At 73.2% G+C, this 55597-nt stretch carries 51 protein-coding genes and 1 pseudogene (2 of these 52 running past the window's edge); 32 read left to right on the plus strand and 20 right to left on the minus strand.

Annotated features, from left to right (window positions below):
* Nucleotides 1-601, minus strand: partial view of a beta-ketoacyl synthase N-terminal-like domain-containing protein gene (locus AB0M93_RS02505; RefSeq protein ID WP_364267531.1) — the start only. 2954 nt of this gene lie to the left of the window's left edge; 601 of the gene's 3555 nt are visible here — the first part of the coding sequence; it begins with the start codon at nucleotides 599-601; the stop codon falls past the left edge of the window.
* On the minus strand, nucleotides 598-2217 hold the full coding sequence (locus AB0M93_RS02510; RefSeq protein WP_364267534.1) for a PfaD family polyunsaturated fatty acid/polyketide biosynthesis protein: 1620 nt from the start codon (nucleotides 2215-2217) through the stop codon (nucleotides 598-600). Before AB0M93_RS02510 ends, AB0M93_RS02505 begins: the two co-directional genes overlap by 4 nt.
* Before the next feature lie 183 nt (nucleotides 2218-2400).
* Between AB0M93_RS02510 and AB0M93_RS02515 the strand changes: the two genes are divergently transcribed.
* Together AB0M93_RS02515 and AB0M93_RS02520 are read left to right on the plus strand one after the other, a co-directional pair.
* On the plus strand, nucleotides 2401-2640 hold the full coding sequence (locus AB0M93_RS02515) for a hypothetical protein (protein ID WP_364267537.1): 240 nt from the start codon (nucleotides 2401-2403) through the stop codon (nucleotides 2638-2640).
* Between the two features lie 372 nt (nucleotides 2641-3012).
* Entirely contained in the window at nucleotides 3013-3207 is a 195-nt protein-coding gene (locus AB0M93_RS02520; protein WP_364267540.1) for a (4Fe-4S)-binding protein, read from the plus strand.
* A gap of 20 nt (nucleotides 3208-3227) precedes the next feature.
* Here the strand turns inward: AB0M93_RS02520 and AB0M93_RS02525 are convergent, their stop codons facing one another.
* A complete protein-coding gene (locus tag AB0M93_RS02525) occupies nucleotides 3228-4478 on the minus strand; it encodes a DHA2 family efflux MFS transporter permease subunit (RefSeq protein WP_364267543.1) in 1251 nt (416 codons plus the stop codon).
* A gap of 140 nt (nucleotides 4479-4618) precedes the next feature.
* A complete protein-coding gene (locus AB0M93_RS02530; RefSeq protein WP_364267546.1) occupies nucleotides 4619-5080 on the minus strand; it encodes a nuclear transport factor 2 family protein in 462 nt (153 codons plus the stop codon).
* Between the two features lie 125 nt (nucleotides 5081-5205).
* On the opposite strand from AB0M93_RS02530, the gene AB0M93_RS02535 reads away from it, so the two are divergent.
* Entirely contained in the window at nucleotides 5206-6003 is a 798-nt protein-coding gene (locus AB0M93_RS02535) for a TetR/AcrR family transcriptional regulator (protein WP_364267549.1), read from the plus strand.
* A 272-nt stretch (nucleotides 6004-6275) separates the two neighbouring features.
* A pseudogene (locus tag AB0M93_RS02540) lies at nucleotides 6276-6587 on the plus strand (cation-translocating P-type ATPase C-terminal domain-containing protein); the annotation flags it as partial.
* A 62-nt stretch (nucleotides 6588-6649) separates the two neighbouring features.
* On the opposite strand, the gene AB0M93_RS02545 reads toward AB0M93_RS02540, so the two are convergent.
* The gene (locus AB0M93_RS02545) at nucleotides 6650-8251 is read right to left on the minus strand and encodes a helix-turn-helix domain-containing protein (protein WP_364267552.1); all 1602 of its coding nucleotides are present in this window, start codon (nucleotides 8249-8251) and stop codon (nucleotides 6650-6652) included.
* 255 nt (nucleotides 8252-8506) lie between these two features.
* Between AB0M93_RS02545 and AB0M93_RS02550 the strand changes: the two genes are divergently transcribed.
* Nucleotides 8507-8962, plus strand: a complete 456-nt coding sequence (locus AB0M93_RS02550; RefSeq protein WP_364267555.1) for a hypothetical protein — start codon at nucleotides 8507-8509, stop codon at nucleotides 8960-8962.
* A gap of 66 nt (nucleotides 8963-9028) precedes the next feature.
* Here the strand turns inward: AB0M93_RS02550 and AB0M93_RS02555 are convergent, their stop codons facing one another.
* From AB0M93_RS02555 to AB0M93_RS02565, 3 genes are read right to left on the minus strand one after another with little or no spacing between them, the layout of a single operon-like run.
* On the minus strand, nucleotides 9029-9415 hold the full coding sequence (locus AB0M93_RS02555; protein ID WP_364267558.1) for a VOC family protein: 387 nt from the start codon (nucleotides 9413-9415) through the stop codon (nucleotides 9029-9031).
* Entirely contained in the window at nucleotides 9412-10158 is a 747-nt protein-coding gene (locus tag AB0M93_RS02560) for a metalloregulator ArsR/SmtB family transcription factor (protein WP_364267561.1), read from the minus strand. The genes AB0M93_RS02555 and AB0M93_RS02560 overlap by 4 nt, the downstream gene beginning before the upstream one ends.
* A gap of 39 nt (nucleotides 10159-10197) precedes the next feature.
* On the minus strand, nucleotides 10198-10647 hold the full coding sequence (locus AB0M93_RS02565) for a universal stress protein (protein WP_364267564.1): 450 nt from the start codon (nucleotides 10645-10647) through the stop codon (nucleotides 10198-10200).
* Between the two features lie 169 nt (nucleotides 10648-10816).
* Here AB0M93_RS02565 and AB0M93_RS02570 point away from each other — a divergent pair, with 169 nt between their 5' ends.
* Nucleotides 10817-11776: a nitroreductase gene (locus AB0M93_RS02570; RefSeq protein WP_364267567.1), complete on the plus strand. Its 960-nt coding sequence runs from the start codon at nucleotides 10817-10819 to the stop codon at nucleotides 11774-11776.
* Between the two features lie 24 nt (nucleotides 11777-11800).
* Here the strand turns inward: AB0M93_RS02570 and AB0M93_RS02575 are convergent, their stop codons facing one another.
* Nucleotides 11801-12313, minus strand: coding sequence for a DinB family protein (locus AB0M93_RS02575; RefSeq protein WP_364267570.1), 513 nt, complete (start codon nucleotides 12311-12313; stop codon nucleotides 11801-11803).
* A 156-nt stretch (nucleotides 12314-12469) separates the two neighbouring features.
* Here AB0M93_RS02575 and AB0M93_RS02580 point away from each other — a divergent pair, with 156 nt between their 5' ends.
* The 3 genes from AB0M93_RS02580 to AB0M93_RS02590 all read left to right on the plus strand — a co-directional run bounded on the left by AB0M93_RS02580 (nucleotide 12470) and on the right by AB0M93_RS02590 (nucleotide 13664).
* Nucleotides 12470-12754: a hypothetical protein gene (locus tag AB0M93_RS02580; RefSeq protein ID WP_364267573.1), complete on the plus strand. Its 285-nt coding sequence runs from the start codon at nucleotides 12470-12472 to the stop codon at nucleotides 12752-12754.
* Complete coding sequence (locus tag AB0M93_RS02585; RefSeq protein WP_364267576.1) at nucleotides 12709-13116, plus strand: hypothetical protein; 408 nt, start codon at nucleotides 12709-12711, stop codon at nucleotides 13114-13116. Before AB0M93_RS02580 ends, AB0M93_RS02585 begins: the two co-directional genes overlap by 46 nt.
* A 395-nt stretch (nucleotides 13117-13511) precedes the next feature.
* Complete coding sequence (locus tag AB0M93_RS02590; protein ID WP_364267578.1) at nucleotides 13512-13664, plus strand: hypothetical protein; 153 nt, start codon at nucleotides 13512-13514, stop codon at nucleotides 13662-13664.
* 70 nt (nucleotides 13665-13734) lie between these two features.
* On the opposite strand, the gene AB0M93_RS02595 is transcribed toward AB0M93_RS02590, so the two are convergent.
* Nucleotides 13735-14937, minus strand: a complete 1203-nt coding sequence (locus tag AB0M93_RS02595) for a beta-propeller fold lactonase family protein (protein WP_364267581.1) — start codon at nucleotides 14935-14937, stop codon at nucleotides 13735-13737.
* Between the two features lie 3 nt (nucleotides 14938-14940).
* On the minus strand, nucleotides 14941-15714 hold the full coding sequence (locus AB0M93_RS02600) for a polysaccharide deacetylase family protein (RefSeq protein ID WP_364267584.1): 774 nt from the start codon (nucleotides 15712-15714) through the stop codon (nucleotides 14941-14943).
* Between the two features lie 222 nt (nucleotides 15715-15936).
* Between AB0M93_RS02600 and AB0M93_RS02605 the strand changes: the two genes are divergently transcribed.
* From AB0M93_RS02605 to AB0M93_RS02615, 3 genes are read left to right on the plus strand one after another with little or no spacing between them, the layout of a single operon-like run.
* Nucleotides 15937-16662: a dihydrofolate reductase family protein gene (locus tag AB0M93_RS02605; RefSeq protein ID WP_364267587.1), complete on the plus strand. Its 726-nt coding sequence runs from the start codon at nucleotides 15937-15939 to the stop codon at nucleotides 16660-16662.
* Between the two features lie 23 nt (nucleotides 16663-16685).
* The gene (locus AB0M93_RS02610; RefSeq protein ID WP_364268901.1) at nucleotides 16686-17039 is read left to right on the plus strand and encodes a YciI family protein; all 354 of its coding nucleotides are present in this window, start codon (nucleotides 16686-16688) and stop codon (nucleotides 17037-17039) included.
* Nucleotides 17036-18238 carry a DUF6596 domain-containing protein gene (locus tag AB0M93_RS02615; protein ID WP_364267590.1) on the plus strand — a complete coding sequence of 401 codons (1203 nt, stop codon included), beginning with the start codon at nucleotides 17036-17038 and terminating at the stop codon, nucleotides 18236-18238. The genes AB0M93_RS02610 and AB0M93_RS02615 overlap by 4 nt, the downstream gene beginning before the upstream one ends.
* Nucleotides 18239-18246: 8 nt before the next feature.
* Here the strand turns inward: AB0M93_RS02615 and AB0M93_RS02620 are convergent, their stop codons facing one another.
* On the minus strand, nucleotides 18247-18837 hold the full coding sequence (locus tag AB0M93_RS02620; RefSeq protein WP_364267593.1) for a TetR family transcriptional regulator: 591 nt from the start codon (nucleotides 18835-18837) through the stop codon (nucleotides 18247-18249).
* A 106-nt stretch (nucleotides 18838-18943) separates the two neighbouring features.
* Between AB0M93_RS02620 and AB0M93_RS02625 the strand changes: the two genes are divergently transcribed.
* Nucleotides 18944-19843: an SDR family oxidoreductase gene (locus AB0M93_RS02625; protein WP_364267596.1), complete on the plus strand. Its 900-nt coding sequence runs from the start codon at nucleotides 18944-18946 to the stop codon at nucleotides 19841-19843.
* Between the two features lie 7 nt (nucleotides 19844-19850).
* On the opposite strand, the gene AB0M93_RS02630 is transcribed toward AB0M93_RS02625, so the two are convergent.
* From AB0M93_RS02630 to AB0M93_RS02655, 6 genes are all read right to left on the minus strand, one after another.
* Nucleotides 19851-21158 (minus strand): alpha-glucosidase/alpha-galactosidase, encoded by a 1308-nt coding sequence (locus AB0M93_RS02630; RefSeq protein ID WP_364267599.1) that lies wholly within the window; start codon nucleotides 21156-21158, stop codon nucleotides 19851-19853.
* Nucleotides 21159-21191: 33 nt separating this feature from the next.
* A complete protein-coding gene (locus AB0M93_RS02635; protein ID WP_364267602.1) occupies nucleotides 21192-22070 on the minus strand; it encodes a carbohydrate ABC transporter permease in 879 nt (292 codons plus the stop codon).
* Nucleotides 22067-22993 carry a sugar ABC transporter permease gene (locus AB0M93_RS02640; RefSeq protein WP_364267605.1) on the minus strand — a complete coding sequence of 309 codons (927 nt, stop codon included), beginning with the start codon at nucleotides 22991-22993 and terminating at the stop codon, nucleotides 22067-22069. The genes AB0M93_RS02635 and AB0M93_RS02640 overlap by 4 nt, the downstream gene beginning before the upstream one ends.
* A 9-nt stretch (nucleotides 22994-23002) precedes the next feature.
* On the minus strand, nucleotides 23003-24268 hold the full coding sequence (locus AB0M93_RS02645) for an ABC transporter substrate-binding protein (protein ID WP_364267608.1): 1266 nt from the start codon (nucleotides 24266-24268) through the stop codon (nucleotides 23003-23005).
* Between the two features lie 201 nt (nucleotides 24269-24469).
* Entirely contained in the window at nucleotides 24470-25285 is an 816-nt protein-coding gene (locus tag AB0M93_RS02650) for an endo alpha-1,4 polygalactosaminidase (protein WP_364267611.1), read from the minus strand.
* A 91-nt stretch (nucleotides 25286-25376) separates the two neighbouring features.
* On the minus strand, nucleotides 25377-26183 hold the full coding sequence (locus AB0M93_RS02655) for a DeoR/GlpR family DNA-binding transcription regulator (RefSeq protein ID WP_364267614.1): 807 nt from the start codon (nucleotides 26181-26183) through the stop codon (nucleotides 25377-25379).
* 127 nt (nucleotides 26184-26310) lie between these two features.
* Here AB0M93_RS02655 and AB0M93_RS02660 point away from each other — a divergent pair, with 127 nt between their 5' ends.
* From AB0M93_RS02660 to AB0M93_RS02700, 9 genes are all read left to right on the plus strand, one after another.
* Nucleotides 26311-27441, plus strand: coding sequence for an SIS domain-containing protein (locus AB0M93_RS02660; RefSeq protein ID WP_364267617.1), 1131 nt, complete (start codon nucleotides 26311-26313; stop codon nucleotides 27439-27441).
* Between the two features lies 1 nt (nucleotide 27442).
* The gene (locus AB0M93_RS02665) at nucleotides 27443-28399 is read left to right on the plus strand and encodes a BadF/BadG/BcrA/BcrD ATPase family protein (RefSeq protein ID WP_364267620.1); all 957 of its coding nucleotides are present in this window, start codon (nucleotides 27443-27445) and stop codon (nucleotides 28397-28399) included.
* 9 nt (nucleotides 28400-28408) lie between these two features.
* The gene (locus AB0M93_RS02670; RefSeq protein ID WP_364267623.1) at nucleotides 28409-29320 is read left to right on the plus strand and encodes a DMT family transporter; all 912 of its coding nucleotides are present in this window, start codon (nucleotides 28409-28411) and stop codon (nucleotides 29318-29320) included.
* Complete coding sequence (locus AB0M93_RS02675; RefSeq protein WP_364267626.1) at nucleotides 29317-30237, plus strand: PfkB family carbohydrate kinase; 921 nt, start codon at nucleotides 29317-29319, stop codon at nucleotides 30235-30237. Before AB0M93_RS02670 ends, AB0M93_RS02675 begins: the two co-directional genes overlap by 4 nt.
* Nucleotides 30234-31058: a class II fructose-bisphosphate aldolase gene (locus tag AB0M93_RS02680; RefSeq protein ID WP_364267629.1), complete on the plus strand. Its 825-nt coding sequence runs from the start codon at nucleotides 30234-30236 to the stop codon at nucleotides 31056-31058. The genes AB0M93_RS02675 and AB0M93_RS02680 overlap by 4 nt, the downstream gene beginning before the upstream one ends.
* 195 nt (nucleotides 31059-31253) lie before the next feature.
* The gene (locus tag AB0M93_RS02685) at nucleotides 31254-32579 is read left to right on the plus strand and encodes an RICIN domain-containing protein (protein WP_364267632.1); all 1326 of its coding nucleotides are present in this window, start codon (nucleotides 31254-31256) and stop codon (nucleotides 32577-32579) included.
* 109 nt (nucleotides 32580-32688) lie between these two features.
* Nucleotides 32689-34827, plus strand: coding sequence for a DUF6351 family protein (locus AB0M93_RS02690; RefSeq protein ID WP_364267635.1), 2139 nt, complete (start codon nucleotides 32689-32691; stop codon nucleotides 34825-34827).
* Nucleotides 34828-34846: 19 nt separating this feature from the next.
* Nucleotides 34847-41197, plus strand: a complete 6351-nt coding sequence (locus AB0M93_RS02695) for a type I polyketide synthase (RefSeq protein WP_364267637.1) — start codon at nucleotides 34847-34849, stop codon at nucleotides 41195-41197.
* A 136-nt stretch (nucleotides 41198-41333) separates the two neighbouring features.
* A complete protein-coding gene (locus AB0M93_RS02700; protein WP_364267639.1) occupies nucleotides 41334-42230 on the plus strand; it encodes an SDR family oxidoreductase in 897 nt (298 codons plus the stop codon).
* Between the two features lie 377 nt (nucleotides 42231-42607).
* Here the strand turns inward: AB0M93_RS02700 and AB0M93_RS02705 are convergent, their stop codons facing one another.
* On the minus strand, nucleotides 42608-43588 hold the full coding sequence (locus tag AB0M93_RS02705; protein WP_364267641.1) for a PaaX family transcriptional regulator C-terminal domain-containing protein: 981 nt from the start codon (nucleotides 43586-43588) through the stop codon (nucleotides 42608-42610).
* 201 nt (nucleotides 43589-43789) lie between these two features.
* Here AB0M93_RS02705 and AB0M93_RS02710 point away from each other — a divergent pair, with 201 nt between their 5' ends.
* From AB0M93_RS02710 to AB0M93_RS02755, 10 genes are read left to right on the plus strand one after another with little or no spacing between them, the layout of a single operon-like run.
* Nucleotides 43790-44707, plus strand: coding sequence for a transporter substrate-binding domain-containing protein (locus tag AB0M93_RS02710; RefSeq protein ID WP_364267643.1), 918 nt, complete (start codon nucleotides 43790-43792; stop codon nucleotides 44705-44707).
* A 5-nt stretch (nucleotides 44708-44712) separates the two neighbouring features.
* Nucleotides 44713-45579, plus strand: a complete 867-nt coding sequence (locus AB0M93_RS02715; RefSeq protein WP_364268903.1) for an amino acid ABC transporter permease — start codon at nucleotides 44713-44715, stop codon at nucleotides 45577-45579.
* Nucleotides 45576-46361 (plus strand): amino acid ABC transporter ATP-binding protein, encoded by a 786-nt coding sequence (locus AB0M93_RS02720; protein ID WP_364267645.1) that lies wholly within the window; start codon nucleotides 45576-45578, stop codon nucleotides 46359-46361. The genes AB0M93_RS02715 and AB0M93_RS02720 overlap by 4 nt, the downstream gene beginning before the upstream one ends.
* Nucleotides 46358-47497, plus strand: coding sequence for a CapA family protein (locus tag AB0M93_RS02725; RefSeq protein WP_364267647.1), 1140 nt, complete (start codon nucleotides 46358-46360; stop codon nucleotides 47495-47497). Before AB0M93_RS02720 ends, AB0M93_RS02725 begins: the two co-directional genes overlap by 4 nt.
* Nucleotides 47494-48732, plus strand: coding sequence for a CoA transferase (locus tag AB0M93_RS02730; RefSeq protein ID WP_364267649.1), 1239 nt, complete (start codon nucleotides 47494-47496; stop codon nucleotides 48730-48732). The genes AB0M93_RS02725 and AB0M93_RS02730 overlap by 4 nt, the downstream gene beginning before the upstream one ends.
* The gene (locus tag AB0M93_RS02735; protein WP_364267651.1) at nucleotides 48729-49739 is read left to right on the plus strand and encodes a 2-hydroxyacyl-CoA dehydratase family protein; all 1011 of its coding nucleotides are present in this window, start codon (nucleotides 48729-48731) and stop codon (nucleotides 49737-49739) included. The genes AB0M93_RS02730 and AB0M93_RS02735 overlap by 4 nt, the downstream gene beginning before the upstream one ends.
* On the plus strand, nucleotides 49736-50959 hold the full coding sequence (locus AB0M93_RS02740; RefSeq protein ID WP_364267653.1) for a 2-hydroxyacyl-CoA dehydratase family protein: 1224 nt from the start codon (nucleotides 49736-49738) through the stop codon (nucleotides 50957-50959). The genes AB0M93_RS02735 and AB0M93_RS02740 overlap by 4 nt, the downstream gene beginning before the upstream one ends.
* A 19-nt stretch (nucleotides 50960-50978) precedes the next feature.
* Nucleotides 50979-51893 carry a transporter substrate-binding domain-containing protein gene (locus AB0M93_RS02745; protein ID WP_364267655.1) on the plus strand — a complete coding sequence of 305 codons (915 nt, stop codon included), beginning with the start codon at nucleotides 50979-50981 and terminating at the stop codon, nucleotides 51891-51893.
* A gap of 29 nt (nucleotides 51894-51922) precedes the next feature.
* Nucleotides 51923-52855, plus strand: a complete 933-nt coding sequence (locus AB0M93_RS02750) for a hypothetical protein (protein ID WP_364267657.1) — start codon at nucleotides 51923-51925, stop codon at nucleotides 52853-52855.
* Nucleotides 52856-52867: 12 nt separating this feature from the next.
* On the plus strand, nucleotides 52868-54250 hold the full coding sequence (locus tag AB0M93_RS02755) for a DUF6351 family protein (protein WP_364267659.1): 1383 nt from the start codon (nucleotides 52868-52870) through the stop codon (nucleotides 54248-54250).
* A gap of 12 nt (nucleotides 54251-54262) precedes the next feature.
* Here the strand turns inward: AB0M93_RS02755 and AB0M93_RS02760 are convergent, their stop codons facing one another.
* On the minus strand, nucleotides 54263-55597 hold the 3' portion of the coding sequence (locus tag AB0M93_RS02760) for an amidase (RefSeq protein WP_364267661.1). Its footprint extends 135 nt past the window's final position; only the last 1335 of its 1470 coding nucleotides appear in the window; the start codon falls outside the window, past its right edge; the stop codon is at nucleotides 54263-54265.

Raw genomic sequence — 55597 nt, forward strand, 5'->3', positions numbered from 1 at the left:
GGAAGTCGAACCGGTTGGCCACGCGGCCGGCCACGACGTTGCTGAGCAAGCCCGGCAGGCTGGCTTCCTGCCAGGGGACGTAGTGCTCGGCGATGCGGTCGCAGAGGGCGTCCACCCGGTCTTCCGGCAGGCCACTTTCCCGCAAGGCCTTGGCCCACACGGGACGTTGCATGCGGTTGCCCATCGTGGTCAGCAGTTCCAGCGGCCCGGTGCCGAGGATGACGCTCACCCGTTCCCGGTCGTAGGTGGGCGGACCGTGGCGGGCGAGGTCGTCCAGGAGCCGTTGCGCGGCGAGCAGGGTCAGCGTCTGCGACGTGTCGGTGGCGGGCAGGGCGCTGGGCGGCAGGCCGTGCGCCAGCGGGTCGAAGTCCACCGGGTCGAGGAACGCTCCCCGGTACCCGTAGGTCTTGTCCGGGGCGGCGGGGTCGGGGTCGTAGTAGTCGGCGATCAGCCAGTGCGACGGGGGAACGTCGGTGACGAGGTCGCGGCCCTGCACCACGGTCCGCCAGAAGCCGTCGGCGTCCGCGGAACCCGGCATCAGCGCGCTGACCCCGACGACCGCGATCGGCTCGGCTGCGGAAGCGCTTTCCGGCGGGGTCACCGGGCCCCTCCGGGTTCGGCGAGCCGCCGCGGAGTGAACCCGAAGCCGGCCGGTGTCACAGGGAGCCCGCAGGTGCGGGCCTGGTGTGCGCGGGTGATCACGGCTGCTCCTTCCAGCAGGTTGAGGGCGATCTGGACGACCGTCCGGTGTTCGAGCGGGTCGAGGAAAGACCCCGCCGCCCACCGGTTGAACGCACCCATGGCCGGGCCGCACCAGATCTGGTAGTCCGCCCGGCGGGCGGGGTCGCCGGTGATGGCCCACCGGCTGGAGCGGCCCAGGTACCAGCGGAACACCAAAGCCATCCGGTGCTTCGCGTCCGTCTCCGCCCGGGTCACCTGGGCGGGATCGCGGTCGGCCCAGAACCGGGCGGTCTCCGCCCAGACCGTCTCCAGTGGCCGGCGGAAGACCTGCTCCTCCAGCTGCGCCCGCCGCCGGGCGGGGATCTCCTCCAGCGACCCGTGGGCCTGGTAGAGCTCGTACAGCAGCCCGGCCCGGCCGGCGAACAGGGTGCCGCGGCGCAGCACCTGGAGGCGGACGCCCATTTCGAACATGTCGGCGGCCGGCGCCATCGCGGTGTCGGTGAGGTCGGCGCCGGCCAGCATCCGGCGGCCGTCGGCGGACATCCCCGATTCGACCGCAGCCTGGTTCACCGAACCGGTGAGCACGTAGTCGGCGCCGAGGGCGAACGCGGTGGCGACCGCGGCGGGGGTCCCGAGCCCACCGGCGGCGCCGATCCGGACGGCGCCGGCGGGCCCGGCCAGCCGGTCGCGCAGCGCGCGGATGGCCGGCAGCATGATCGCCAGCGGCCGGTTGTCGGTGTGCCCACCGCTGTCGGCCTCGACCGTGATGTCTTCGGCGACCGGGATCCGGGCCGCCAGCACCGCTTCCTCTTCGGACAGCTCGCCGTCTTCCACCAGCCGGCGAAGCATCGGCGCGGGCGGCGGGGACAGGAACCGCTCGGCGGTCTCCGGCCGGGAGACCTTCGCCAGCACGCGGCGCGGCCGTGCCACGCCGCCCGACCGGTCGGCGCGCAGCCCGCGTGCCATGCACAGCACGAGGGACGGCGTGAGATCCATGTACGCCGACGCCGAGACGGCCGGGACACCCAGTTCGACGAGCAGCCGCGCGGTCCGCGCCTCCACGGCGGGTTCGTTCGGCGAGTGCAGGAGGTTGACGCCCCAGTTGTGCCGCCCGCACAGGGACCGGCCCAGCCGTTCGACGGCGGCGCGCACCACACCTTCGCGCAGGCCACCCGCGCCGAAGAAGCCCATGAGACCCGCGCGGGCGAGCTTTTCGACCATCTCCGTGGTGGCGATTCCGGTCGACATCTCGCCGGCGAGGTAGGGAAACCGGGTGTGGTGCGCCGCGCAGAACTCCCGGCTGCCCAGCCATTCCGGATAGCTCGCCGGAAGCACACCGAGCAACCCGCTGCCGCCGGGGCGGGAGCCGTCCACCACCCGGACACCACGCCGGCCGGTCGCGGGATCCTGCAGCACCCCGAGCGGCTGCCGGATTTCGCCGACCAAGGCGGTGACCTCGACGGGGTCGAAGCTCGCCGCAATGTCGTGCGAAACCCGGCCGGCGCCGTTCTGGGAGAGCGAAATCATTGTCACCATGCCTTGTTCCCGAGGATGTACACCCATTCGAGCACGCGCCATTCCAGGGGCGACAGGAGCACTTCGGACCGGGGCGAACTGCTCTGCCCGGAAGGACTTGACGTGACGAGCGGCCCGCCCCGAATCTGACTCCGGCGGCGAGAGAGCCGCCCCTCGCGGCAACGACCGGAACGGTGCGAACCGGTGAACGAAGACGAATTACTCGGCCACCTGGGAGAACTGATCGGATTCACCCGCCACGGTTCGCGGCATCGCGGCCGTTTGCTGGAGCTCACCTGGAGCGTCCCGGAAGGGGGTGACCGGGAGGTCTACGTGACGGTGGAGTTGCCGTGCACTTTGCTGAAGGTATCGCTTCCCGCGCGTGACGTGACCCACGTGGAAGCCGGTGATCACACGATCAGGCGCGGCTCTTCAAGGCGATGAGGTGGAATGAGATCGCGTCTGCCGATGTGGTGTCGGGTTTTTGCCGATCTCGTCCAACAGACAGCGGGAATTCTCCACGTGCAGGAATCTCGAGTTTGCTCTTGGAGTATTTCGGCGGCGTAGCTCGGATCGATCTCCTCCAGACGTTCTCCGACGCTGTCGTAGACGACGAACCTTCCTGAGTGGGGTGGTCGAGGTCCGGCGCTGGGCCGTCCAAGGCATGCGGAGGAGGGCCGTCGCCGGCTGATGCGGTGGTCCGCAACGAGGACCAGCGTCGTGGCCGCCGCTGAAGGCGGTCTATCGCGGTCTTGGCCGCGCTTTAGCCGCGCGCGTTAGCGTCGGCGCCCAGGATCTCGGGAGGAGCGAGCGCTCATGAAGGTGGAAGTGCGGCGCGATGTCTGCATCGGGGCCGGCCAGTGCGTGTTGACCGCCCCCGCCCTGTTCGACCAGGGTGAGGACGACGGGCTGGTCGTCCTGCTGAAGGAGCCCGGCGACGCCGATGCGAACGACGTGCGCGAAGTCGGGATCCGGTGCCCTTCGGGCGCGGTGCGGGTCGTCGAGGACTGAGCCGCGCCGCGCGGCCGTCGTCATCCGGCGTCGGCGGCTCCCTTGATCGCCGGGTCGCCGGCGGCCTCTTCCGGCGGGGTGCGCTTGCGGCGGGGGAGGAGCAGGGCGGGCGCCACGGCCAGGACGACGAACCCCGTCGTCCACCCGAAGGTGCCGGAGAACGCGAGGTCCGGCGCGCCCGGGTGCGCCGCGGTCTGGCGGGCCAGCAGCAGCGCGATCACCGAGGTGCCGAACGAGCCACCGATCTGGAGCAGGATCCGGGTGGTCCCGCTCGCGTCGGGGATCTGCGCGGGCTGCAGGCCTTCGAAGGCCGCCGCCAGGACGCCGATGCCGGCGGCGCTCACGCCGGCCCCGAACACCAGCAGGCAGCCGCCGATGAGCACCAGGTTGGTGTGCGCACCGAACTGCGTGAAGACGGCGACGGGCAGCGTGGCCAGCACGACGCCGGCGAGCACCACGGGCCGCGGCCCGATCCGGTCGGTGAGACCGCCGACGGACCGCCGCGCCAGCAACGCGCCGATGCCCTGGGAGACCAGCAGCAACCCGGCCTGCAGCGCCGAGAGGCCTCGCACCTGCTGGAGGTAGAGCGGCACGAGCAGGGTGCCGCCGAACAAAGTCAAGCCGGACAGGAACATCAGCGCGGACGCCGAGCCGAAGGACCGCACCGCGAGCGGCCTGATGTCGATGATCGGCCGGCGGCCGGTGCGCAGCGCGTGCGCCACGAAAGCGGCCAGCAGCACCAGGCCGAGCACGAGCGGCACGGTCACGGCCGGCGCGAGGCTGTGCAGGGTGCTGAAGCGCGAGAGGGAGTAGAGGACCGCCGCGAGCCCGGGGGACAGCAGGACGAGCCCGAGCACGTCCAGGCGGACGTTGCCGCGCTGCCCGGCGTCGTCGAGGCCGCGCCCGGCGAGGACCAGCCCGGCCAGGCAGATCGGGATGTTGATCAGGAAGATCCACCGCCAGCTCGTGTTGCCGGCGATCAGGCCGCCGAGCACCGGGCCGGCGATGGGCGCGATGACGGCGGGCATGCTGACCGCCGCCATCAGCCTGCCCATCTGCCTGCCGCCCGCGGCCTGCACGACGAGGGTCTGCAGCACCGGGATCATCACCCCGCCGGCGACGCCCTGCAGAACGCGGAAGGCGATCAGGCTGCTGATGTCCCAGGCCGCGCCCGCGAGCGCGGAGCTGACCAGGAACAAGGCCAGCGAAATCAGCCAGGCGCGCTTGCCGCCGATCCGGGTGACGGCCCAGCCCGCGAGCGGGATCGCCATGCGCCGATGATGAGGATCGCGATCAGCCGCCGCAGTGCGGGGTCGAGCCGATCGGGTTTGTTCCCCGTCATGTGGCGGAACTCCTCGTGGCGGGCGGGAACGCCCCCTGGCGCCGACCTGCTGGACAGGCCTTCGGCGGGTTACTGCACGAGCGACTCGGCGAACTGCTTGAGCACGCCCGCGATCTGCGCCCCGCGCAGGATGTTGGTGTAGTCCGTGTAGTGCACGATCTTGCCGTGGCGGACCCGGATGATCCCGACCGAAGACGGCAGCACGAACGAGTCGCCGCCGGCGACGACCTTGCCCTCGATGGTGAACTGCGCGGTCGCCACTTCGTGGTCGGCGGCCGGGTAGACCTGCACCGAGACCTTCTGGAACTCGAGCAGCTTCTTCATGAGGTGCTCGGCGCCGAGCACCTTGCTGATGGTTTCGAAGCCCTCCAGCCGCGACGGTTGTCCGTCGAGGACGAACGGCGTCTCGTACACGGCGTCTTCGGCGAACTGGGCGATGAACCGGGTGTCGTCGCCGGTCTCCATGGCCTCGCGCAGCACCTCGATCACTTCGCCGGTGGTCGCCACGGTCTTCTCGCCTGCCTCGGTCACGAAACTCTCCTGAATGGCTGAGCAGCCGGTGGTAGTCTGGAGCGAACTGGAGGATGTCCTCCGGTTGGAACGATATGGAGAAGTCTCTCCGGATGTCAACCCGGCCCGGGGGAGGTGGTGTGCTCATGGGCAAGGCGGCAGCGGACCCGAAGCGGGCCGACGCGCGGCGCAACCGCGCGCGCCTGCTGGAAGCCGCGGCGGACCTGCTCGCCGCGCAAGGTGTCGCGGTGTCTTTCGACGAGATCGCGCGGCGGGCCGGCGTCGGGGTGGGCACGGTGTACCGGCACTTCCCTGCCCGCGAGGAGCTGTTCCGCACGGTCGTCGACGCCGGCCTGCGGCAGCTGGCCGAGCAGGCCGACGCGCTGGCCGGCGCCGAGGACGCGGGCGACGCGTTCTTCCGGTTCTTCTACCTGATGGTCGACCAGACGGTGATCAACAAGGCGTTGTGCGAGGCGTTCGACCCCCAGGGCGCGGCGGAGCTGCTGCCCGACCGCGACGCCGACCGGTCGTTCGAAGCCGCGCTGGGCGCGCTGCTGGCCAGGGCCAAGGCGGCCGGCCGGGTGCGCGCTGACCTGGACGTGGCCGAGGTCCGCATGCTGGTGGTCGCTTCGGTGATGGTGGCCCGCAGTCACCACGGCTTCTCCTGGCGGATGGTCGCGCTGATCGCCGGCGCGTTGCGCCCGGACGACGGCCGGTCCCCGGTACCGGCGCCCGATGTCACGAAACTGAGGGTGCTGCCGGCCGGCCGTCACGAAACCCGGCCGGCGGCCGAGCCGCGTAACGAAACGGCGGAACCGGCCGGCGGCTCCCGGTGCACGGTGTGCGGAACGCCCATCGAGACCGGCGGTACCGGCCGGCCGGCCCGGTACTGCGGGGCCACCTGCCGCCAGCGCGCCCACCGCAGCCGGGCGAAGACGGGTTGACCGCCGGGTAGCGGTGCAGGTGGCGTGCGAGCGGGTCGGGTGGTGTGCGCGGTCGTGATCGCCGGAGGTCCGGACTCCTCGGCGGGGTGGGTCGGGTGGTGTGCGTGGTCGTGATCGCCGGAGGCCCGGGCTCTGTGGCTGGATGGGCCAGGCGATGGCAATTCGTCGTCGGCTGCGCGTGCCCGGCGGGCGAGGGTGGTGCAGGGGCGTTCGGCCGGTCTCGGCCGGCAGGCGGTTTCGGTGCCGTTCGGGTGCGGGTGGTGAAGGGGCGCCACGCGTACCTGGAGGCGACGACGGCGAGCTTCGCGGCGATCGTGTTCTGCCAGGTGGGCACGGCGTTCGCGGCCCGCACGGAGCGGGTGTCGTTGCGCTCGGTGGGGTTGACGACGAACCGGCTGCTGCTGGGCGGGATCGCGTTCGAGCTGGTGTTCGCGGCGGCGTTGATCTACCTGCCGCCGTTGCAGTCGCTGTTCGGGACGGCGGCGTTGCCGGCGTGGGTGGTCGCGATGCTGCTGCCGATGCCGGTCCTGGTGTGGGGCGTCGACGAGCTGTTCCGCTGGGTCACCCGCCGCGGCCCGGCCTGACCGCCATGGGGCCGGCCGGCACTTGCCGGCCGGAAGCGGGGAAACCGGCCGCGGGGACGGGTTCAGGGCCGCAGGTCGACCCGAACCGGACTGCCGGAGACGTCGATCGGCTCGCCGGGCGCGAGGGCGGTTTCCGTTCCGTCGAGCCGATCTTCGGCGTAGCTGCCCGGGTCCGCGTTCATCGAGGCGTGCCCGGTGGCGGTCCAGCGGATCACGAACGGGCCGCGGCCGTCGTCGAACCGGCACTCCCACACGGCCGCGGGCAGGCGCGCCATCGTGCCCTGGCCGCAGGAGTGGATCCGCGCACCGCGCAGCCAGCGGCGCAGCTGTTCGACGGCGAGCGCAGCGGGCGTGGGCACGCCGCCGTCCGGTTGCAGGATGATCGGGACCTTGGTGCCGCCCCAGTTGTAGAAGTAGGCCCGCCGGTAGTGCGCGAACAGGGCGACGAGGTAGAACCGCGCCGCGTGCTCGGCGGCGGTGGCCGGGTCGAGGGGCTGCTGCAGGCTGACGTCGTAGCCGGTGCCGGTGTCCCAGATCGGCGGGTGGATCCCGGCCCGCTGGAAGGTGCGGTCGATGTCGGCGACGAGCGGCAGCATCGTCTCGGGTGGTGCCGCCGCATCGGACTGGGTCAGCTTGACGCCGGCGACGTCGCAGAGGCCGTAGCCGCCCAGGGCGGCGAAGCGGCCGAGGAACCGGCGGGAGGCGTCGCGGTCGAGTCCGCTCATCGACGGGCACACGATCGTCGCTCCGGCGTCGAGCGTGCGGATGATGTCGTGCGCGCGGCGCGTCATCTCGACGAGGGTTTCGGCGCTTCCCGCGTAGAAGTGGGTGTCGCCGACCACGGCCCACACTTCGTAGGCCTCGATCCGGCCGTGGTACCGCTGGACGACTTCGCGCACGAAGTCGTCCCAGTCGCGCAGATCGGCCGGGGGTGACGCCTTGGAGCCGTCGTCGTAGAGCGACGGCGCCCCGCCGGGGCTCGCCCAGTCCGGCGTGCCGCCGAAGGTGAAGACCGGCCGCAGCCCCGCCGACCGGGCGCCGGCGACCAGCCGGTCGAGCACCGACCAGTCGTAGCCGTGCCGGCGCGGCTCGACGTCGGCCCAGCGGGTGTGCCCGTCCCAGAACCGGGCCGAATCCAGCCCGAACGTCGGCATGGCGCCGGTCGAGGAGTTGATCGTGGCGCCGAAGAGGCCCGGGTCGAGGTCCGTGGCGGTCTGCGCCCACATCGGGGCCGTCAGGGCGGGCAACGACGTCCAAGCTTGCCCGGAGCCGGAGGTGGCCGTGCTCGACGTCGAGCCCGCGAGCAGTCCGAGCAGCACGACGACGAGGGCCGTGACGCTCAGGTGCCGCGAGCGCGCGGGCACCTCCGCGCGGCTGGGCACCGGTGCGGGGGACGACGGGACGGCGGGCGCGGGCCGGTCGTCCACCGCGCGCGCCCAGCACCGGAACAGGCGGCCCAGCTCGACGCGGTCGGCCCCGCACGCCAGGGCGATGGCTTCGAGGGCGTCGAACTCCGGCGGGACCAGGGCGGCGGTGCAGTACCGGTGGACCGAGGAGCGGCTGAGGTGACAGCGCCGGCCCAGTGCTTCGTAGCTCAGGTTGCTCCGCTTTTTCAGCTCACCCAGCAGGCGGGCGAGCTCCGCCCGGTCCTCCGACGGCGACATGGATCTCTCCCCTGATCGTCAGATCGCGTCCGGTCCAGCCTCCCACACCGGCGAACCCGGCGAAGGGGCCTGGAGCGAATCACCCGATCGCCCGATCCCGCCTCCCACGCCGTCCCAGGCCGCCCGGCATCGCCGCTGGTCGGCGGCGGTCCGCGTCCCACGGGCCGTCGATCGCTGGTGACCGGCGCCGGTCCGGCGCGAGACTCGGCTCGTCCGCACCGGACAGCTCGAACGAACGAGGGGAGAACCGACGTGATGCGAACTTCGCGAACCACCCGGGTGTTGCGGGGCCGTGCCTTCCGGGCCGCCGCCGGAGCGCTGGCCGTCATGGCACTGGGAGCGACCGCCGCCGAGGCGGCGCCGGCGGCCCCCGGCCAGGTCATGCGCCCGATGGGCGGCTGCCGGGCCGGAATCGTCTGCGGCACCATCTTCAACAACACCACGCACAACGTGGAGGTGTGCCTGGCCTGGAACGGCACCGGCGGCGACCAGGCCTACCAGACCTCGGGCTCCTGCAGCAGCGTCGCCTACGCGTCGCCGCACAGCGTGTACGGCGCGCCGCAGCTCGTGGACGTCGACGCCTTCTACATCCCGGCCGGAACGTCGTACTACGGCGCCTATTCGGGCATCCCGAAGAAGTGGACCCACACGGGGAACGGGTGGTGGAAGTTCAGCAACGCCACCGACGTGCACGTCGACTGGACCAGCTGAGCCAGCTGAACCAGGTGGGGCGGTGGCCTGGGGGCACCGCCCCACCTCCAGCCCACGGGCCCGACCTCACGCGGGCTGGAACAGCTCGACCGGGTTGCCGCTGGGGTCGTCGAGCACGATCTGCTGCCCGCCCGGACCGGTGACCACGTCGCTGCGGAAGGGGACACCGGCCGCGCGCAGGCGGGCCACCTCGGCGTGGACGTCCTCGACGATCAGGTGGATGCGGTTCCAGCCGCCGGGCCCGGGCCGGGTGCCGTCGGGCATGGCGCGGCCCGCGGAGCTGGCCGGACCGCTCAGCAGCAGGCGCAGGTGCCCGCGGACGACGTCGGCGAAGGCCGGAGCCGCGCTGAACCGCACCGTGAACCCGAGGTGCGTGGTGTAGAAGCCGAGCGCGGCTTCGACGTCGTCGACCAGGTAGCGCACGCTGACCAGGTCGGCCGGGTCGGCAGTCATGACCGGTCCTCCTTCGCCGGGGTGGGGAGCACGGGGATCAGGAACCGGATCCGGTCGTCGAGCTCGGCGGCCGTCCGGCGGAACGCGGGCAGGGAGTCCGCCTCGCACGCGGGGTCGGGAATGCTCCAGTGGATCGCCTCGGGCCGGCCGGGGAATTCCGGGCAGACCTCGCGGACGCGGTCGCACAGGCTGATCACCACGTCGAACCGGCGGCGCCGCAACGAGTCGAGGTGCGTGGGCCGGTGCGTCAGCGTGATGCCGTACTCGGCGGCGGCCCGCACCGCGTCGGGATGCAGCGGCTTCGGGTGGCTGCCCGCGCTCGCCACCTCGACCCGCGAGCCGGTCCGGTGGCGCAGCAACGCCTCGGCCAAGGGGGAGCGGCCGCTGTTGCCGGTGCACAGGAACAGCACCCGCGCCGTGCCCACCGGCGCGGCGGGACCGGCCGCCAGGCCGGGGTGCAGGGACGTGCCCGCCGCCGACCACGTCTCGGTGCAGCGGGCCAGGTCCAGGTGATAGTAGCTGGCGCGCCCGTCGAAGCTGCTCCGCCGGGACGTCACCAGGCCCGCGTCCCGCAGCTGACGCAGGTGGTACGAGACGAGGTTCTGCGGCTGCCCGACCGCGGACACCAGTTCGCGGACCCGCCGGTCGCCGGCGGCCAGCTCACGGGCGAGCCGCCAGCGAAGCGGGTCGCCCAGCAGCCGCACGAAGGGCGGCGGTGTCTCGGTCGCGTCGGCTGTCGGCACGTCCGGACGATACATCAATCTGCCTTGATGTATCCAGTGCTACGCCGGGGTGAGCCGGTGGGCGGCTTCCGGGGTGATGACCACGACCGGGCAGCGGGAATACCGCACGCACTCCCGGCCCACGCTGCCCAGCACCAAGTCCGCCGGCGTCCCGCCGCGGTGGGCGCCCAGCACCAGCAGGTCCGCGTCCGCCGAGGCCGTCACCAGCTCCGTCGCCGGGTCGCCGTGGACCGTGCGCGTCTCGACCTCGGCCGCCGGCTCGATGCCCAGCCCCTTCACGTGCGCGGCGAGGGAGAAGCCGGCCTCGGGCACCCGGCCGTGCGGCTGGAGGGTGAACGACGTCCCCGGCAGCAGGGTGTCCCGCGGCCGGACGAGCATCGCGCGGACCGTGTTGCCGGCGTGCGCACCGACCTCGATGGCCCACCGCAGTGCTGCGCCGGCGCGGGGTGAGCCGTCCACGCCGACGATGATGACGCGGCCAGTGTTCATGAGCTGCTTCCTTCCTCCGGGTTCCGGTGATCGTGCGTCCGGCGGACCGCGGCCGGGTAGGGGACGAATTCCGCCGGAGGGGAGGACTTTGTGCTCCGGTGCCGGCGCCGCGGCCGCCGCGACCATGAGTCCGGCGGAGCACCCGGCTCCGCGGCGAGGAGTGACCGCGATGACCGCCGCCCTGACCAGCGAGCAACTCGGCGTTCTCGCGCGCGCCGTCAGCCGTGCCCCCTCGGTGCACAACAGCCAGCCGTGGCAGCTGCTGGTCCGCGGGACCGAAGTGGACCTGCTCGAACGCCGGGACGTCGAGCTGCGCCGGCACGACCCGGCCGGCCGCGACCGCGTGCTCTCCTGCGGTGCCGCGCTGACCAACCTCGAACTCGCCGTCCGGGCGCTCGGCCGGGACTGCCACGTCGACCTGCGGGACAGCGGCGACGTCGTGGCCACCGTGACGATCGGCCGCCCGCGCGCGACCTCCGCCCGGGCCTATGCGCAGTACCAGGCGATCGGCCGCCGCCGCAGTCACCGGCACCGGTTCTTCCACAACCGCGTGCCGGCGGCCGTGCACCGGGCCCTGGTGGCCGCCGGCGAGACGACCGGCGTGCACGTGGTCCCGCCCGCGCACCTCGACAAGCTGGCCGAACTCCTCGGCTTCGCCACGCGCGTCCTGCGGGAGGACCGCGGCTACCAGCGCGAGCTCGAGACGTGGATCGCCCACACCCACGGGCAGGCCGCCGTCGGCGACGGCATCGCCGAGGACGCGCTCGGCTCCGAAGCCCTGCCGGTCGCCGGGCTCGTCCGCACCGCCACGCCGGTCCCGGACGACGCCGTGCTCGCCGCGGAGAACCTGCTGGTCTTCTGCACCGACACCGACATGCGGGCCGACCGGCTGGCCGCCGGCGCGGCGCTGCAGCGCGTCTGGCTCACCGCGGCGTCGAAGGCGCTGGTCGGCTCGGTCATCACGCAACCGCTGCACCTGACCGGCTTCCGGGCCCGGCTCGTCTCCGAGCTGGCCCTGCCCGGCGTCCCGCAGGCGATCTTCCGCTTCGGCTACCCGGCCGTTCCCGCCGCCCCCTCGCCCCGGCTCCCGCTCGGCGAGTTGTTCCCGCCCGCCGGGGGAACCCGGTGACGTGGGTGCGCGATCCGGCCGGCCTCACCGGCCGATGGTGAGCTGCCGCAGGTGGAAGGCGAAGTGCCGGGCCGGGTACCGGTAGACGTCGGCCAGTGTCATGGCCGGCCGGAAGAACGGGTCCCACCGGACGGGGAAGGCCATTGCGCGGGCGAGCTCGGCCTCGCCGGCCCGGTCCAGGCTGCGGTGCAGGGAAGCGACGATGGGGGCGAACCACCAGAGGGCGAACCGCGGCCCCAGCAGCCCGCCGCCGCAGGAGCCGAGGTAGTTGACGACGTGGAACGGCCGCGCGGCGGCGTCGAGCCCCGCGGCGAACCCGCGGCTCGCCCGATCCGGCAGGCGGCCGGACACGCGCACCAGGACCAGGAGAGCGCGCGTGATCTGGTAGCCGAAGACGAGGTGGAACACCAGTTGCCGGTTGGTCCACCGGGTGCCGCGCGAACGGCGGCGCAGCTGCGCGGCGGGGGTGTCCGCGACGAGGGCGCGCAGGGTGGCGAGGTCACGGTCCCACTGCTCGTGCACCGCCTGGCGATCCATCGTCCGGTCCTCCGCGCTGTCCCGGCTCAGCGTCCCACCGGCGGGCCGGGCCCGGAAGGTCTTTGGTCCTCGCCGGACGTGACGCGCGGCCGTCGCGGCGCCGGGTGGCGGCCGGTGATGCTGGAGGTGTTCGTCCCCCAGACACCGGAGCCGACGATGAGCCGACCACTGCCCGGCGTGTTCGACCAGGCCCTCGCCTCGGCCGTGCGCGCGCCGTCGCCGCACAACACCCAGCCCTGGCGGTTCGCCGTCGGGCCCGAGGCGATCGAGGTGTGGCTGGACCGCGAACGCGTCCTCGCCGTCGCCGACCCGCACGGGCGGGAGGCGCGGCTCGCCTGCGGCGCGGCCGCCTTCACCTGCAGATCAGCCTGCGGGCCAACGGCCTGGCCGCGGTCGTGCGGCTGCTGCCCGATCCGGCCGAGCCCGACCTCGTCGCGGTGATCCGGCTCGACGGCAACGAGAAGGCCACCGCGGCCGAACGCAAGCTCGCCGAGGCCGTGTTCCGCCGGCACACGAACCGGCGGCCGCTGCTGGACAAGGACGTGCCGCCGTCCGTGCGCGCGGCGCTCAAGTCGGCGGCCCTGCAGGAGGGCGGCCAGATCGAGTACCTCGACGCGTCCGGCCGGTACACCCCGGTCGCCTCGCTGATCAGGCGGGCCGAAGCCCTGCAGGCCGACGACCCCGGGTTCCGCGCCGAAGCCGCGTTCTGGACCCACCGCGAGCCCGGCAGCCCCGACGGCGTCCCGAAGATCGCCTCCGGCTCGCCGCCCGGCTGGCCGGCGAAACGCTCCTGCTCTTCGTGACCGCGGACGACTCCCGCCTCGACCACGTCCGGGCCGGCTACGCCCTGGAACGCGCCTGGCTGGCGGCCGTCGACCTCGGTCTGGCCGCCGCGGTCCTGACCCAGCCGCTGCACCTGCCCCCGGTGCGCTCCGCACTGGTGCGAAGACCTCGGGCTCACCGGCTTCCCCCAGGCGATCCTGCGCATCGGCTACGCCGCCGAAGCGGACCCGCTCACGCCCCGCCGGGCGGTCGAAGAGGTGCTGCACCGCGGACCTTGACGGCCCGCTTCCCGGCTGAGATCGGAGCGAACCGGCCGAGTGGATCCTGAGTGGCCGCTGAGAGCCCGGATGCGTGAGATGCCCGGCGGCAGGGTACCTGTCGCTCCGGTCGACACCGAGCGGAACGAGGAGTGAACATGGGACTGCTGGTCGGATTGCTGGTGATCTGGGCGATTCTGGTGGTGCTGGGGATCGTCATCAAGGGGTTGTTCTGGCTGGTCATCGTGGGTGCGGTGCTGTTCGTCGCCACCGGGGTGATCGGTTTCGTGCGGCGCAAGGCCGTCAGCTGACGCAGCCGATCGCGGGTCCGCGCCGGGCGAAGTGCGTGGCGCGGACCGCGTCCGATGTGGACGCACCCGGTCAGCGGGTGATGCCCGTGTGGCCGAGGGAGTACCGGCCCGGCTGGGGCCACACGCACAGGCCGTGCGGCTCGTTGCCCGCCGGGATCTTGGCCAGCAACGCGCCGTCCTTTGTGGAGAGCACGTACACCACTCTGTCGTACCGGCCGGACAGCCAGAGCTGCGTGCCGTCGGCGGTCACGTTGCCCATGTCCGGGCTGCCGCCACCCGGGATCCGCCACACCGTCACCGGTGCGCCGGTGTGGGCGTCGAGCACGCTGACGCTTCCTTCGTGGCGGTTGGTCACGTACAGCTGCTTCGCGTCCCGCGACAGGTAGAGCCCGTGCGCGCCCCGGCCGGTCGGGATGAAGCGGAGCACCTTCGTCGCCGCGCCGTCGAGGACCCAGAGGCCGTTCGCGTCCGAGTCCGCGATGTAGTAGACCGAGCCGTCCGGGGCGAGCTTGATGTCCTGCGGGCCCATGCGCGTGTTGCGGTGCGGCATGTCGACCATCCGCAGCAGGTGGTGCGAAGCGACGTCGACCACCGCCACCCGGCCGGCGAACTCGCACGTGAAGACCGCCGTGCGGCCGTCCGGGGAGAAGTCCGCGTGGTCGACGCCCGCGCACTCCGGGACCGCGGTCTCGTCGTGCGCCTGCCACGTGTGCGGGTCGTACCAGACCAGCTTGCGCAGCCGCTCCGCCACCGAGATCGCGAACCGGCCGTCCGGGGTGAAGTACATGTTGTACGGGTCCACGACCGGGAACGCCTTGCCGGGCAGCCCGGTCTTCGGGTCGAACGGCAGCACGTGGTCGCCGCGGTCGTCGGTGGCGTAGAGCGTGCGCAGGTCCCACGACGGCACCACGTGCTGCAGTTCCTTGCCCGCCGGGTACTTCGCGACGACGTGGAAGGTCGCCGGGTCGATCACCCAGACGTCGCCCGAACCGCTGTGCGGCACGTAGACCAGCGGCTTGTCGCCGGCGACCGCGGGGGAGAGCATCCCGGCGCCCGCCGCCGCGTCGACGTCGTGCGCGTCCGGGACGGCGGGCATGCCGGGCAGCGGGTTCAGCGCCGGGACCGGCGGGGTGGGCAGGTGCGGCACGGACGAGCCGGGGGCGCCGGACATGCCCGGCATGCCGGACATGTCCGGGCCGGGGGAACCGGAGCCCGCCGAGCAGCCGACGGCGAGGACGAGACTGAGGACCACGGCGGTCAGCCGGACGCGCATCCGCTACGCCAGCAGTTCCGACGCGGTGACCGGGGTGAGGCCGCGGTCCGCCAGTGCGGTCAGGATGCCGGGGAGCGCGGCCACCGTGCCCGGGTGCCCGAGGTGCATGCTGACCACGCTGCCGGCGCGGGCCTTCGCCACCGCGGCGCGGATGGCGGCCGGCCCGGGGTCCTTCCAGTCGAGGGAATCGACGTCGTAGGACAGCACCCGCGCGTACCCCGCTTTGCCCGCTTCGACGAGTTCCTCCGGCGTGGCGTGCTGGCCCTGCGACTGCCGGAAGAAGGCGCCCGGCGACCCGGTCAGTTCGACCAGTTTGTCCCGGCACCGCTGGATTTCCGCGTACATCGGCTCCGCCGCGTAGCCCGAGAGCGCGGGGTGGCTCCAGGTGTGGTTGCCCAGCTCGTGCCCGCCGTCGCGGATCATCCGGGCGGCGTCCGGGTGCTCGGCGAGCCACGTGCCCACCGCCAGCACGGTGATCCGCGCGCCGTGCTGGTGCACGACGTCCAGCACCTGGCGGGTCACCTGCGGATCGCCGGCGCCGTGGAACGTCAGCGCGACCTGCGGCCGTCCCGACGCGGCGCGGACGAGCTCGGTGGCCGGACCCGACGGCCGCGCGGACGTGGACGGCGGCGGCGACGGCGGGGGTGCGCTGGCGGACGGCACCGCCGTCGTGGGCGGGGGACCGGCGGGCGGCTGCTCCGGGGCCGAGCACGCCGTCAGCGCGGCGGCGCCCAGCGCCACCCCGAACAGGTGACGCCGGGTGAGCGGGTCTGGCACGAAACCTCCATCGGACGGACGGCGCGACCCTTTCGCAAACTCGCTGTGAAAACGCTGAGAGACGAGGTGCCGCCAATCCCGTTACCTCCGCGGCCGCCGCCCGTCAGGGCCGGGATCACACCGGAACATTTTTCTCCCGGGACGTGTCGAGAACGACCAGCCGGCTCCGACTGAGGGACATCGGCGGCCGATGGGGCCGCCACCACGAACGGAGTGCGAACGATGACCAAGGTGACCGCGCAGATGTCGGTGTCCCTCGACGGCTTCTACACCGGGCCGCGAGATCCGCGGAACCCCCACGACATGAGGGGCTGGATGCGGGGTCCCGAAGCGCCCGGGTTCTTCCGGGTCACCCGGTGGGCCGTCGACGCCATGGCGTGGCGGGAGCGGCAGGGCTTCGCCGGTGGTGCGCAGTCGGTCGACTCGGAGATCGTCGCGGAGACCTTCGCCGCGGCCGGGGCCTATGTCATGGGGCGGCGGATGTTCGACGCCGGTGAGGTTCCCTGGGGTGCCGAGCCGCCGTTCCGGGCGCCCGTGTTCGTCGTCACCCACCGTGGCCGGGAGGTGCTCGAACGCCGGGGTGGCACCTCCTTCACCTTCGTCACCGAGGGGCTGGAGAAGGCCGTCGAGCTGGCCCGGGCCGCCGCCGGCGACAAGGACGTGGCGGTGGCCGGCGGCGGGGAGCTCCTGCAGCAGGTGCTGGCCAGCGGGCTGCTGGACCAGCTCGACCTGCACATCGCCCCGGTGCTGCTCGGCGACGGTCAGCGCCTGCTCGGTCCCGGCCTCGGCCTCGGCGCGGACGACGGCATCGAGCTGGTCCCCGTCCGGGTGGTCGACGCGCCCGGTGCCACCCACCTCCGCTATACCGTCACCGGGCGGGCGAAGCTGGTCCTCGACGATCGCGGCGCCAGCGGCGACCTGGTCGCGCCGGCCACGGCCGGGAACTGAGAGAGGAACGACCCGTGAAGTACATGCTGCTGATCTACGGCAACGAGGAAGCCTTTCACTCGATCGGGGCCGAAGCCCTCGCCGAGGTCATCCGCGAGACCGACGCGCTCAACCGGGAGCTGTTCGAGTCGGGTGAGCTGGTCGGCGCCTACGGCGTCGCCGACGAGGTGAACACCAAGATGGTCCGGGTCACCGGCGGGACGCCGGTGGTGACCGACGGCCCCTACGCCGAGGCCAAGGAGTTCCTGGGCAGCTTCATGATCGTCGACTGCGACAGCATGGACCGGGCGCTGGAGATCGCGGCCCGGGCCCCGTCGGCGCGCTATTGGGGCGTCGAGGTCCGGCCGCTGATGCACGAGGCCGACGTCACGCCGTGACCGGCTGGCAGGCCGTCCGGCGGCTGGTCCCGGAGGTGCTCGGCGTGCTGGTGCGCCGCTACGGGCAGTTCGACGCCTGCGAGGACGCCGTCCAGGAAGCCCTGGTCGCGGCCGCGGCCCAGTGGCCGGCAGAGGGGTGGCCGGAGAACCCGCGGGCGTGGCTGGTGACGGTGGCCTCGCGCCGCCTCGCCGACCAGGTGCGCAGCGACGCCGCCCGGCGCCGGCGGGAGGAGGCGGATGCCTTCCGCACTCCGCCCGCCGGCGACGTCGAAGCCGGTGACGACACCCTCACGCTGCTGTTCCTGTGCTGCCACCCGGCGCTGACACCGCCGTCGCAGATCGCGCTGACGCTGCGGGCCGTCGGCGGCCTGTCGACCGCCGAGATCGCCCGGGCCTTCCTCGTGCCCGAGGCGACCATGGCGCAGCGGATCAGCCGGGCCAAGCACAAGATCAGGGCGGCCGGCGCCGGCTTCGCGCTGCCGCCGCCGGCCGAGCAGGCGGAGCGGCTCGGCGTCGTGCTCCACGTGGTCTACCTGGTCTTCAACGAGGGCTACACGGCCACCTCGGGCACACGGCTGGTGCGGGCCGAGCTGGCGGCCGAGGCCATCCGGCTGGCCCGCGAGCTGCACCGGCTGGTGCCCGGCGACGGCGAAGTCGCCGGGCTGCTGGCCCTGCTGCTGCTCACCGACGCCCGCCGCCCCGCCCGCACGGCCCCCGACGGGTCGCTGGTGCCGCTGAGCGAGCAGGACCGGACGCTCTGGGACGCCGAAGCGATCGCCGAGGGCGTGGCCCTGGTGACCGGCGCGCTGTCGCGGGGCCCGGTCGGCCCGTACCAGCTGCAGGCCGCCATCGCCGCCGTGCACGACGAGGCACCCACCGCGGAAGCCACGGACTGGCCACAGATCCTGGCCCTCTACACGGTTCTGGAGCGGGTGGCACCGAACCCGGCGGTGACGCTGAACCGCGCGGTCGCGGTGGCGGAGGTCCGCGGCCCCGCGGCCGGGCTGGCCCTGCTCGACGCCCTTTCGGCCGACGAGCGCGTCTCCGCCTCCCACCACCTCGTGTCCGTGCGCGCCCACCTCCAGGAGATGGCCGGTGACCACGACGCGGCCCGCGCCGGCTACCGGGAGGCGGCCCGGCGCACCACCAGCGAACCCGAGCGGCGCCACCTCCTCGGCCGCGCCGCCCGGCTCGGCTGAGGCGCCGGTTACCGGACTTCGCGGCCCACGGTCGCGTTGCCGGCCAGCTTCAGCAGCTCGTCGAACACCTCGCCGATGATGCTCGCGAGGGATCGTTCCTCGCCCTCGCGAAGCCATTGGATGAACGAGATCCCGAACACCGTGACGCCCGACTCCGCGGCCAGCGTCGCCGCGGGTTCGCCGACGCCGCGGGTGCGGAGGGCGTCGGCGACCGTCGTGGCCAGGGTCGTCAGCTTGTGCCGCTCCCGCTCCTGCAGCGCGGGGTTCCGGTCGATCACGGACTGGCGCAGGCGGGAGTGCGAACGGCGCTCGTCCGGGAAGAAGGCCGACACCGAGCGCAGGGCGTGGGCGACGACGTCGAGCGGTGACGCCCCGGGTGGCGCGGTGGCCACGCCCTCGAGGAACGTCTGGGCCAGCAGCTCCTGGCCCTGGAAGAGCACCTCGCGCTTGTCGCTGAAGTGGCGGAAGAAGGTGCGTTCGGTCAGGCCGACCGCCTGGGCGATCTCCGCCGCGGTCGTCTGCTCGAACCCGCGGGTGGCGAACAGTTCGAGTGCGGCCTTCTGCAGTCGCTCCGGGGCTCCCGGTTGCCAGCGCACCATGCGGGCCAGTCTAGTGATGACAGCGGCTGACATCCAGGTGTACGGTAGCCATGTCAGCGACTGACGTCGGTCACTGACATCACCGATATCCGAGGAGTTGCACGTCATGCGCGTTTTCGTCACCGGAGCCTCCGGCTGGATCGGCTCCGCCGTCGTCGGCGAACTGCTCACCGCGGGCCACGAGGTCAGCGGCCTGGCCCGCTCGGCCGCGTCCGCCGCGAAGCTCGAAGCGAAGGGTGTCCACGTCCGCCGCGGCGACCTCGACGACCTCGACGGCATCCGCGCCGGCGCGGAGGAGGCCGAGGCCGTCATCCACCTGGCCAACAAGCACGACTTCGCGAACCCGGCCGTGTCGAACGCGGCCGAGCGGGGTGCCGTGCAGACCATCGGCGACGCCCTGGCCGGCAGCGGCCGCCCGTTCCTGCTGGCGTCGGGGATCGCCGGCATCGCGCAGGGGCGGCCGGTGGCCGAGACCGACGCCTCGCCGTTCCACGGCCCGGACGCCCCGCGCGGCGGCAGCGAGAACCTCGCGCTCGAGTTCGCCGGCCAAGGGGTGCACCCGGTGAGCCTGCGGTTCTCGCCGACCGTGCACGGCGCCCGCGACCACGGGTTCATCGCGATCCTCGCCGGGATCGCCCGGCAGAAGGGCGTTTCCGGCTACCCCGGCGACGGGACCAACCGCTGGGCCGCCGTGCACATCAGTGACGCCGCGCGGATGGTCCGGCTCGGCCTGGAGAAGGCGCCCGCCGGTGCCCGCCTGCACGCCGTCGCCGAGGAGGGCGTGCCGACCCGCGAGATCGCCGAGGCGATCGGGCGCGCGTTCGACCTGCCCGTCGCCTCGATCCCGGCCGGCGACGTCCAGGACCACTTCGGGTGGATCGGCACGTTCTTCGCCCTGGACCTCGCCGCGACCAGCGCCGCCACGCAGGAGCTGCTCGGCTGGACCCCGGCCGGGCCGACCCTCGTCGAGGACCTCGCCGCGGGCGCGTACTCGGCGGGGGAGTAGCCGCCGGTCAGCGGCCGAGGACGGCGCGCAGGGCGGGCTGGAGCCGGTCGCCGTGGGCGCGGACGAGGTCGTCGCACAGCTCGAAGATCCGCTCCACCGGCAGCGCCGCCGCGGTGGCGGGGTCGATCATCGCCGCGTGCCGGACGTGGCGCGGATCGTCCTCGACGGCCGCGCGCACGACGAGGTCGTTGACGCCCAGGTACGTCCGGTTGAGCGCGGCCAGCTGCGGCGGCAGCGCGCCGATCCGGGTCGGCCGGACGCCGGTGCCGTCGACCAGGCACGGCACCTCGACCACGCCGCCGGACGGCAGGTTCTCGATCAGGCCCCGGTTGACGACGTTGCCGTAGACCGTCCGCGGCGTGCCCGTCAGGACACTGTGGACGATCTGCGGCGCGTACTCGCCGGTGCCTTCGACCGCCAGCGGCTCGCCGGCCGCGATCGCCCGCCGGGTCCGTTCGTACTCGGCTTCGTTCTCCGCGACGATGCCGAGGTAATCCCCGATCGGCAGCCGCAGGCGCTCGACCTCGCTCTCGTGCCCGAGGTACCAGGGCACGTACTCGGCGGAGTGCTCGCTGGTCTCCGTCGGGTAGTAACCGAGCCGCTGCAGCATGTCGAACCGGACGCGCCGCCGCAGCTGCCCGTCGGACGCGGCCAGCTCCCGCAGCCGCGGGTAGAGGTCGGCGCCCGCGTGCTCGAACCGCAGCACCCACGCCTGGTGGTTGACGCCGGCCGCGACGTAGGTGACCTCGTCGAACGGGACCCCGACGAGCTCGGCGAGCCCGTGCACGGTCCAGTACACCGAGTGGCACAGCCCGACGACCCGGGTCAGGCCGGTGGCTTCGCTCAGGTACTGGACGTTCATCGCCATCGGGTTCGTGTAGTTCAGCAGCCACGCGTCCGGGCAGACGTCGGCGATGTCGTCCCCGAGTGCCTTGAGGAAGGGGAACGTCCGCAGCGCGCGGAAGATCCCGCCGATGCCGAGGGTGTCGCCGATGGTCTGGCGCAGGCCGTAGCGCGCCGGGACCTCGAAGTCGGTGCGCGTCGCGGCGCCCATCCCGATCTGGACCATGTCGACGACGAAGTCCGCGCCCGCCAGGGCTTCCCGCCGGTCCGCGTGCGCGGTCAGCACCGGCTTGGCGCCCCGCACGGCGGCGATGTGCCGGGCCGCGGCCAGCGCGGTGGCCAGCCGGTCCGGGTCGATGTCGTGCAGGGCGACGTGCACGCCGGCGAGCTCCGGGTAGGCGAACAGGTCGGCGAGCAGGCCCTGGGTGAACACGACACTGCCCGCGCCGATGAAAGTGATCTTGGAGGTCATGGGATCCGATCCGAGTTGTGCGAAGGGGACGCCTCAGCCCTTGAGGCCGCTGGAGGTGACCGACTGGATGAACGTCTTCTGCGCGCCGAGGAAGGCCAGCACGGGCAGCACGGTGATGACGTTGCCCGCCATCACCGCGGCCCAGTTCGTGTGGTGCTGGCCCTGGAACGTCGTCAGCCCCAGCTGCAGCGTGTAGGTCGTGTCGTGGTTGACCGCGATCAGCGGCCAGGTCAGGTCGTTCCACGTGCTCAGGAACGTCAGCACGGCCACCGTGCTCAGCGCGGGCCGCGACAGCGGGACCACGATGGTGAACAGCACGCGCAGCCGCGAGCAGCCGTCGATCCACGCCGCCTCTTCGAGCTCCCGGGGCAGCGACAGGAAGAACTGGCGCAGCAGGAACACCGCGAACGGCGTCACCAGCGACGGCACGATGAGCGCGCCGAGGGTGTCGATCAGGCCGAGCTTCTTCATGACCAGGAACGTCGGGATCATGGTGAGCTGGAACGGGATGGCCATGGTCGCGAGCATCAGCGCGAGCAGCGCCCGCGAGCCGGTGAACCGCATCCGCGCGAACGCGTACCCGCCCAGCGTGCCGAACAGCAGGTTCGACACCACGGTCACCGCCGAGACGATCAGCGAGTTCGTGAACCAGCGCACGAACAGCGCGTTCTCCAGCACGTAGCGGTAGCCGGCGAAGTCCACACGGGACGGCCAGAGCGCGGGCGGGAACCGGTTGATCTCGGCGTTGCTCATCACCGAGCTGAGCAGCAGCCACACCAGCGGCGCCGCGAACACCAGCGCCAGCGGCACGAGCAGCAGGTGCCAAGGGCTGAACGGCAGCCGGGGCCGGCGCAGCACGGGCAGCGCGGCACGGGTCGCGGGCACGTCGATTTCGGCGGGCTGGGTCGTCATCGGAGCGCCTCCCCGGGCCGGCGCAGCACGCGAACGACGACCGCGACGGCCGCCAGGGCCAGCGCGAGCACGTAGGCCGACGCCGCGCCGTAGCCGGCGGTGAAGTTCTTGAACGCCTGCTCCCAGACGAAGTAGACGATGACCGTGGTCGAGCCCAGCGGCCCGCCCTTGGTCGTCACGTACACCAGGTCGAACACCTGCAGCGACGTGATCAGCTGCCACAGCACGAGGAACGCCGTCACCGGGGTGACCGCGGGCAGCGTCACGTGCCGGAGCACCCGCCACGTGCCGGCGCCGTCCAGCCGCGCGGCCTCGACCAGCGACGGCGGCACGTCCTGCAGCGCGGCCAGGTAGACCACGACGCAGAAGCCGGTGCCGCTCCACAACGTGATGCCGACCAGCACCAGCAGCGCTTGCGCCGGATCGGTCAGGAAGCCCTGCGGCGACACGCCGAGGTGGTGCAGCGCCGAGTTGGCCGCGCCGAACTGGGGGTCGAGGATGAAGGAGAACAGCACGCCCTGGGCCGTCGCCGACAGCACGAACGGGACGAACACGAGCGTCCGGTAGACGCCGACCAAGCGGATGCGCCGGTTCAGCGCCTGCGCCAGCAGGAAGCCGAAGAGGACGCTGAGCGGGACGTAGAGCACCGTGTACAGCAGGGTGTTCCCCACCGCCTGGGCGAAGTGCGGATCCTGGGCGAGCGCGGCGTAGTTGTCCAGGCCCACCCAGCGGCTCGGCGTCACCAGGTCGTCGGCCTGGAACGACAGCACCAGCGACCAGAGCACGGGCACCACGCCGAGACCGAGGATGATGAGCACGGCGGGCGAGACGTAGGCCCACGCGGCCGCGGTTTCGCGGCGCCGCCGGCTCTTGGTCTGGCGTTGTGCGGGCGTGACGGTGATGGGCCTCGGCAGTCCGGGCATGGCGGCTCCCTATCGCGGAATGATCAGGGCGGCGTTCGCGGCCGCGGCGCAGTCGCGCATCGCGTCGGCCGGCGTCGCCCGGCCGAGCAGGACGGCGACGATCGCGGTGCCGACGGCCTGCGACACCTGGGGGTAGGCCGGGTGCACGGGCCGGACGCGGGCGTTCTCCAGCGCGTCGACGAAGACCGGCAGGCCCGGGGTCTCGGCGGTCTTCTCCTGCCACGCGGGCAACTGCTGGGTCCGGCGGCTGAGCGGGAGGCTGCCCGCGCCGTCGTCCCAGCGGACGTCCTGGGCCGGGTCCGCCAGCCAGGACAGGAAGGTGCGGGCCGCCGCCACGCGCTCTTCGCCGTTGTCGAACAGCGTCCAGGTGTCCGGGCCGGAGATGGTGACCGGACGGCCGCTGAAGCTCGGCAGCGGCACGACCGCGTAGTCGATCCCGGCGTCGGCGATGTCGGGCAGCTGCCACGGCCCGGTCGCGACCATCCCGATGTGCCCGGCTTCGAACGCCTGGTACATCTGCTCGCTGCCGGTCTTCGGGTCGAGGTAGACCGCGTGCGCCGCGGCGAGGTCGCGGACGACCTCGAGGGCACGCACGCCCTGCTCGGCGAACCCGATGCCACGCCCGCCGGCGCCGACGACGTCGCCGCCGAGGTCCCACACCATCGGCCACAGCCGCCACACGGTGTCCTCGTCGCCGGTGGCGGGCCACGCGGTGCCGAAGGTGCCGTCGCCCGGGTCGGTGAGTTTCCGGGCGGTGCCGACGAAGTCGGCCCACGTCCAGCCCGCGGCGGGCAGCGGGATCCCGGCCTTGGCGAACAACTGCTTGTTGCACACCACGGCCAGGGAGTCGAGCAGCGCCGGGACCGCGCGGACGCGGCCGTTGACGGTGACCGCTTCCCGGGCCGGTGCCCAGAAACCGGGGCCCGCGTCGACGAGGCCGGTGACGTCGACGACGCTGGGACTGCGCGCCACGCTGGCGAGGTCCGAGCCGAAGACGTAGGCGATGTCCGGGAACGAGCCCGACGCGAGCGCCGCGGTGACCTTCTGGAGCATCGCGTCGGCGAGGACGCCGCCGCCCAGGTCGATCCGGATCCCGGGGTGGGTCCGGTGGAAGTCCGCGACGAGCGCGTCCAGGACCTTCTTGCCGGTGTCGGTCTGGCCGTGCCAGACCTCGACCGTGACCGGGCCGCCGGTGGCCCGCGCCGGGCCGCACCCGGCGAGGGCGGCACCGAGGGCCAGGCCACCGGCGCCGCGCAGGAATCCGCGGCGGTCCATCAGCCGGTCTTGCCGGGGAACGGGAGAAACATCATCGAAAACTCCGGATGATGGTGGGCACGACCCCGCCTCGGACCGCATGCGGGTCCTGGCGACTCAGTCCGGGCTCGCGGTGAGAACCGACATACCGGCTGGGCATACCTCTGACGTCGGGTGTTCGGTTCGACGTGGACAGCAGTAAAGCGAGCGTGCTCGACCGTGTCAACAGGTCTTGCGGACGTACCCGCTCGACCCCTGGGGCACCACGTAGAGGTCACGCCGGACGATGCTGATCTTGCTCTTCCACTCCGGGCAGGCCTTGCTCATGCCCGAAGCGGTGTACTCGACGTCGACCACGCGGTTGTTGAACGGGCCCGCGTAGTCGGCGCACTCCTCGTACTCGCCGCATTCTTCGGTGACGGCGAAGTCGGGGCCGTTGGCGACCCGGTTGCCGGCCAGCTCCGGGGTGTTCTTCTGGGCGATGGCGAGGTTCTTGCCGTGCGCGCGGGCGGAGAGGAGCTTGATGTACTCCTGCGCGTGCGTGGTGGTGAGCAGGTTCTTGGACCGGCTGTAGCTGTCGTAGTTGTCCGGCTCGATCGCCTGGTAGCCCTTCGACGCGCAGGTGTCGATCCAGCCGCCGACCTTGGCCGCCACCCGGCTGCGCTTGTCGGCGGTGCGCAGGTCGAGCAGGGTTTCCTTCCAGTCGGGGTCGACGACTTTGTTGCCGTTCGAATCGCGCAGCAGCAGGTCGCTCGGCCAGTCGCCGTCCGCGCCTTCCTGCGCCTGGAAAGCGTTGAGGTAGCAGATGTTGTACTTGCCGCTCGCGGGCGCCGCGGACATGTCGCGGCTGACGATCTGCACACCCGACGGCGGGGTGTAGGCGCCACCGATCTGGTAGTCGAACCCGGCGGCCTGCGGGGGCAGGGTGACCGCGGCGGACGCCGGCGCGGCGGCCGCGGTGAGCGTGCCGACGGCGAGTGCGCCCGCCGCCGCGAAGGAAGCGAATCGGTTGCCGTGGACGGGGAGGGAACGCTTCATCCGGAACTCCGTCATCGTCGGGGCTGTTGTCGGCGAAAGGTAGGCAGGACGATCACCGCGGTCAACGAAACGCGCATTCGCGATGCGCGTTTCAGCGGTCCTTGCCGGAACCGGTCTCGACGACGGTGACCCGGACGCCCGCCCGGCGGATCGCCGCCACCGCCCCGGGCGCGGCGGAGGAATCGGTGATGACCTCGTGCACGTCCTGGATGTCACCCATCCGGGCGAGGGTGGTGCGCCCGAGCTTGCTGCCGTCGGCCAGGACGACCACTCGCTGGGCGCGACCGAGCATGGCGCGGTTGGTGCGGGCCTCGTTTTCGTCGTGCGTGGTGATGCCCGCCGTCGCGTCGATGCCGTCCACGCCGACGAACGCCGTGCCGACGCTGATCGAGGCCAGCACGTGCTCGGCCCACGGGCCGACCAGCTCGTAGGACTGCGGCCGGGCGACGCCGCCGACGACGACCAGCTTCAGCCGGGGGTGCAGGGCCAGGTCCATCGCGATGTTCAACGCGTTCGTGACCACCGTCAGATCCGCCCGGCCCGGCAGCTCCCTGGCGAGCTCGCTCGTGGTGGAGCCGCCGGTGAGGGCGATGACGTGCGGCCCGGTCGGCAGCGTGCGGATCGCCGCGTGCACGATCGCGCGTTTGGCATCGCGGGACCGGCCTTCCCGGTACGGCGGCGGCACCTCGTTCGTGCGCCCGCGGGGCCGGGCGCCGCCGTGGGTGCGGGTCAGCAGCCGCTGTTCCTCCAGTTTGGCCAGATCGCGCCGCAGCGTGGCGGAGGAGACGCCGAACCGGGCGCTGAGCTCGCCCACGTGCAGCGAGCCGGTGTCCGCGAGCACCCGCAACAGCTCCGAGAGCCGCTCGGCCCGGGTGGTGCGCCGTTTCCGCGTGGGCATGGGGCCGAGCCTACGACAGCCGGCGAAACGCTCACTCCGGATGCGCATTTGGACACCAGAGCTTGCCCCCGCGCCGGGGCGCGGATGAGTCTCCGGGAGGACGACCCGGAAATCGGAGGCAGCACCTATGCACAGCAGCGGGCGGTGGTCCGGCGACAGCCGGACCGCGCGGGAGATCGGGCAGCAGCCCGCCACCTGGCGCCGGGTGGCGGATGCCGTGCGGCGGGCCCGGCCGGAAATCGACACGCTGATCGGGCCGCCCGGCCGGCGGATCGTGCTCACCGGTGCGGGTACGTCGGCGTTCATCGGCGAGGTCGTCGCCCGCGATCTCGCGCGTCACCTCGGCCGGCCGGTCGAGGCGATCGCGACCACGGAGATCGTCGCCGATCCCCTGGCCGTGGTGGTGGACGACCGGCCGATCCTCCTGGTGTCCTTCGCGCGCAGCGGCAACAGCCCCGAGTCCGTCGCGGCGGCGGACCTGCTGGACCGGCTGACGCCCGGGCTGCGGCACCTGGTGATCACGTGCGACCCGGGGGGACAGCTGGCGCAGCGGTGGTCGGATACCGCCGACGCCGTCGTGGTGGCCCTGCCGGACGAGGTCAACGACCGCGGGTTCGCGATGACGTCCTCGTTCACCGGGATGGCGCTGGCAGCGCTGCTCGCCTTCGGCGTGGACGTCGACGTCGAGGCGCTGGCGCGCGCCGGGACGGCGGTGCTCGACGGTGCCACCGAACACGCGTCGGCGATTTCCGGCGCCAAGCCGGCCCGGCTGGTGTTCCTGGGCTCCGGGCCGCTCCGCGGGCTGGCCCGGGAGGCCGCGCTCAAGTGCCTGGAGCTGACCCGGGGCGAAGTGGTCGGCATCGCCGATTCCGCGCTGGGCTTCCGGCACGGCCCGAAGTCGGTGCTCGACGAGCGCACCGTCGCCGTCGTCTTCCGCTCCACCGATCCGCACGCCCGGCGGTACGACGAGGACATCGCGCGCGAGCTGGTGCAGTCGCTCGGCGACGAGCGGGTGGTCGTGGTGGGCGGGGACGACAGCGCCGAGTGCGGGGGCGCCCGGGTCTGGCCCGTGCCCTCGCCACCGGGCCTGCCCGTGGCCGGTTACGCGCTGCTCGCCGTGCTCGCGGCCCAGACCACGGCGCTGGCGTGCTCCCTCGCCTTGGGCGTCACGCCGGACAACCCGTTCCCCGGCGGGGAAGTGAACCGCGTCGTGCAGGGTGTGGTCATCCACGACTTCGTTCCTCCGGAGGTGAGCTGAAGTGTTCCTCGGTGTCGACGGTGGCGGGACGAAGACCGCTTTCTGCCTGATGGGTCTCGACGGCCAGGTCGTCGCGGAAGCCAGGACCGCGAGCGTGTACTACCTCAGCGAAGGGGTGCAGATCGTCGAACCCCTGTTGCGCCAAGGGATCGGGGAAGCCTGCCAGGCTGCCGGTGTCCAGGTCGCGGACATCGCCTACGCCTTCTTCGGCCTGCCCGCCTACGGGGAGATCAGCGCCGACGTGCCGGTGCTCGACGCGATACCCGCCCGGATCCTCGGCTCGCGGAACTACCGCTGCGGCAACGACATGATCTGCGGCTGGGCCGGGTCGCTGGGGGCGATCGACGGCATCAACGTCGTCGCCGGGACCGGCTCGATCGCCTACGGCGAACACGACGGCCGGCAGTGGCGCGGTGGTGGCTGGAGCGAGCTGTTCGGTGACGAAGGCTCCGGCTACTGGGTCGCGATCCAGGGCCTCAACGCCTTCAGCCGGATGGTCGACGGACGGCTGCCCGCCGGCCCGCTCGCCGGGGAAATGCGCCAGGCCCTCGGGCTGGCCGCCGACTTCGACGCGATCGACGTCGTGGTGAACCGGTGGCACGGCGACCGGGGCCGGATCGCGAACCTGAGCAAGGTCGTCGTCCGCGCCGCGGAGGCCGGTGACGCCGTCGCGACCGGCGTGCTCCGGGAGGCCGGACGCGAGCTTGCGCTGCTCGTGGACGTCGGCCGGGCGGCGCTGGAATTCGAGGCTGCGCAACGGGTCCCGGTGTCGTACTCCGGTGGCGTGTTCGGGTCGGCGCACGTGCTGTCGTCGTTCCGCGACGCGCTGTCGCTCGAATACGACCTGCGGGAGCCCCTGCTGGAACCGCACATCGGCGCCGCGCTCTACGCGGCGCGCCTGCACGGGCACCCGTTGCGTGCCGAGCAGGTCCGCCCGGCCGCGTCCCTGCCGCACTGAGGAGCCGAGATGTCGTTCACCCGTACGAACAGCTGGATCCCCTACGCCGGGCTGCTGGTGTTGTTCTGGGGCGTGTGGGGGGCCATTTCCAGCCTGCCCACCAAGCTCTACGCCTACCCCGACCCGATGGTCTACGTGGTCTGGGCGCTGACCATGCTCGTCCCCGCGTGGTTCTCCCTGCGCGGCAAGAAGTTCGACCGCGGCCGGGTCGCGGCCGGGTACGGGCTGGCGATCGGGCTCACCGGGGCGGGCGGGCAGCTGCTGCTGTTCAAGGCCCTCACGATCGGACCGGCCTACGTGATCTTCCCGATCGTCGCGCTGTCGCCCGCCGTCACCGTGCTGCTGGCGTTCGCCGCGCTGCGGGAGCGGCTCGGCGGGTGGTCGTGGGCCGGCGTGCTGCTCGCGCTCGTCGCCGTGGTCCTGTTCTCGGTGTCCACAGGGGACGGTGGCGACCGCGGGTGGCTCTACCTGGTGCTGGCCGTTCTGGTGTGCGTGGCGTGGGGCGTCCAGGCGTTCTTCATGCGCAAGGCCGCGCTCGCCGGCGTGGACGACGCTTCGACGTTCGGCTGGATGACCGTCAGCGGGCTGCTGCTGATCCCGGTCGCCGTGCTGATGATGGGCGGGCTCCCGCTGGGCTTCCCGTGGCAGGCGCCCGCGCTCACCGCGGGTACTCAGCTGCTCAACGCGGTCGGCGCGCTGTTCCTCGTGATGGCGATGAGCCGGGGCAAGGCGTCGATCGTGGCGCCGGTGACCAACGCCCTCGCGCCCGTGCTGACCATCGTGCTGTCGCTCGCGCTCTTCGGCGCCGCCCCCACCGGGTTCCAGCTCGCGGGCATCGTGCTGGCCCTCGTCGGCTCGACCCTGATGGTGTACCGCGCGGAGAAGTCCACGGAGCTGGTCCCCGGCGGCGCGGTGTCATGACGCGGCGGATCCTCACCGTCACCCTGAACCCCGCCATCGACGTGACCTACCGGGTGGACGTGCTGCGCGTGGGGGAGACCGTGCGGGTGCCGGACGTCCGCTCCCGCGCCGGCGGCAAGGGCGTGAACGTCGCGGCGGTGGTCCGGGCGCTGGGTGGCGAGAGCGTGGTGCTGGCTCTGACCACGACCCGGACGCCCGACGAGTTCGCGGACGGCCTGGCCGGGCTGGGCCTCGCGCACCGGCTCGTGCCCGCGCTGCCCGCGGTGCGGCGGACCGTCGCGGTGGTGACCCGCGCCGGCGGCACGACGATGTTGCAGGAGAACGGCTTCCCGGCCGGCGGGACGGCCGAAGCGGGCATCTTCACCGCCCTCCGCGCCGAGCTCGCGGCCGGGGCGGGAGCCGTCGTGATCTCCGGCAGCGTGCCCGCCGGGCTGGCCGCCGACGTCCCCGCGAAGCTGGCTCGGCTGTGCGCCCGGCACGACGTGCCGGTCATCGCCGACGTCTCCGGCGCCGCGCTCCGCGAGGCCGCCGGGAGTGGCGCGGTGCTCATGCCGAACGAAGACGAGCTTGCGGACCTGGCCGGGCCGGGGCTCGAAGCCTGCGAAGACCTCGTGGCCGCCGGAACGCCGGCGGTGGTGGCGACCTTCGGTCCCGGAGGCGCGGTCGCCGTCACCGACCGCGGCGCCTGGCGCGCCCGGCCGGCCGAAGTCGTCTCCGGCAATTCCGCCGGGGCCGGTGACGCGGGCGCCGCGGCCCTGGCCATGCACCTGACGGCGTCCGAAGTGGACTGGCCGGTGGCGCTGGCGGACGTGGTCGCCACGTCGGCCGCCGCGGTGCTGCGGCCGGTCGCCGGCGAGATCGACGCCGACGCCAGGGACAAGTGGATCCCTGCGGTGGAAGTGGAGAGGATCCGATGAACTGGACCGCCTTGCTGGACGACCTGCGGGCGCAGCGGCGCGCGATCGGGGCGTTCAACGCGATCCTGATCGAGCACGCCGAAGCCGTCGTGGCCGGCGCGGAACTGAGCGGGCTCCCGGTGATCCTGCAGATCTCGCAGAACGCCGTCCGCTACCACGGTTCGCTCGCGCCGTTCGCGGCTGCCTGCCTCCGGCTGGCCGAGACCGCGACCGTGCCCGTCCTGGTCCACCTCGACCACGTCGAGGACGAGCAGCTGATCCGCGAGGGGCTCGACCTGGGCATCACGTCGGTCATGTTCGACGCCGCCGCGTTGCCCTACACCGAAAACGTGGCCCGGACCCGAGCCGTCACCGAACGCTGCCACGCCGTGGGCTGCCGCGTCGAGGCGGAACTCGGCGAGGTCGGCGGCAAGGACGGCGCCCACGCCCCGGGCGTGCGCACGGACCCGGCCGAGGCCGCGGAGTTCGTCGCCGCGACCGGGGTGGACTCGCTCGCGGTGGCCGTCGGCTCGTCGCACGCCATGGCCGACCGCAGCGCGGTCCTCGACGATGAACTGATCGCCGCGCTCGCCCGCACTGTCCCGGTGCCGCTCGTGCTGCACGGTTCCTCGGGCGTGCCCGACGAGGGCCTGCGCGGGGCGGTGGCGAGCGGGATCGTCAAGGTCAACATCGGCACCCGGCTGAACCAGGTGCTCACCGACGCCGTCCGCTCGACGCTCGGGACGCACACGGCCCTCACCGACCCCCGCCGCTACCTGGCGCCCGGCCGGGACGCGGTCCGGGACGAGGTGGCCAGGCTGCTCACCCTGCTCGCGAAATGACGGCAGCCGGTGAAACTTTCCCTGCCGTGGCCGGGGGAACGCCTGCCGGCGAACACGTCGAACCCGACGGGTGACCAGCGGCGATCCGCCGGCGTGCGGGCGCGCTGGTTCTCCTTGGGGTGCGGCCGTCTTTTGAAGTCGCGGAGCCGTCTTGCCACGCTGAGGGGGAATGTCCGCTGGGCGCTGGAGGCGAGCATGCAACGAGGCGGGACGACGGCCCGGGCGACCGGACTCCTCGTGGCCGTGCTGGCCGCGCTGACCACGCTGGCCGCGGTCGTGCTCGCGGCGGGACCCGCCTTCGCCCGGCCACGGGACGACACGCCGGCCAATCCGTACCAGCGCGGCCCCGATCCGACGGTGGCGATGATCGAGTCGAGCACCGGCCCGTTCGCGACGGCGTCGGCGAGTGTCCCGGCGGGCCACGGGTTCAACGGCGGAACGGTGTACTACCCGACCGACACCAGCCTCGGCACCTGGGGTGCGCTGGCGATCGTGCCCGGCTATTCCGCGTTGTTCGCCAACGAGGAAGCGTGGATGGGGCCGTGGCTGTCCTCGTTCGGGTTCGTGGTGATCGGCGTGGAGACCATAAGCCGCACCGACAGCGCCGACGCGCGCGGCACCGAACTGCTGGCCGCGCTCGACTACCTGACGACGCAGAGCCCGGTGCGCGACCGGGTCGACCCGAACCGGCTGGCCGTGCTCGGCCATTCCGCGGGCGGGGCCGGGGCGATGCTCGCGGCGGAGAGCCGGCCCACGCTCAAGGCGGCGATCGGGCTCGCGCCCGGCTCACCGGTGGGGAACCTGTCGCTGGCCACGGACAAGGTGCCGACGATGGTGCTCGGCGGGCAGAACGACGCCGTGGTCACGCCGTCCTACCTCAGCGGCCTCTACGCCACCATGCCCGCTTCGACGCAGAGCCTGTTCGCCCAGATCGCCGGGGCCGACCACGTCTACTACACCCATCCCAACAACGTCGAGATGAAACTGCTGATCCCGTGGCTGAAAACCTTCCTGGACAGTGACACCCGGTACTCGCCGTTCCTGTGCCCGGCGCCGCCCGATCCGCGTTCCATCTCGATCTACGCGCCGAAGTGCCCGTACGTGCCCGGCGGCGGCACGCCGCCGGGAGACGGGAACACCGGCCCGGTGCACGCGGTGGGCGCGGCCAAGTGCCTCGCCGCGCCCGGCACGTCGGGCACCCAGGTGACCATCGGCGCGTGTGACGGCCGGGCCGGGCAGACCTGGACGCGGACCGCCGCCGCGCAGCTGACCGTCACGCCGGCCGGCACGCCGCTGTGCCTCGACGCCTCCGGCCAGGGCACCAGTCCCGGCACGAAGGTGATCGTCTGGTCCTGCAACGGCCAGGCCAACCAGCAGTGGACGATCAACCCCGACGGCACCGTCACCGCGGCGCGGTCCGGGCTGTGCCTGGACGTGACCGGTGCGTCCACCGCCGACGGCGCCCCGGTCGAACTGTGGACCTGCAACGGCGGCAGCAACCAGCGGTGGAGCCTCGGCTGACGCCGGCCGGCCAACGGCCCGGACGTTGTTCCGGGCGTGCCGCAGGTGCTATACCGGGCAGCAGCCCGGTGTCGCGCCGACGCGATGCCACGAACGACCGGAGTGTCTGGTGGCCAACCGTGCTGTGCGCTCGTCCGCCGTCGTCGCGGCCCTCACCGCGCCCGTTCTCCTGCTGGGGACCGCGACCGCCGTGGCCGCTCCCGGCCCACCGCCAGGGCGGCAGCTGACGATCGAAACCGTCTCGAACCCGCGGCCCGCCCTCGTCAGCGGGGGACAGGTCCTGGTCAGGGTCGCCCCGGCGGAAAAGCGGGTCACCGTCAGCGCCAACGGCCACGACGTCACCCCGGCGTTCCACGCCCAGCCCGACGGCAGCCTGCTCGGCCTGGTCACCGGCCTGCGCGACGGCGTCAACGACCTGAGCGCCCGCGCGAACGGCCGCGGCGCGCACCTGCGCGTCACCAATCACCCGATCACCGGTCCCGTCTTCTCCGGCGCCCAGCAGCACCCGTTCTACTGCGAGACGGAGGCGTTCGGCCTGCCCGCGGCGCAGCAGCCGCTCTGCAGCGCGCCGACCCAGGTGAGCTACCAGTACCGGACCACCGCCGGGACGTTCGCGCCGCTGGCGGACCCGGCGACCCGGCCCGCGGACCTCGTGACGGCCACGGTCGGCGGCCGCGCGGTGCCGTACGTGGTCCGCGTCGAGCGCGGCACGATCGACCGCGCCGTCTACGAGATCGCGGCGCTCTACGACGGCCCGCCGTCGCCCGTCGCGCCGGAGGGCGGCTGGAACGGGAAGCTGGTCTACACCTTCGGCGGCGGCTGCAACGCGGGCTACCACCAGGGCACCTCGACCGGCGGGGTCGTCAACGACCTGTTCCTGGGCCGGGGCTACGCGGTCGCGTCGTCGACCCTGAACGTGCTCGACACCAACTGCAGCCCGATCATCTCGGCCGAGGCGGCGATGATGGTGAAGGAGCACTTCGCCGAGACCTACGGCCCGGTCGCCCACACCATCGGCTGGGGTGGCTCGGGTGGGGCGATCCAGCAGTACGACATCGCGGAGAACTACCCCGGCATCGTCGACGGCATCATCCCCGGCGTCTCGTTCCCGGACCCGCTGAGCACCGGCGGCCCGGTGTCGGACTGCCGCCTGCTGGAGCGGTACTTCGCCGGGCCGGGCGCGTCGTTCACCGCGGCGCAGAAGCAGGCCGTCGCGGGTTTCGCCAGTTACGACACCTGCGTCTCCTGGGACAAGACCTTCGCCAGCCGCGCGACCGCGACCGGCAGCTGCAACGCGGCCATCCCGGTCGCGGCGCGGTGGGATCCGGTCACGAACCCGGGCGGGGTGAAGTGCAACTCCAATGAGCAGCTGGTCAACCAGCTCGGCCGGGACCCGCGGACCGGGTTCGTGCGCAGCCCGCTGGACACCACCGGCGTGCAGTACGGCCTGAACGCGCTGAAGGCCGGGACGATCACCGCGGCGCAGTTCGCCGACCTCAACGCCGGCATCGGCGGCCTGGACTACACCGGAACGCCGGTGCCGCAGCGGATCGCGGCCGATCCGCGGGCGCTGGCCACGGTCTACGCCGAGGACATCGTGAACTCCGCGTCGCAAGGGTTGCGGGAGACGCCGATCATCGACCAGCGGACCGACCTCGACTTCGCCGGGTTCGGCAACGACATCCACACCACCGAGTGGTCCTACGTCCTGCGGCAACGGCTTCTGCGGGCCAACGGCACGGCGGCCAACCAGGTCATCATCGAAAACCACCCCACCGCGGCCGAAGCGGGAGCGGCCAGTGCCTACGAGCTCGACGCCATGGACCGCTGGCTGACCGCGATCGACGCCGACCGTTCGCACCGCAGCCGTCAGCAGAAGGTGCTGGCGAACCGCCCGGGCGATCTCGGCGACGGGTGCTACCTCTCCGCCGCGTCGCGCATCACCGAGCCGCTGACGTACCCCGCGAGCGGCCAGTGCGGCGCGCAGTACCCCGTCGCGACCAACACCCGGATGGTCGCGGGGGAGAGCCTGGCCCTCGACGTGCTGAAGTGCCGGCTGAAGCCGCTGGACTTCCGCGACTACCCGGTCACCTTCACCGCGGCGGACCGGCAGCGGCTGCGGGCGGCGTTCCCCTCCGGAGTGTGCGACTACAGCCGTCCGGGCGTGGGGCAACGGCCCCCGATCGGCACCTGGCTGAGCTACGGCGACGAACGGACCGGCACCACCCCGCCGACGAAGCCGCGGTAATTGCGGTATACCCGGAGCAATGGAGGAAATCCGGGCTGAGTTCATCCAGCCGCTGCTGGCGGCGTTGGCCGCGCACCCCGCCGAACGCCTCGCGTATTCCGACGGACGGCGGACGCTGACCTACGGCGAGCTGGCCCGCGCGAGTGCCGAGCTCGCCGCGGGGCTCGGCGTGTCCCGGGGTGATCGCGTGCTGGTCCACGTCGGCAACCGGGTCGAGTTCGCGGTGGCCCTGCTGGCGGTGCTGCGGGCGGCGGCGGTCGGGGTGCCGGTGAGCGCGCGGTCGACCGAGGCCGAGCTCGCCCACCTGGCCGAGGACTCGGGGGCGACGCTCCTGATCACCGAGGCGCGGCACGCCGAACTGGCGAAGCGGCTGCGGCCGGGCCTGCGGGTGCTCTTCGTCGAGGATCCGCCGCCGCCGGCCGCGGGACCACCGCGGGACGATCTCGGGCTGGACGAGCCCGCCTGGCTGCTCTACACCTCCGGCACCACCGGACGGCCGAAAGGCGTTCTGCTCTCGCAACGCGCGATGCTGTGGTCGACCGCCGCCTGTTACGTCCCCGTGTTCGGGATCGAAGCCGGTGACACCGTGGTGTGGCCGCTGCCGCTCCATCACGCCTACGCCCTGTCGCTCGCCTTCACCACCACGATCGCGCTCGGCGCGCACACCCGGCTCGCCGACGGCTGCTCGCCGGACCTGCTCGCGCAGTACCCGGGCTGCGTGCTCGCCGGGGTGCCGGCCACCTACCTGCGGCTCCGCCAGGAGGCCGATGGCCCGGTCGTCGCGCCGAGGCTGTGCCTGACCGGCGGTGCGCCGTGCACGCCGGCGACCCGCGCCGCGGTCCGGGAGCTGTTCGGCCTGCCGCTGGTCGACGGCTACGGGAGCACCGAGACGGGCGGAAAGGTCGCCGTGGAGCGCCCCGGCGAACCGGGACTGATCCCGGTGCCCGGCGTGGACGTCCGGATCGACGCGGGGGAGGTGCTCGTCCGCGGCCCCGGACTGATGCTGGGCTACCACGGGCAGACGGCGTCGCCGCTGCGGGACGGCTGGTACCGCACCGGTGACGCCGGCCGGCTCGAAAACGGCCGGCTGGTGCTGGACGGCCGGGTCGACGACGTGATCGTCTGCGGTGGCCAAAACGTCCACCCGACCGAGATCGAGGCCGTGCTGGAGGAGTCGCCGTCGGTGCGGGAGGTCCTCGTCACCGGACGGCCCGACGACGTCGTCGGGCAGGTGCCGGTGGCGTTCGTGGTCGCCGGGCCGGACGGCTTCGACGCCGAGGAACTCCGCCGGCGCTGCCTCAGCCGGCTTTCGCTGCACAAGGTGCCGGTGGCCTACGTCGAAGTCGACGCCATCCCGCGGACGGCGTCGGGCAAACCGCGGCGGAACGCGCTGAAGCAGCCGGATCTCGCGGCGGTGGTGCGGGCCGAGCTGACGGCCCTCTGCGGGCACGACGGCGGCGACGGGTGGCGGGACCGGCCGTTCACCGACCTCGGCTTGTCCTCGTTGGCCGGCGTGCAGTTCCGGCACCGGATCACCGCGCTGACCGGCGTGCCCGTCCCGCACTCGCTGATCTACGACTTTCCCACGCCGGGCGCGGTGATCGCCGAGCTGACCCGCCTCGGCTCGGCTCACCGCGCGGAATCGCCGCGGCCGGTCCCGGCGCCGTCCGGGGAACCGATCGCCGTGGTGGCGATGGCGTGCCGGTTCCCCGGCGGGGTGCGCTCGCCGGAAGACCTGTGGCGGCTGGTGGCGGACCGGGTGGACGCGACGGGGGAGTTCCCCGCCGACCGCGGCTGGGACGTGGCGGGGCTGTACGACCCGGATCCGGACCGGATCGGGCACTCGGTGACCCGTCGCGGCGGCTTCCTCGACGGGTTCGCGGACTTCGACGCCGGGATGTTCGGCATCTCCCCGCGGGAGGCGCTGGCGACCGACCCGCAGCAGCGGCTGCTGCTGGAGACGTCCTGGGAGGCGTTCGAGCGGGCCGGGATCGACGTCTCGACGCTGCGCGGCAGCGACACGGGCGTGTTCGTCGGCGTCATGAACGAGGACTACGCGAGCCGGTTCAGCACCTCCCACGAACTCGAGGCGTGGCTGGGCATCGGCTCCTCGCACGCGGTGGCCTCGGGCCGGATCTCCTACACCTTCGGGCTCACCGGGCCGGCGCTCACCGTCGACACGGCCTGCTCGTCGTCGCTGGTCGCGCTGCACTTGGCGGCGAAGGCGCTGCGGGAGGGGGAGTGTTCGCTCGCGCTCGCCGGCGGCGCCACGGTGATGGCCACCCCGCGGACCTTCGTGGCCTTCAGCCGGCAGCGTGGCCTCTCCCCGGACGGCCGCTGCCGGTCCTACGCGGCCGGAGCCGACGGCACGGCGTGGTCGGAGGGTGCCGGGGTGCTCCTGCTGGAACGGCTGTCCGACGCCCGCCGGCACGGGCACCCGGTGCTGGCCGTGCTGCGCGGCACCGCGGTGAACGCCGACGGTGCGTCGAACGGCCTGACCGCGCCGAGCGGACGCGCCCAGCAGGCGCTGATCGCGGCGGCGCTCGCGGACGCGGGGCTGACCGCGGCCGACGTCGACGCCGTCGAAGGACACGGGACGGGAACGCCGCTGGGCGACCCCATCGAGGCGGACGCGCTCATCGCGGCCTACGGGCGTGGCCCGCGCCGGGAACCGCTGCGGCTCGGGTCGGTGAAGTCGAACATCGGCCACACCCAGGCCGCCGCCGGGATCGCCGGGGTGATCAAGGTGGTGACGGCGTTGCAGCACGAGGAACTGCCGCCGTCGCTGTACGCGGACGAGCCGAGCCCGCACGTCGACTGGCCGGCCGGCGGGGTGGCGCTGCTGGCGGAGGCCCGGCCGTGGCCGCGGACGGACCGGGTTCGCCGGGCCGGGGTGTCGGCCTTCGGGATCGGCGGCACCAACGCGCACGTGATCGTCGAAGAGGCACCGCCGCCGGATTCTTCGGCCCGGCGGCCGTTCCCCGCGGCGCCCTGGCTGCTCAGCGCTGCGGACGGCGATGCGCTCCGGCTCGTCGCGGCCGGGCTGGCCGGTGCTCCCGACACCGTCGACGTCGCTTACACCCTGGCCCGGCGGACGCCACTCGCGCACCGCGTGCTGGTGCCCGCGGCGAACCGGGAGGCATTGCGAGCCGTCGCGGACGGGCGCGTGCCCGGCCGGACTGTCCGAAGCGGAGCCCGGCTGGCCGTGCTGTTCGGCGGCCAGGGCGCGCAGCGGCCCGGGATGGGCCGGGAGCTGGCCGAGCGGTTCCCGGTGTTCGCCGACGCCTTCGCCGAGGCGTGCGAAGCGCTGGGCGGCGACGTGCGGGACGTCGCCTTCGCCGGTGGGGAAGCGCTGGACCGCACCGACCACGCGCAAGCCGCGCTGTTCGCCTTCGGCGTCGCGCAGTACTGGCTGTTCGAGTCGTGGGGCCTGCGTCCGGACGTCCTCTTGGGACATTCGATCGGCGAGATCACCGCCGCGCACGTCGCCGGCGTGCTGTCGCTGGCGGACGCGGCGACGCTCGTGGCGGCACGCGGCCGGCTCATGGCCGCGCTGCCCGGCGGCGGGGTGATGATCGCGGTCGAGGCCACCGAGGCGGACGTCGCTCCGCTCGTGGGGGACACCGTGGCCGTCGCCGCGGTCAACGGGCCGCGTTCGGTGGTGCTCTCCGGGGAGACGGCCGCGACGACGGCGCTCGCCGGCCGCTTCGGCGGCGGGACGCTCCTGCGTGTCAGCCACGCCTTCCATTCGCCGCTGCTGGACCCGATGCTCGACGAATTCGACGAGGTCGCCGCCGGGCTGAAGCACCACCGTCCCACCCTTCCGCTCGTCTCGTGCGTGACCGGAGAACCGGTCGGCGAGATCGAGCCGGGCCACTGGCGGCGGCACGCCCGTTCGACCGTGCGGTTCGCCGACGCGCTCACCACGGCCGCGGCGTCCGGCCCGGCCGTCGGCCTCGAGATCGGCCCGGCGCCGGTGCTCGGCCGCCTGACCGCCGGCGTCCTGCCGACCGCACCGGCCACGATGTCGGGCCCCGGCGTGCTGGCCGCGGCGGGCGCGGTGCACACGGCCGGCGTCCGGGTGGACTGGCCCGCGGTGTTCGCCGGCTCGGGCGCGCGGATCACGCCGTTGCCCACCTACCCGTTCAAGCGCACCCGGTACTGGCTGGACCAGCAGGCCCCGGAGCAGGCCGGCGACGACCACGCCGTGCTCGGCCCGGCGCTGGAGGCGCCCGATTCGCCGCGGGTGGTGCACGGCGGCTCGCTCGGCGTCCGCCGTCACCGGTGGCTCGCCGACCACGTCGTCGGCGGTTCGGTGCTGGTGCCCGGGACGCTGTTCGCCGAGCTGGCTCTGCACGCCGGCGGAGCGGGCATCGAGGAGCTCACGATCGAAGCCCCGCTGCGCCTGGACACCGAGGACGTCCACGTCCAGGTCGTCGTGGACGAGCCGAGGGTCGACGTCTACGCCCGGGCTCGCGACGAGAAGCAGTGGCGGAAGCACGCCGGGGGCAAGCTGCGCCCGCGCGGCCCGCTTCCGCCCGGGTGGAGCGGGCAGTGGCCGCCGGCCGGAGCCGCGGAAGCCGACGTCGCCGAGGCCTACCGCGCGCACGCCTACGGGCCTGCTTTCCGTGCCGTGCAACGGTTGTGGGTGCGCGACGCGGAGTTCTTCGCCGAGGTCGATGTGCCGCCGGGCGCCGGGGACCGGTTCGAGCTGCACCCGGTCCTGCTGGACGCGGCCGTGCACGCGACCGCGCTGGCCGAGGGGCCGGCGGCCGAGCCGCGGGTGCCGTTCCTCTGGACCGGTGTCGAGGTCTACGCGCCCGGTGCCCGGCGCGCCCGGGTGCACGGCGTCCGCGCCGGCTCCGGGTCGCTCCGGGTCACGCTGTACGACGAAGCCGGCGACCCGGTGGCCGCGATCGCATCGCTGACGACCCGGCCGATGGCGGCACCCGACACGATGCTCTACCGTCCACAATGGATTCCGATACCGCCGGTGGCGGCCGCGGAACCGGTCCGGGTCGTCGAAATCACGCCGGGTGATCTGCGTGCGGCGGCCGGGCACGCGCTCGCCATGCTCCACGACTGGCAGGGCAGCGGCGACCGGCTGCTCCTGGTCACCCGCAACGCGACCGGCCCCGATCCCGACCCGGCCGCCGCGGCGGCGTGGGGACTGGGCTGCGCGGCCGCGGCGGAACACCCGGGCCGGATCGGCCTGGTCGACCTCGAGCCGGGCTTCCCGGTGACGCGGGTGGCGGACCTCGCCGGCGGCACCGCGGAGCCGCAGATCGCCGTCCGCGACGGCGTGCCGCACGTCCTGCGGATCACGCGCGCCGCCCCGGCGGCGGCGCGGCCGATCGACCCGGCCGGAACGGTGCTGATCACCGGCGGGACGGGGGCGATCGGCGCTCTGCTGGCCCGCCACCTGGTGACGGCGCACGACGTCCGCCACCTCCTCCTGGTGAGCCGAAGCGGGCCGGCGGCGCCCGGCGCCGAGGAACTGCTGGCGTCCCTGCGAGACCTCGGCGCGGACGTGCGGATCGTCGCGGCCGACGTCGCGGACCGGGCCACGGTGGTGCGGCTGGTGGACAGCTGCGATCCGCCGTTGACGGCGGTGATCCACAGCGCGGCGGTGGTCGACGACGGCGTGCTGGCGGCCCAGACGCCGGAACGCCTGGACGTCGTGCTGCGCCCGAAGGCGGACGCGGCACTGGTCCTCGACGAGGTGACCCGGCACCTGCCGCTGACGGCGTTCGTCCTGTTCTCCTCGGTCGCCGGCGTGTTCGGCAAGGCCGGGCAGGCCAACTACGCGGCCGCGAACCGGGTGCTGGACGCCGTGGCGTGCCGCCGCCGCGCGGCGGGGCTGCCCGCGTTGTCGCTGGCGTGGGGCCTGTGGGAGCTGGGCACCGGCCTCGGCGACCGGATCTCGGCCACGGCGCGGCGGCGGATCCACGCGTCCGGCGTCGAGGGCCTGACCGCCGAGCAGGGCCTGGCGCTGTTCGACGCGGCGCTCGGCTCGGCCGAACCCGTGCTGGTGCCGGTCCGGTTCGACCCGTCGGCGTCGATGGCCCCGCCGACCGGCGGTTCGGCCGTCCGCTCGGCTCCGGCGCGGCAGAGCTGGCCGGCGAACCCGGCCGAGCCCGAGCTGCGCGAGCTGCTGCGCGCGGAGGTCGCCGCGGTCCTGGGCCACCCGGACCCCGCCGTGATCGCCGACGACCGCCCGTTCCCCGAGCTCGGGTTCGACTCGCTGACCGTGATCGAGCTGCGCACCCGGCTCGCCGCGTTGTCGGGCGCCGACCTGCCCGCCACCGTCGTCTTCGACCGGCCGACCGTCGCCGAGCTGGCCCGCTACCTCCTGGAGCTGCGGCGGTAGCGGCGGTCCGCGGAGCGGTGTCCACATCGGACCACACGAGCGACCCCGCGGTGGCGCGGTCCGGGCCTGACGGGAGCGGGCATGGACGCCGCCGGATCGGGTACAGGTCACCGAGACCACCCCCGAGGAGGACGGCATGACCGAAGATCAGCACAGCCACGAGACCGCGGAGCAGCACCCGGGCCCGGAGCGGCAGGAGGCGCAGGAGCAGCCGCACCCGGGTTCGGCTGCGGCCATGGATCCCGCGCCCGACCACGGTGAGGAGTCCTACCGCGGCAGCGGGAGGCTGGCCGGGCGCCGCGCGGTGATCACCGGCGGTGACTCCGGAATCGGCCGGGCGGTCGCGATCGCGTTCGCCCGGGAGGGCGCGGACCTGGTGCTGTCCTACCTGGCGGAGGAGCAGGACGACGCCGAGCGCACGGCGGAGCTGGTGCGCGAAGCGGGCAGGCGGGTCGTGCTGGTGCCCGGGGACATCCGCGACGAACAGCACTGCGCCCACGTCGTCGACACGGCCGTGGCCGAGCTCGGGGGCATCGACGTGCTGGTGAACAACGCCGCTTACCAGATGGCGCAGGAGGACGGTCTGCTCGGGATTTCCACCGAGCAGTTCGACCGGGTGCTGAAGACCAACCTGTACGCGATGTTCTGGTTGTGCAAGGCGGCCGTGCCGCACATGGACCGGGGTTCGGCGATCATCAACACCTCGTCGATCCAGGCGTCCCAGCCGTCGCCGGAGCTGCTGGACTACGCCACGACCAAGGCGGGGATCGTGAACTTCACCAAGGGCCTGGCGCAGGACCTGGCCGCGAAGGGGATCCGGGTGAACTCCGTGGCGCCTGGTCCGGTGTGGACACCGCTGATCCCGGCCACGATGCCCGGGGACAAGGTGGACTCCTTCGGCGAGCAGACCCCGATGGGACGGGCCGCGCAGCCGGCCGAGCTCGCCCCGGCGTTCGTGTTCTTCGCTTCGCCGGAGTCCAGCTATGTCACCGGCGAAGTCCTGGGCGTCACCGGCGGCCAGCCGCTGACCTGACCCGGTCGCCGGGGAAGAAGAAGCACCGCTTCCGCTCAGCGAAGGGTGGGGGAGACCTGCGAGCGGAAGCGGTGGCTTGAAGGCCGGTACGGGGGTCGCCTCTCGGCGGGTGCGCGACCCGGCTCCGGGGTGAACCGGTGTTCCGGGAGGGCGGAAGGGGTGAGGCCCGGGGACTCCGCCGTACCGACACCCCTTGCAACGCCCGCTGCGGCGCGGTGTTCCCGCCCGTCGACGCCGTCGGGCGTGACGTGCGTCGCCCCGCGCCTGGCGACGCTCGCGCGCCCGGAGAGTTTGCCGCGTGGGTGGGCTGCGGTGTGTGGCCCGCTGGGTGGCGGTCGCCCAGTCCGGCGGCCTACGGCGCCCGGACAGCCCCCGGGCTACCGATCGCGCGCGTCGTCGAGACGGCGTGCCTCGGCGGCCTGCTCGAACGGCGTGTCGCCCGCCGGGTGGCGGTCGCCCAGCTCGGCGAACAACGCGGCCACCTCGACCGAGTCGTGGTGGGAGGACAGGTCCGCCAGCGCGGGGTCGGTGGCGGCCAGCACCTCGCGGAACCGGAGCTCCGCCAGCGGGCCGAGCCGGTCGTAGATCTGCAGGAACACCTTCTGGGCCCGGTCGCGCGCCCAGCCGGCGGGGAGCAGTTCGGCGGGCAGGTCCGGGTCGGTCTCCGGGAACCGGCGCCAGTCCACCCGCAGCTCGGTGCGGGTCCGCAGGGCCTGCGCCGGGCTGATGAGCCCGGCCTCCAGCCCGGAAAGCACCTGTTCGTAGCGGGCGACGAACTGCTCGTACTCGCGGGCGAGGGGCTCGAGGTCGAACGCCGTGGCCGCCGCGGCCGAACCGGGGACCTCGGTGGCGCGGAACACCGTCGCGCTGCGCAGCTCGAGTTCACGCAGGGCCGTGAGGGCGTCCTCGGCGAGGTCGTGCGGGCTGATCCAGACCCCGTCGTAGAGGGCGGCGAACCGCAGCACCCGCAGCCGGGACCGCAGGGCCGTGCGCAGCCCGCGGTCCTGCTCCGGCACGGAGAAGGTGACCACGGTCCACTGCCCGTCCCAGTCCGGCGCGGTCGTGCCGAAGGTCAGCATCCGGTGGGTGCGCTCGATGATCACCTCCGACGTGCGGACGGGGATGCCGTAGGCCGTCGTCCGGCCGCTGCGCGACACGGTGAGCAGGCCGCGGGCGGCCAGCCGCCGGATCGCCGCCCGGGCGCTCGCCGGGCTGATGTCGAACTCGCCGAGCAGCTGGACCAGGGCGGCCGAGGGGATGTGCTCGTCCCGCCAGTACCAGAAGTCGCCGAGCAGGGACGTGAGGAGCAGCTGCGGTTCGGCGCCCTGCTGGGAGCGGGGCAGCGGGCCGGTGGTCATCGCGCGCCTGCCTCTTCCGGGGTCGGTCCCGGCGGCCGGTCCGCCGCGGGGGTCCATGGTGGCAGCCGCGCCCGGGCGGCCGAACCGAGGGGTTGAATCACGCGACACATCATGCGACGATCGGCGCCCAGATAGCAACCAATCGTTCTCCCAGGTTCCCGCGCCATCCGCTCCGGACGGCCTCCGCAGGAAGAAAACGACATGGGTTCCTCACTTCGTCAATGGCGTCGAAGCACGCTCGCCGCGGCCGTCGCGGGTCTTGCGCTGGCCGGGTGCACGGTCGACGACGGCGCCGCCACCGCGCCCACGGCCGCGGCCCTCACCGCCGACGCGGCCCTGCACGACCAGCTGCCGCAGGCAGTCAAGGACGCCGGCGTCCTCCGCTTCGCCGGCGACTCGCACCCGCCCTACCGCACGGTCGGCCCGGACGGCAAGACGGTCACCGGCATCGACCACGACTTCCAGCAGGCGCTCGGCCAGCTCCTGGGCGTGCGCACGGAAACCACGATCGTCAGCGGTCTCCCGGCCGCCCTGCAGGGCATGCTGAGCGGCCGGTACGACGCCTTCAACGGCCCGGTGAAAGCCACCGCCGAGCGCGAGAAGCAGTTCGACACCGTCACCTGGATGACCACGCGCACCTCGTACGTGGTCCCCACGGGCTCCGCCGCCGGCGTCAAGCAGGCCGGCGACCTGTGCGGCAAGCGGGTCGCGGTGGTGACGGCGAGCGTCGTGGAGGACCAGCTGGGCAAGCTGTCCGCCTTCTGTGAACGCGCACATCGTCCCGCCGTGCAGGTGGTCGGCCTCGACGACACGAACGCGACGCTGCTGGCCGCGAAGTCCGGCCGCGCGGAGGCCGCCGGGATGACCCAGGCCGCCGCGATCGACGTGACCACCCAGCAGAAGGGGCAGTACGAATACGTGACGCAGACCGAGGAACAGGGCGCCACGAAGGACAACCTGGCGCTCTACACGCCGAAGTCCGCGAAGCTCGGCCCGGTGCTGCAGAAGGCCTTCGAGGAGCTGTTCCGCAACGGCACCTACACCCGGATCATGCACCAGTGGGGCCTGGACGACGTCACGGTGCAGCAACCGGTGTTCGACGCGGCGTCGGCGAAATGACCGCGATGTCCACTGTGGAGGAGACGACGGCGGCGCGCGACGACGTCGCCGCGTCCCGCGGCCGCTTCCGGCCGCTGCGCTGGCTGTTCGTGCTCGTCCTGGCCGTCCTCACCGCGCAGCTGGTGGTTTTCCTCGTCGGCAACCCGCGGTTCCAGTGGGACGTCGTGGCGAAGTACCTCTTCGAGAAGAGCGTCCTGGCGGGGCTGGGCACGACCGTGCTGCTGGCGGTCGCGGCGATGGTGCTCGGCTCGCTGGCCGGCGGGGTGGTCGCGGCCATGCAGCTGAGCGGGTTCGGCCCGGCCCGGTGGGTGGCGACGCTGTGGGTGGGCCTGTTCCGTGGCATCCCGCCGCTGGTGCAGCTGATCTTCTGGTTCAACCTCGCCTACCTGCTGCCGAAGCTGTCGATCGGCATCCCGTTCGGCCCGGTCTTCGGGACGTGGGACGCCAACACCGTCATCACGCCGCTGACCGCCGCGGTGATCGGCCTGTCGCTCGTCGAGTCGGCCTACCTCGCGGAGATCTTCCGCGCCGGGGTGTCCTCGGTCGACCCCGGTCAGCGCGACGCGGCACGCGCGATGGGCTACCCGCCGGGCCAGACGCTGGTCCGGATCGTGCTGCCGCAGGCCATGCGCGTGATCATCCCGCCCGCGGGCAGCCAGTTCATCAACGTCCTCAAAGGAACGGCGCTCGTGTCGGTCATCGCGATGTCGGACCTGCTGCACTCGGTGCAGGTGATCTACAACCGCACCTACGAGATCGTCCCGATGCTGCTGGTCGCCTGCTTCTGGTACCTGGTCGTGGTCACCGTCCTGACGGCCGGGCAGCGCCGCCTGGAACGCCGGTTCTCGCGCGGCCACCGGAGTGCCCGATGAGCGCCCCGGTGCTGCGGATCAGCGACGTCCGCAAGGAGTTCGGTGCGGTGACCGCACTGGCCGGGGTGAGCCTGGACGTGCACGAAGGGGAGACGGTCGTGGTGATCGGGCCGTCGGGGTCCGGCAAGTCGACGCTCGTCCGCTGCGCCCACCAGCTGGAACCCGTCGACGGCGGCGCGATGTACCTCGACGGCGAGCTGCTGGGCCACCGGCGCTCGCCGGGCGGCCTGCGCGCGCTGACCGAGCGGCGGATCGCCGCCCAGCGGCGCCGGATGAGCATGGTCTTCCAGCAGTTCAACCTCTTCCCGCAGTTCACCGTGCTGCGCAACGTGACCGACGCGGCGATCCGCGTCCACGGGCGCGATCGGTCCACTGTGGAGCGGGAGGCCCGCGACCTGCTCGAGCGCATCGGCCTGGCCGGGCGCGAGGACCACTACCCGCGGCAGCTGTCGGGCGGGCAGCAGCAGCGGGTCGCCATCGCCCGCGCCGTGCTGGTGCGGCCGCGGGTCATGCTCTTCGACGAGCCCACCAGCGCGCTCGACCCGGAGCTGGTCGAGGAGGTGCTGGCCGTGCTGCGGGACCTCGCCGCGGCGGGCACCACGATGGTCGTCGTCACCCACGAGATGGCGTTCGCCCGCGAGGCGGCCGACCGGTGCGTGTTCATGGAGGCGGGCCGGATCGTCGAAGAAGGTCCGCCGCACGAGCTGTTCGCCCGGCCGCGGACCGACCGGCTGCGCGCCTTCCTGTCCCGTCACCTGTCCGAAACGGAGAGTGCTTCGTGATCACTGTCGGCGCCGTCGGCGACCTCATCCTCGACGAGCCGGAGCCGGAGTCGTTCCTCGCCCCGGCCGCGCCGGTGCTGCGCGGGATGGACCTGGCCATCGGGCACGTCGAAGTCCCGCACTCGACGACGACGGTCCAGCGCAGCACCGACGTCCCCGCTCCGCCCGCCGACCCGGCCGCGCTGAAGGCGGTGGCCGCCGCCGGGTTCGCGGTGGTCACCCTGGCGGGCAACCACATCTGCGACGCGGGTGACGAGGGCCTGGCCGACACGATCGCGCACGCCCGGGCGGCGGGCATGGCCACCGCCGGGGCCGGCGCCGACCTCGCCGAAGCGCGGCGCCCGGCGATCGTCGACCGCGGCGGCCTGCGGATCGGCGTGCTGTCGTACAACTGCGTCGGCCCGCGCGATTCGTGGGCGACCTCCCGCAAGCCCGGCTGCGCCTACGTCCACGTCCTCACCCACTTCGAACTCGACCACGCCAGCCCGGGCGGGCCGCCGAAGATCTACACCTTCGCCGATCCCGAGAGCCTGGACGCGATGGCCGAAGACGTGCGCTGCCTGCGGGCCGAGGCCGACGTCGTGCTCGTGTCGCTGCACAAGGGCGTCGGGCACACCCCGGTCGTCGTCGCGATGTACGAAGGCCCGGTCGCCCGCGCGGCGGTCGACGCCGGCGCCGACGCGGTGTTCTCCCACCACCCGCACATCATGCGCGGCATCGAAGTCCACCGGGGCCGGCCGATCTTCCACGGGCTCGGCAACTTCGCCACGGTCACCCACGCCCTGACGCCGGGGGCGGGCGTGGGCGCGGACGAGCTGCGCGCGTGGGCCGAGCGGCGGACGAAGCTGTACGGCTTCGCACCCGATCCGGATATGCCGTTCTTCCCGTTCCACCCCGAAAGCCGCAACACCGCCATCGCCTTCTGCCGCTTCGACGAGACCGGGCTGTGCGAGGCCGGTTTCGTGCCCTGCTGGATCGACGACCACGGCCGTCCGGTCCCGGTGGGCGGGACTCCGGAAGGCGAGGCCGTGACGAAGTACGTCGAAGACATCACCCGCGGGGCCCGGCTCAACGGCCGGTTCACCACCCGCGGCACCGAGGTGCTCGTCGATCTCACCGAGGGGGTTCCCGCATGACCGACCAGCCACTGGCCGGCCGCACCGTCATCGACCTGACCACCGCGCTCGCCGGGCCGTACGCGACGCTGCTGCTCGCCGGGCTCGGGGCCACGGTGATCAAGGTCGAAAACCCCGCCACCGGCGGGGATTCCTCCCGCAACAACGCCCCCTACGTCGGCCGTGACGGGCTGAACCTCGCCCGGCGCCACGACGACGACCTTTCGGTGTCGATGCTGCTGCGCGGCCGCAACAAGCTGAGCGTCACGCTCGACCTGAAGAACCCGCGGTCGCGGACCGTCTTCACCGACCTCGTGCGCGACGCGGACGTGCTGGTCGAGAACTACAGCCCGGGCGTCACCGAGCGGCTCGGCATTTCCTACGACCGGGTCCGGGAGCTCAACCCGCGGCTCGTCTACACCTCGATCAGCGGGTTCGGCGCCCAGGGCGGCCCGGGTTCGGGCAAGGCGATGGACTCGATCATCCAGGCGCTGAGCGGGGTGATGATGACCGCCGGCGAGCCCGACGAGGGGCCGGTCCGGTTCGGCCTGCCGATCGGCGACCTGCTCGCCCCGCTGTTCGCCGTGGTCGGCACGGTGTCGGCGCTGCTGCAGGCCGAGCACACCGGCGAGGGCCAGCACGTGGACGTGTCGATGCTCGGCGCGCTGACCTCGCTGGTCGCGTGCGAGCCCTTCGACGCCTTCGAGGCGGTCGGCTTGCCGCAGCGCACCGGCTCGATGGTGCCGCGGCTGGCGCCGTTCGGGATCCTGCCCGCTCGGGACGGTTACGTCGCCCTCTGCGCGCCGACCGACGCCTTCGCCCACGGCGTGCTGCGGGCGATCGGCCGGCCGGAACTGGCCGCGGACGACCGCTACCGCACGCGCGACCAACGCGTGCGGGCCGCCGACGAACTGCACGAGCTGATCCGCGAATGGTGCCGTGAGCGGTCCCTGGAGGAGATCCTCGCCGCGTTCACCGCCGAAGGGGTGCCCGCGGCCGAGGTCCGCGAGCCGCGCGAGGCCGTCCGCGACCCGCTGGTGCTGGCGCGCGAGGAGGTCGTGCCGCTGCGGCACCCGCGGCACGGCGAGGTGGCCGATCTGGCCGGAACCGGCGTGCCGATCCGGTTCTCCGCCGCGCGCGTCGCCCTCGACCGGCCCGCGCCGGGCCTGGGGGAGCACAACGAACACGTCTACCGCGAGCTGCTCGGCTACACCGAAGAGCAGCTGGCGGACTTGGTGGCGGAGGCGGTCATTTGAGCACCGTCGGGTACGTCGGCGCCGACGTCCCGGTCGAGCTGATCACCGCGGCGGGTCTGCGGCCCCTGCGGCTGACCGGGAAGCCGGGCGAAGACAGCACGCCCGGCGACCGCTACCTCGGCCGCGGGGTGGACCCGGTCGCCCGGTCGATCCTGACGCGGATCCTCACCGGGGCCTACGGGCCGCTGGAAGCCATCGTCGTCTCCCGTGACTGCGAAGCGTCGCTGCGCCTGTTCTACGCCTTGCGGGAGCTGCACCGGGTGGAGCCGGAGCTGCGGTTGCCGCCGGTGCGGCTGGTGGACGTCCTGCACCTGCCGCACTACACCACCACCCGGTACGTCCAGGCGAAGCTCGCGCAGCTGCGCGCATGGCTGGGACAGTGGCGGCCCATCGGCGACGACGACCTCGCCGCGGCCATCACCGCGCACGACACGCTGCGCCGGTCGCTCGGCCGGCTCGCCGCGCTGCGCCGGGAAAACCGGTTGAGCGGCACCCGGTTCCTCGAAGTCGTCGCCGAGACCACCGCGTTGCCGGTCACCGAAGCCATCGCGCTCGTCGACGGCGTATCCGCCGACCCGCGGGCGACCGAAGGGGCGCGGCTGTTCCTCACCGGGAGTTCCCACGACACCCCGGACGTCTATGAAACGTTGGAGCGCAACGGGTTCCTCGTCGTGGGCGAGGACCACGACTGGGGTGAACTGCTCTTCGCGCGCACGTGCGCGGCGCCGACGGAACTCGCGCTGGCCGAGCGCTACCAGCACAACGGGCCGACGGCGCCGCGCGCGTCGATCCGGCAGCGCGCCGCGCACACCGCCGCGGCCGCCCGGGCCTGCGGCGCGGAAGTCCTGTTCTCCTACGCGCGCGTCCACGACGACGCGCCGCCGTGGGACTTCCCGGACCAGCGGGCCGCCACCGGACTGCGGGCGGTCCTGGCCGAGCGGCAGCCGTACGGCGAGCTGACTCCCGGGGCGCTGGCGGCGCTCGTCCCGGCCGGAGCGGCGGCATGACGGCCCGGCTGGCGTCGGCGATCACCGCGACCGCCTACCAGCGCGAGTGGTTCGCCCGGGTGCGCGCCGAGGGTGGTCCGCTGGCGCTGGTCAACGCGGACGCGCCGCAGGAGATCTTCCGCACGATGGGCATCCCGTACGTCGTCAACCAGTGGTGGGCCTCGATCGTCGCGGCGAAGCGCCAGACCCAGCGCTACCTCGGCCTGCTCCGCGAACGCGGCTACCCCGACTACATCGAGCAGTACAGCGCCACCTCGCTGGCGTCGGCCTTCGAGACCGACCCCGCGCAGGCGCCGTGGGGCGGCCTGCCGACGCCGTCGATCGTGCTCGGCGAAACCACCGGCGACGCGTCCCGCAAGATCTTCGACGTGTGGGACGCGCAACCCGGCGTCACCTACTACCCGCTGGAGAGCGCGGCGGAGAACGAGGTTCCGGAGCGGTGGTGGGAACTCATGCCGCACCGCTGGGAAGAGGCGATCGGCCGCGACCGCCTCGACCTGCTGACCGGCGAGCTGACCGGGCTGATCCGGTACCTCGAGCAGACGACCGGCCGGGTGTTCTCCGAGACGCGGTTCCGGGAGGTCCTCGCGCTGGTCAACGAGCAGCAGGAATGGAACCGGCGCACCCGCGACCTGATCGCCGCCGCCCGGCCCTGCCCGATCGCCGTCACCGACGGCATCCCGAGCGTCATGGTGCCCCAGTGGCACCGCGGCACCGAGTGGGCGCGCGATGCCGCCCGCGCGTTCCACGACGAGGTGCGCGACCGGATCGGCGCGGGCGTCGCGGTGTGCCCCGACGAGCGGCTGCGGCTGATGTGGATCGGCCGCGGGCTGTGGTTCGACCTCGGCTTCTACCAGCGGTTCCAGGAGTCGCACGGCGCGGTTTTCGTCTGGTCCATGTACCTCGCCATCGCCGCCGACGGCTACCTGCGCTACGGAGACGACCCGCTGCGCGCGCTGGCGGCCCGCTTCGCCGCCTTCAACGACCAGCTCTACACCCCGCCGTGGTCGGCCGAGTGGTACGTCAAGGAGGCGCGCCACCACGGCGTCGACGGCGTCGTGCACCTCGTTTCCGACGACGCCCGCGGAAGCTACTTCACCACCCGCGCCCTGCGCGCCGCGGGCATCCCGGTGCTGGAACTGCACGCCGACAACGTCGACGCCCGCACGGGAGAAGACCTGACCGCGCGGATGACCGAATGGCTCGATGCCCTGATGTGACGGTCCGAAAAGGAGTTTTGTGCGATCTTCACTTCGCCGCCGAAGCCGAAGTGCGATCCTCGCGACCGCGGCCCTCGGGCTGGCCGCCGCCGGGTGCACGGCCGGAGCCGGCTCGCCGACGCTGGCCACCGGGACGAACCTCCCGGTGGTGCAGTCCCTGCACGACGCGCTGCCGCAGGCGGTCAAGGACGCCGGGGTGCTCCGGTTCGCCGGTGACTCCCACCCGCCCTACCGCACGGTCGCGCCGGACGGGACGGTCACCGGGATCGACGCCGACTTCCAGGCCGCGCTGGGCCAGGTGCTCGGCGTCAGGACGCAGACCATCGTCGTCGCCGGGCTCCCGGCGGCGCTGCAGGGCATGCTGGGCAACCGGTACGACGCGTTCAACGGCCCGGTCAAGGCGACCGCCGAGCGCGAAAAGCAGTTCGACACGATCACCTGGATGACGACCCGTACCGCCTACCTGTTCCCCGTCGAGTCGACGGCCGGGATCACCAGGCCCGAGGACCTCTGCGGCAAGCGCGTCGCGGTGGTGACCGCCAGCGTCGTCGAAGACCAGCTGGACAAGCTTTCGCGGTTCTGCACGGAAAACCACCGTCCGGCGACGCGGACCGTCGGCCTGGACGACACCGACGCCACGTTGCTGGCCACCCGCTCGGGCCGGGCGGACGCCGCGGGGATGACCGAGGCGGCGGCGATCGACGTCACGCAGCGGCAAGGCGGGAACAAGTACGTCACCCAGACCGAAGCGCAGGGCGCGACGAAGGACAACCTGGCGTTGTACGTGCCCAAGTCGTCGAAACTGGGCCCGGTCCTGCAAGAGGCGTTCGAAGAACTTTTCCGCGATGGCACGTATGTGGCCATCATGTCCCGCTGGGGACTCAACCAGGTTTCGGTTCCGGCGCCCGTCTTCGACGTGGCCACGCACGGATGAAACCGCCGACTGTCCGGAAAGGACTTCCGATGGCATTGCTCAAGCCTGCCCTCGTCGCCGCCGCGACGGCCCTGGCCGTGGTGATGGCGGCGGTCGTCGTCCCCGGTTCTCCCGCGGCCGAAGTCGCGGCCCCGGCCGCCCCGCCCGCCCCGCCCGCGTCCGCGGTGTTCCACCCGGTGGTCCGCGAAGCGGCGGCCGAGACGGGGAACTACGCGGCCGAGTACACCGTCTACCGGCCGGCGGACCCGGCTGCGGTGCGCGGCCGCCTGCCGGTCGTGGTGTTCGGCAACGGCGCGTGCCGCCACACGAGCAACGACGAGCTGCTGACCGTCGAGACGCTGCTCGCCGCGCACGGGTTCGTCGTCGTGGCCGTCGGCGGGTTCGACGAGCCGGCGCTGACGGAGAACGGCAGCCCCGAGCCGAAGGTGATCACCGACGCGATCACCTGGGCCGAGCGGGAGAACGGCCGCCGGGGGAGCGCCCTGTGGAACCGGCTCGATCCCCGCCGGATCGGCGTCGCCGGCCACTCGTGCGGCGGCATCGAAGCCCTCGTCGCCGGTGCGGACCCCCGGGTGAAGTCGGTGCTGTCGCTCGACAGCGGGTTCTTCGCCGACGGCACCCTCGGCTACGGCCGGGAGAACCTGCGGAAGCTGCACACGCCCACGCTGTTCGTCGACGGCGGCCCGGACGACGTCGCCTACGCCAACAGCGGGGCGAACTACGACCTCGTCACCGTGCCGGCGGTCCGGGCGACCAACCCGGCCGCGGGCCACACCGGCTTCGTCTACGGCCAGCGGGCCGGCAACCCCGATCCGAGCGTCCGCGAGGAAGCCGTCCGGGTCCTGACCGCCTGGTTCGACTTCACCCTCAACGGCAACCGCACCGCGCGCGGCTACTTCCTCGGTGCCGGCTGCGGCCTGTGCGCCACGCCGGGCTGGACCGTCACCAGCAAGAACTTCTGACAGGAGCGTTCCATGAAGAGATTCCCGGGCCTGGTCCTCATCGCGATCCTCGCGGCCGGGGTGCCTGCGACCGCCCACGCGGCGGAAGGCGGGAAGCCGTGCCCCGACCCGGTCGCGGCCGCACGGTGCACCGACGGGCAGCTGGCCGACGGAACGCCCTACACCTTCGCCAAACCGGGCCGGTGGAACGGCGCGGTGCTGGTGGACCTCGACTTCGCCGCCGGCGGCCTGGCGAGCCCGCTCACCGCGAGCCTGCTGCAGCGCGGTTACGCGGTGGGTGGCACCACGCGCACGATCACCGGCTGGAACATCGCGGGGGCCATCGACAACCAGGCGGCGGCGCTCGGCCGCTTCGAAGCCGCGTTCGGCCGGGCCCGGTACGCGATCGCCGAGGGCCGCTCGATGGGCGGGATGGTCGCCGCGGGCGTCGCGCAGGTGTACCCCGGCCGGTTCGCCGCGGCGATCCCGATGTGCGGCGGCCTCGGCGGGGCGGTGGGGCAGTGGAACCAGAAGCTCGACACCGTCTTCACGTTGAAGACGCTGCTGTTCCGCGACTCGGCCCTGCCGGTGACCGGCATCCCGGCCGACGTGCCGGGGACGCAGCAGCAGTGGCTCGCGGCGATGCGGGCGGCCCAGGCGACTGCGGCCGGGAAGGCCCGCATCGCGCTGGCGGCGGCGATCGGGCAGGTGCCGGGCTGGGGCCTGGCTCCCGACGGCACGCCGACCCCGGTGCCGGACGGCCGGGACGCCGACGGCGTCGAGCAGGGGATGTTCCTGGCGCTGGCGGGCGGCCCGCTGCCCTACCTCGGGCAGGCGGTCAGCAGCCGGCGGGCGATCGAGCAGCTGGCGGGCGGGAACCCGTCGTGGAACACGGGCGTGGACTACGCGCGCCAGCTCGCTTCGGCGGCACCGGAGCAGCGGAACGCGGTCCGGCGGCTGTACTCCCGAGCGGGCCTCGACCTGCGCGCCGACCTCGCCCGCCTCGCCGCCGAACCCCGCGTCGCCGCCGAGCCCGCCGCCGTCGCCTACCTGCAGCGGGGCATCGTGTTCACCGGTGACCTGCGGATCCCGGTGCTGACGGTCAACGGCACCGGCGACCAGATCTCCACCGTCGCGCAGCAGCAGTCCTACGGCGCCCTGGTCCGCGAGGCGGGTCACGCGTCCCTGCTCCGGCAGACGTACGTCCGGACGGCCGGGCACTGCACGTACACCACCGGCGAACAGCAGGCCGCGGTCGACCGGATGCTGACGAGGCTGCGGACCGGGCACTGGCCGGACACGGCACCGGCCACACTGAACCGCCTGGCGGCGGAGGTGGACGGCACCTCCGGCCGGTACCTGAGCTACCTGCCGCCGCACTTCAACCGGCGATACCCGGCCGGGACACCGGGGTGAAGTCCCCGGACGTCACACCTGGTCCAGCGGTGGCCGGCGGTCCGCCCACGGCCGGGCCCGTTCGAGCTGACCCGCCAGCCGCAGCAGGACGCCGTCGGCGCCGAGCCTGCCGACGAACTGGGCGCCGATCGGCAGTCCGTCCGGGGTCCAGTGCAGCGGCACGCTCATCGCGGGGCGTCCGGTGAGGTTCGCGAGCTGCGTGTAGGGCACCCAGCCGAGGTTGTCGGAGATCAGCCGTTCCACCACGGGCGTGTGCCGCAGCAGGCCGGCCGCCCCGGCGGCGAGCAGGGCCCTCTGCGCCGCGCGCAAGGGCGCCGGGGAGTCGAACGCCCCGATCCGGGGCGGTGGGGTGGCCGTCGCCGGGGTGAGCAGGAGGTCGTAGGACTCGTGGAACGCGGCGAGCCGCCGGGTGTGCTCGTGGCGCCGTTCGATGGCGCGCACCAGGTCGACCGGGCTGGTGGCCCGGCCGAGGGCGGCCATGGTGCGGGTGTCGGGTTCGAAGGCCGCGTCGCCGGCGCCGCTCGCCGCCTTGCATTCGGCCATCGAGTGCGCGCAGCTGACGAACCAGCTGGTCAGGAAGTCGCGGGCGAGTGCGGCGTCGTCGAACGGCTGTGTGGGCAGCTCCACCACCTCGTGGCCGAGTTCGTCGAGCAGGTCACCGGCCGCGTGCGCGGCGGCGACGGCTTCGGGGTGCGGAGCCGGGTTGATGGCACTGGCCGTGCACAACGCGATGCGCAGCCGTCCCGGGTCGCGCCCGACCTCGCCGGCGAAGGGGGTCTCCGGACCGGCGGCGAGGTAGGGCGAGAGCGGTGTCGGGCCGGAGAGGACGTCGAGCATGGCCGCGGTGTCGCGGACCGAGCGGGAGATGACGCCGTCGGTGGCTGTGCCGCCGAGCCCTTCGGCGCGGGACGGCCCGGCCGGGATCAGCCCGCGCGAAGGCTTGAGCCCGAACAGCCCGCACGCCGAGGCCGGGATCCGGATGGAGCCGCCCCCGTCGCTGGCGCCGGCGCAGGGCACGATCCCGGCGGCGACGGCGGCGGCCGCCCCGCCGGAGGACCCACCTGGGGTGTGGCCGGTGTTCCAGGGGTTGCGGGCGGCCCCGAACAGGTGCGGTTCGGTGATGCCCTTGGCCCCGAATTCGGGCGTGTTGGTCTTGCCGAAGACGACCAGGCCGGCGTCGAGCCAGCGCTGGACCACGGTGCTGGTCTCGGCGGCGGGCACCGCCGCCATCGACCGGGAGCCGCCGCTGGTGGGCGTCCCGGCCAGGTCCTGGTGGAGGTCCTTGATCAGGAACGGGACCCCGGCGAAGGGACCGTCCGGCGCCCGCGCGGGCGGCTCCAGCTCCCG

The sequence above is a fragment of the Amycolatopsis sp. NPDC051102 genome (assembly GCF_040682815.1).
GTDB lineage: Bacteria > Actinomycetota > Actinomycetes > Mycobacteriales > Pseudonocardiaceae > Amycolatopsis.

Bases quoted from the DNA above. Each gene is read 5' to 3' on its own strand.
- AB0M93_RS02550 (WP_364267555.1), top strand. From the start codon at position 8,507: ATGCGAACTTCGCGAACCACCCGGGTGTTGCGGGGCCGTGCCTTCCGG.
- AB0M93_RS02695 (WP_364267637.1), top strand. From the start codon at position 34,847: ATGGAGGAAATCCGGGCTGAGTTCATCCAGCCGCTGCTGGCGGCGTTG.
- AB0M93_RS02555 (WP_364267558.1), bottom strand. From the start codon at position 9,415: ATGACTGCCGACCCGGCCGACCTGGTCAGCGTGCGCTACCTGGTCGAC.
- AB0M93_RS02710 (WP_364267643.1), top strand. From the start codon at position 43,790: ATGGGTTCCTCACTTCGTCAATGGCGTCGAAGCACGCTCGCCGCGGCC.
- AB0M93_RS02650 (WP_364267611.1), bottom strand. From the start codon at position 25,285: ATGAAGCGTTCCCTCCCCGTCCACGGCAACCGATTCGCTTCCTTCGCG.
- AB0M93_RS02685 (WP_364267632.1), top strand. From the start codon at position 31,254: ATGCAACGAGGCGGGACGACGGCCCGGGCGACCGGACTCCTCGTGGCC.
- AB0M93_RS02625 (WP_364267596.1), top strand. From the start codon at position 18,944: ATGCGCGTTTTCGTCACCGGAGCCTCCGGCTGGATCGGCTCCGCCGTC.
- AB0M93_RS02750 (WP_364267657.1), top strand. From the start codon at position 51,923: ATGGCATTGCTCAAGCCTGCCCTCGTCGCCGCCGCGACGGCCCTGGCC.
- AB0M93_RS02740 (WP_364267653.1), top strand. From the start codon at position 49,736: ATGACGGCCCGGCTGGCGTCGGCGATCACCGCGACCGCCTACCAGCGC.
- AB0M93_RS02660 (WP_364267617.1), top strand. From the start codon at position 26,311: ATGCACAGCAGCGGGCGGTGGTCCGGCGACAGCCGGACCGCGCGGGAG.
- AB0M93_RS02535 (WP_364267549.1), top strand. From the start codon at position 5,206: ATGGGCAAGGCGGCAGCGGACCCGAAGCGGGCCGACGCGCGGCGCAAC.
- AB0M93_RS02675 (WP_364267626.1), top strand. From the start codon at position 29,317: ATGACGCGGCGGATCCTCACCGTCACCCTGAACCCCGCCATCGACGTG.
- AB0M93_RS02730 (WP_364267649.1), top strand. From the start codon at position 47,494: ATGACCGACCAGCCACTGGCCGGCCGCACCGTCATCGACCTGACCACC.
- AB0M93_RS02635 (WP_364267602.1), bottom strand. From the start codon at position 22,070: ATGACGACCCAGCCCGCCGAAATCGACGTGCCCGCGACCCGTGCCGCG.
- AB0M93_RS02630 (WP_364267599.1), bottom strand. From the start codon at position 21,158: ATGACCTCCAAGATCACTTTCATCGGCGCGGGCAGTGTCGTGTTCACC.
- AB0M93_RS02570 (WP_364267567.1), top strand. From the start codon at position 10,817: ATGACCGCCGCCCTGACCAGCGAGCAACTCGGCGTTCTCGCGCGCGCC.
- AB0M93_RS02755 (WP_364267659.1), top strand. From the start codon at position 52,868: ATGAAGAGATTCCCGGGCCTGGTCCTCATCGCGATCCTCGCGGCCGGG.
- AB0M93_RS02595 (WP_364267581.1), bottom strand. From the start codon at position 14,937: ATGCGCGTCCGGCTGACCGCCGTGGTCCTCAGTCTCGTCCTCGCCGTC.
- AB0M93_RS02720 (WP_364267645.1), top strand. From the start codon at position 45,576: ATGAGCGCCCCGGTGCTGCGGATCAGCGACGTCCGCAAGGAGTTCGGT.
- AB0M93_RS02510 (WP_364267534.1), bottom strand. From the start codon at position 2,217: ATGGTGACAATGATTTCGCTCTCCCAGAACGGCGCCGGCCGGGTTTCG.
- AB0M93_RS02565 (WP_364267564.1), bottom strand. From the start codon at position 10,647: ATGAACACTGGCCGCGTCATCATCGTCGGCGTGGACGGCTCACCCCGC.
- AB0M93_RS02705 (WP_364267641.1), bottom strand. From the start codon at position 43,588: ATGACCACCGGCCCGCTGCCCCGCTCCCAGCAGGGCGCCGAACCGCAG.
- AB0M93_RS02610 (WP_364268901.1), top strand. From the start codon at position 16,686: ATGCTGCTGATCTACGGCAACGAGGAAGCCTTTCACTCGATCGGGGCC.
- AB0M93_RS02580 (WP_364267573.1), top strand. From the start codon at position 12,470: ATGAGCCGACCACTGCCCGGCGTGTTCGACCAGGCCCTCGCCTCGGCC.
- AB0M93_RS02655 (WP_364267614.1), bottom strand. From the start codon at position 26,183: ATGCCCACGCGGAAACGGCGCACCACCCGGGCCGAGCGGCTCTCGGAG.
- AB0M93_RS02640 (WP_364267605.1), bottom strand. From the start codon at position 22,993: ATGCCCGGACTGCCGAGGCCCATCACCGTCACGCCCGCACAACGCCAG.
- AB0M93_RS02545 (WP_364267552.1), bottom strand. From the start codon at position 8,251: ATGTCGCCGTCGGAGGACCGGGCGGAGCTCGCCCGCCTGCTGGGTGAG.
- AB0M93_RS02670 (WP_364267623.1), top strand. From the start codon at position 28,409: ATGTCGTTCACCCGTACGAACAGCTGGATCCCCTACGCCGGGCTGCTG.
- AB0M93_RS02575 (WP_364267570.1), bottom strand. From the start codon at position 12,313: ATGGATCGCCAGGCGGTGCACGAGCAGTGGGACCGTGACCTCGCCACC.
- AB0M93_RS02620 (WP_364267593.1), bottom strand. From the start codon at position 18,837: ATGGTGCGCTGGCAACCGGGAGCCCCGGAGCGACTGCAGAAGGCCGCA.
- AB0M93_RS02605 (WP_364267587.1), top strand. From the start codon at position 15,937: ATGACCAAGGTGACCGCGCAGATGTCGGTGTCCCTCGACGGCTTCTAC.
- AB0M93_RS02680 (WP_364267629.1), top strand. From the start codon at position 30,234: ATGAACTGGACCGCCTTGCTGGACGACCTGCGGGCGCAGCGGCGCGCG.
- AB0M93_RS02715 (WP_364268903.1), top strand. From the start codon at position 44,713: ATGTCCACTGTGGAGGAGACGACGGCGGCGCGCGACGACGTCGCCGCG.
- AB0M93_RS02700 (WP_364267639.1), top strand. From the start codon at position 41,334: ATGACCGAAGATCAGCACAGCCACGAGACCGCGGAGCAGCACCCGGGC.
- AB0M93_RS02520 (WP_364267540.1), top strand. From the start codon at position 3,013: ATGAAGGTGGAAGTGCGGCGCGATGTCTGCATCGGGGCCGGCCAGTGC.
- AB0M93_RS02525 (WP_364267543.1), bottom strand. From the start codon at position 4,478: ATGGCGATCCCGCTCGCGGGCTGGGCCGTCACCCGGATCGGCGGCAAG.
- AB0M93_RS02590 (WP_364267578.1), top strand. From the start codon at position 13,512: ATGGGACTGCTGGTCGGATTGCTGGTGATCTGGGCGATTCTGGTGGTG.
- AB0M93_RS02645 (WP_364267608.1), bottom strand. From the start codon at position 24,268: ATGGACCGCCGCGGATTCCTGCGCGGCGCCGGTGGCCTGGCCCTCGGT.